This window comes from Streptomyces mayteni (genome assembly GCF_054783955.1).
Genome location: NZ_BAAGPR010000070.1, coordinates 1 through 42,252 on the forward strand (window position 1 = coordinate 1; position 42,252 = coordinate 42,252).

At 73.5% G+C, this 42,252-nt stretch carries 35 protein-coding genes; 11 read left to right on the plus strand and 24 right to left on the minus strand.

Annotated features, from left to right (window positions below):
* Window positions 1-655: 655 nt before the first annotated feature.
* From ACYVPE_RS26275 to ACYVPE_RS26290, 4 genes are all read right to left on the minus strand, one after another.
* Complete coding sequence (locus ACYVPE_RS26275; RefSeq protein WP_461036188.1) at window positions 656-1,810, minus strand: glycosyltransferase family 4 protein; 1,155 nt, start codon at window positions 1,808-1,810, stop codon at window positions 656-658.
* A 94-nt stretch (window positions 1,811-1,904) separates the two neighbouring features.
* Window positions 1,905-2,930, minus strand: coding sequence for a C40 family peptidase (locus ACYVPE_RS26280; protein ID WP_461036219.1), 1,026 nt, complete (start codon window positions 2,928-2,930; stop codon window positions 1,905-1,907).
* A gap of 237 nt (window positions 2,931-3,167) precedes the next feature.
* Complete coding sequence (locus ACYVPE_RS26285; RefSeq protein ID WP_461036189.1) at window positions 3,168-4,223, minus strand: C40 family peptidase; 1,056 nt, start codon at window positions 4,221-4,223, stop codon at window positions 3,168-3,170.
* Between the two features lie 246 nt (window positions 4,224-4,469).
* Window positions 4,470-5,828 (minus strand): NYN domain-containing protein, encoded by a 1,359-nt coding sequence (locus ACYVPE_RS26290; RefSeq protein ID WP_461036190.1) that lies wholly within the window; start codon window positions 5,826-5,828, stop codon window positions 4,470-4,472.
* A gap of 203 nt (window positions 5,829-6,031) precedes the next feature.
* On the opposite strand from ACYVPE_RS26290, the gene ACYVPE_RS26295 reads away from it, so the two are divergent.
* Complete coding sequence (locus ACYVPE_RS26295) at window positions 6,032-6,310, plus strand: Lrp/AsnC family transcriptional regulator (RefSeq protein WP_461036191.1); 279 nt, start codon at window positions 6,032-6,034, stop codon at window positions 6,308-6,310.
* A gap of 911 nt (window positions 6,311-7,221) precedes the next feature.
* Here the strand turns inward: ACYVPE_RS26295 and trpD are convergent.
* From trpD to ctaE, 5 genes are all read right to left on the minus strand, one after another.
* On the minus strand, window positions 7,222-8,286 hold the full coding sequence (trpD, locus tag ACYVPE_RS26300) for an anthranilate phosphoribosyltransferase (RefSeq protein WP_461036192.1): 1,065 nt from the start codon (window positions 8,284-8,286) through the stop codon (window positions 7,222-7,224).
* A 121-nt stretch (window positions 8,287-8,407) separates the two neighbouring features.
* On the minus strand, window positions 8,408-10,066 hold the full coding sequence (qcrB, locus tag ACYVPE_RS26305; protein WP_461036193.1) for a cytochrome bc1 complex cytochrome b subunit: 1,659 nt from the start codon (window positions 10,064-10,066) through the stop codon (window positions 8,408-8,410).
* Window positions 10,063-11,139, minus strand: a complete 1,077-nt coding sequence (gene qcrA / locus ACYVPE_RS26310; RefSeq protein ID WP_461036194.1) for a cytochrome bc1 complex Rieske iron-sulfur subunit — start codon at window positions 11,137-11,139, stop codon at window positions 10,063-10,065. Before qcrA ends, qcrB begins: the two co-directional genes overlap by 4 nt.
* Complete coding sequence (qcrC, locus tag ACYVPE_RS26315) at window positions 11,136-11,945, minus strand: cytochrome bc1 complex diheme cytochrome c subunit (protein WP_461036195.1); 810 nt, start codon at window positions 11,943-11,945, stop codon at window positions 11,136-11,138. Before qcrC ends, qcrA begins: the two co-directional genes overlap by 4 nt.
* Before the next feature lie 71 nt (window positions 11,946-12,016).
* A complete protein-coding gene (ctaE, locus tag ACYVPE_RS26320; protein ID WP_461036196.1) occupies window positions 12,017-12,637 on the minus strand; it encodes an aa3-type cytochrome oxidase subunit III in 621 nt (206 codons plus the stop codon).
* A 167-nt stretch (window positions 12,638-12,804) separates the two neighbouring features.
* Between ctaE and ACYVPE_RS26325 the strand changes: the two genes are divergently transcribed.
* On the plus strand, window positions 12,805-13,209 hold the full coding sequence (locus ACYVPE_RS26325) for a hypothetical protein (RefSeq protein WP_461036197.1): 405 nt from the start codon (window positions 12,805-12,807) through the stop codon (window positions 13,207-13,209).
* 341 nt (window positions 13,210-13,550) lie between these two features.
* On the opposite strand, the gene ACYVPE_RS26330 is transcribed toward ACYVPE_RS26325, so the two are convergent.
* The 4 genes from ACYVPE_RS26330 to ctaC form a co-directional block, all read right to left on the minus strand.
* The gene (locus tag ACYVPE_RS26330; RefSeq protein ID WP_461036198.1) at window positions 13,551-14,798 is read right to left on the minus strand and encodes a L,D-transpeptidase; all 1,248 of its coding nucleotides are present in this window, start codon (window positions 14,796-14,798) and stop codon (window positions 13,551-13,553) included.
* Window positions 14,799-14,956: 158 nt separating this feature from the next.
* The gene (locus tag ACYVPE_RS26335; RefSeq protein WP_461036199.1) at window positions 14,957-15,355 is read right to left on the minus strand and encodes a cytochrome c oxidase subunit 4; all 399 of its coding nucleotides are present in this window, start codon (window positions 15,353-15,355) and stop codon (window positions 14,957-14,959) included.
* The gene (gene ctaD / locus ACYVPE_RS26340) at window positions 15,352-17,061 is read right to left on the minus strand and encodes an aa3-type cytochrome oxidase subunit I (RefSeq protein WP_461036200.1); all 1,710 of its coding nucleotides are present in this window, start codon (window positions 17,059-17,061) and stop codon (window positions 15,352-15,354) included. The genes ACYVPE_RS26335 and ctaD overlap by 4 nt, the downstream gene beginning before the upstream one ends.
* Window positions 17,058-18,026, minus strand: coding sequence for an aa3-type cytochrome oxidase subunit II (gene ctaC / locus ACYVPE_RS26345; protein WP_461036201.1), 969 nt, complete (start codon window positions 18,024-18,026; stop codon window positions 17,058-17,060). The genes ctaD and ctaC overlap by 4 nt, the downstream gene beginning before the upstream one ends.
* Window positions 18,027-18,211: 185 nt before the next feature.
* Here ctaC and ACYVPE_RS26350 point away from each other — a divergent pair, with 185 nt between their 5' ends.
* Window positions 18,212-19,621, plus strand: coding sequence for an aminotransferase class V-fold PLP-dependent enzyme (locus ACYVPE_RS26350; RefSeq protein ID WP_461036202.1), 1,410 nt, complete (start codon window positions 18,212-18,214; stop codon window positions 19,619-19,621).
* Window positions 19,622-19,633: 12 nt separating this feature from the next.
* On the opposite strand, the gene ACYVPE_RS26355 is transcribed toward ACYVPE_RS26350, so the two are convergent.
* Window positions 19,634-20,608, minus strand: a complete 975-nt coding sequence (locus ACYVPE_RS26355) for a carbohydrate kinase family protein (RefSeq protein ID WP_461036203.1) — start codon at window positions 20,606-20,608, stop codon at window positions 19,634-19,636.
* 224 nt (window positions 20,609-20,832) lie between these two features.
* Here ACYVPE_RS26355 and ACYVPE_RS26360 point away from each other — a divergent pair, with 224 nt between their 5' ends.
* A complete protein-coding gene (locus tag ACYVPE_RS26360) occupies window positions 20,833-22,167 on the plus strand; it encodes a hypothetical protein (RefSeq protein WP_461036204.1) in 1,335 nt (444 codons plus the stop codon).
* Window positions 22,168-23,051: 884 nt separating this feature from the next.
* On the opposite strand, the gene ACYVPE_RS26365 is transcribed toward ACYVPE_RS26360, so the two are convergent.
* Window positions 23,052-23,402 (minus strand): HesB/IscA family protein, encoded by a 351-nt coding sequence (locus ACYVPE_RS26365; protein ID WP_461036205.1) that lies wholly within the window; start codon window positions 23,400-23,402, stop codon window positions 23,052-23,054.
* Window positions 23,403-23,622: 220 nt separating this feature from the next.
* Between ACYVPE_RS26365 and nadA the strand changes: the two genes are divergently transcribed.
* Entirely contained in the window at window positions 23,623-24,813 is a 1,191-nt protein-coding gene (gene nadA, locus ACYVPE_RS26370; protein WP_461036206.1) for a quinolinate synthase NadA, read from the plus strand.
* Between the two features lie 21 nt (window positions 24,814-24,834).
* Window positions 24,835-25,692, plus strand: a complete 858-nt coding sequence (locus tag ACYVPE_RS26375; RefSeq protein ID WP_461036207.1) for a GNAT family N-acetyltransferase — start codon at window positions 24,835-24,837, stop codon at window positions 25,690-25,692.
* A gap of 44 nt (window positions 25,693-25,736) precedes the next feature.
* Here the strand turns inward: ACYVPE_RS26375 and ACYVPE_RS26380 are convergent, their stop codons facing one another.
* From ACYVPE_RS26380 to ACYVPE_RS26395, 4 genes are all read right to left on the minus strand, one after another.
* Window positions 25,737-26,405, minus strand: a complete 669-nt coding sequence (locus ACYVPE_RS26380; protein WP_461036208.1) for a response regulator — start codon at window positions 26,403-26,405, stop codon at window positions 25,737-25,739.
* A gap of 62 nt (window positions 26,406-26,467) precedes the next feature.
* Entirely contained in the window at window positions 26,468-27,796 is a 1,329-nt protein-coding gene (locus ACYVPE_RS26385) for a sensor histidine kinase (protein WP_461036209.1), read from the minus strand.
* 19 nt (window positions 27,797-27,815) lie between these two features.
* A complete protein-coding gene (gene pspAA / locus ACYVPE_RS26390; RefSeq protein ID WP_461036210.1) occupies window positions 27,816-28,094 on the minus strand; it encodes a PspA-associated protein PspAA in 279 nt (92 codons plus the stop codon).
* A gap of 66 nt (window positions 28,095-28,160) precedes the next feature.
* A complete protein-coding gene (locus ACYVPE_RS26395) occupies window positions 28,161-28,943 on the minus strand; it encodes a PspA/IM30 family protein (protein WP_461036220.1) in 783 nt (260 codons plus the stop codon).
* 258 nt (window positions 28,944-29,201) lie between these two features.
* Here ACYVPE_RS26395 and ACYVPE_RS26400 point away from each other — a divergent pair, with 258 nt between their 5' ends.
* Both ACYVPE_RS26400 and ACYVPE_RS26405 read left to right on the plus strand, forming a co-directional pair.
* On the plus strand, window positions 29,202-29,798 hold the full coding sequence (locus tag ACYVPE_RS26400; protein ID WP_461036211.1) for a DUF3043 domain-containing protein: 597 nt from the start codon (window positions 29,202-29,204) through the stop codon (window positions 29,796-29,798).
* Window positions 29,799-29,876: 78 nt separating this feature from the next.
* On the plus strand, window positions 29,877-30,920 hold the full coding sequence (locus ACYVPE_RS26405; RefSeq protein ID WP_461036212.1) for a S1C family serine protease: 1,044 nt from the start codon (window positions 29,877-29,879) through the stop codon (window positions 30,918-30,920).
* 185 nt (window positions 30,921-31,105) lie between these two features.
* On the opposite strand, the gene ACYVPE_RS26410 is transcribed toward ACYVPE_RS26405, so the two are convergent.
* On the minus strand, window positions 31,106-31,318 hold the full coding sequence (locus ACYVPE_RS26410) for a hypothetical protein (protein WP_461036213.1): 213 nt from the start codon (window positions 31,316-31,318) through the stop codon (window positions 31,106-31,108).
* 124 nt (window positions 31,319-31,442) lie between these two features.
* Between ACYVPE_RS26410 and ACYVPE_RS26415 the strand changes: the two genes are divergently transcribed.
* A complete protein-coding gene (locus ACYVPE_RS26415) occupies window positions 31,443-32,627 on the plus strand; it encodes a bifunctional adenosylcobinamide kinase/adenosylcobinamide-phosphate guanylyltransferase (RefSeq protein WP_461036214.1) in 1,185 nt (394 codons plus the stop codon).
* A gap of 44 nt (window positions 32,628-32,671) precedes the next feature.
* Entirely contained in the window at window positions 32,672-33,748 is a 1,077-nt protein-coding gene (locus tag ACYVPE_RS26420) for a nicotinate-nucleotide--dimethylbenzimidazole phosphoribosyltransferase (protein WP_461036215.1), read from the plus strand.
* 561 nt (window positions 33,749-34,309) lie between these two features.
* Here the strand turns inward: ACYVPE_RS26420 and ACYVPE_RS26425 are convergent.
* The 4 genes from ACYVPE_RS26425 to ACYVPE_RS26440 form a co-directional block, all read right to left on the minus strand.
* The gene (locus ACYVPE_RS26425; RefSeq protein ID WP_461036216.1) at window positions 34,310-36,370 is read right to left on the minus strand and encodes a putative bifunctional diguanylate cyclase/phosphodiesterase; all 2,061 of its coding nucleotides are present in this window, start codon (window positions 36,368-36,370) and stop codon (window positions 34,310-34,312) included.
* Window positions 36,371-36,517: 147 nt separating this feature from the next.
* Window positions 36,518-38,785, minus strand: coding sequence for an NAD-dependent DNA ligase LigA (ligA, locus tag ACYVPE_RS26430; RefSeq protein ID WP_461036221.1), 2,268 nt, complete (start codon window positions 38,783-38,785; stop codon window positions 36,518-36,520).
* A 60-nt stretch (window positions 38,786-38,845) separates the two neighbouring features.
* On the minus strand, window positions 38,846-39,874 hold the full coding sequence (locus ACYVPE_RS26435) for a methionine synthase (protein ID WP_461036217.1): 1,029 nt from the start codon (window positions 39,872-39,874) through the stop codon (window positions 38,846-38,848).
* Between the two features lie 34 nt (window positions 39,875-39,908).
* Window positions 39,909-40,598 carry an SDR family oxidoreductase gene (locus ACYVPE_RS26440; RefSeq protein ID WP_461036218.1) on the minus strand — a complete coding sequence of 230 codons (690 nt, stop codon included), beginning with the start codon at window positions 40,596-40,598 and terminating at the stop codon, window positions 39,909-39,911.
* 100 nt (window positions 40,599-40,698) lie between these two features.
* Between ACYVPE_RS26440 and ACYVPE_RS26445 the strand changes: the two genes are divergently transcribed.
* The gene (locus ACYVPE_RS26445) at window positions 40,699-41,496 is read left to right on the plus strand and encodes a carbon-nitrogen hydrolase family protein (RefSeq protein WP_461036222.1); all 798 of its coding nucleotides are present in this window, start codon (window positions 40,699-40,701) and stop codon (window positions 41,494-41,496) included.
* Window positions 41,497-42,252: the final 756 nt, after the last annotated feature.

Consider the following 42,252-nt stretch of genomic DNA (forward strand, 5'->3'; position numbering starts at 1 on the left):
GCACGGGCCGGGGTGGGTGCCCCGCGCTTCGCGCGGGGTTTTCCCCACCCGCCCGCCCTTGTTCCGCGCTTCGCGCGGGGTGGGCCCCGGCCGGGGGCCGAGGGCGGCTTCGCCGCCTGGCCCTCCGGGCCGCGGGGCCCGGGCCCCGGCGGGGCGGAGCCCCTCCGGGCCCCGTGCTCCCGGCCCAGGGCGGTTGCGCCCCACCAGGGGGGCGCGGGCCCGGCCTGCGGCGGCTTCGCCGCCGGGCCGGCGGCCCGCTGCCGCGCGAGGCACCCTCCCCCAGCCTGGCGGCTGGGGGTGCCCCCATGGCGGGTGGGTGGGCGCGGCACGCCCGCAGGGCGCAAACAACCGCGGCTGCGCCGCCCGGCCTCGCGGGGCTCCGCCCCGCGGCGGCAACGCCGCAGGCCCGCTGCCGCCCGAGGCCCCCCTCCCCCAGCCATGGGGGTCCCCCCGGACGGAGTCTGGGGGAGGCTGGGAGGTGCCCCCAAGGCGGGTGGGTGGGCGCGACACGGCCGCAGGCCGACACGGCCGCAGGGGCCCCGACCATGGCGGCGAAGCCGCCCGGTCAGGGCCCCGGCGGGCCGCCGCCCGCGCGCAGCGCGCCCGCGACGCGGCAGCGGAACAAAGGGCGGGTGGGTGGGGGAACCCCCACCGGTCACGTCAGCAGGGCTGAGAGCCGTTCGACCAACAGATCCCACCGCCACCGTTCCTCGATCCAGGCGCGGCCCCGTTCGCCCATCCGGCGCCGCAGCTCCGCGTCCCGCAGCAGCGTCACCACCCGGTCCGCCGTCTCCGCGGCAGCGGAGTCCGCTCCGCCGCGGACGACCCAGCCGGTCTCGCCCTCGAGGACCGCGTCCGGCGCGCCGCCGGAGTCGCCGGCGACGACGGGGAGGCCGGTCGCGGAGGCCTCCAGGTAGACGATGCCGAGGCCCTCCACGTCGAGGCCGCCGCGCCGCGTCCGGCACGGCATCGCGAAGACGTCGCCGGCGCCGAAGTGCGCCGGCAGGTCGGCCCACGGCACCTCGCCGGTGAACCGCACGGCGGTCGTGACGTCCAGGTCGGCGGCGAGCCGTTCCAGGTCGGCGCGGTAGGGGCCGCCGCCCACGATCAGCAGCACCGTCTCGGGTTCGGCCGCCAGGATCCGCGGCAGGGCCCGGATCAGCGTGTCCTGGCCCTTGCGCGGCACCAGCCGCGACACGCACACGACCACCGGCCGGTCGGTCAGGCCGAGGGCGGCGCGGACGGCGGGACCGCCGGAGTCCGGGTGGAAGGTCTTCTCGTCGACGCCCGGCGGCAGTTGGACCATCCGGTCGGCCGCCGCCGGGGTGAGGGCGCGGGCGATCCGGGAGCGGGTGTACTCGCCGAGGTAGGTGATGGTGTCGGTGCCCTCGCCGATCCGCCGCAGCAGTCGGCGCGCACCGGGCAGTTGGGCCCAGCCGGCCTCGTGGCCGTGCGTGGTGGCGACCAGCCGTTCGGCGCCGGCCGCGCGCAGCGCGGGGGCCATCAGGCCGAGCGGCGCGGCGGCCCCGAACCACACCGCGGTGCAGTCGTGTTCGCGGAGCAGCGCGGTGGCGCGCCGGGTGGCGGCCGGGGTCGGCAGCAGCATGGTGGTCCGGTCCCGGAAGACCGGGAACGGCTGCTCGGCGTCGAAGGCGGCCGTGGCCCGCCGGCCCTCGGCGTCCCGCTTCCAGGTGGAGGCGTAGACCACCACCCGGTTGGGGTCGAGGCGGCGCGCCATGTTGTGCAGGAAGGACTGGATCCCGCCGGGGCGCGGCGGGAAGTCGTTGGTGACGATCAGCGTCTTACGCATCGCACGAGACGATACCTACCCTCCCCCAGCCATGGGGGTCCCCCCGGACGGAGTCTGGGGGAGGCTGGGAGGTGCCCCCACTCGGCCTCCGGCCTCAGGGGCGGACGACCGAGGAGACCGGGAGCATGCCGACGCCCTCGTAGCGGACCTGGGAGCCCGGGTAGGGGGCGTGGACGATCTGGCCGCCGCCGACGTAGAGACCGACGTGGCTGGCGTCCGCGCGGTAGACCACGATGTCGCCGGGGCGGGCCTCGGCGAGGGTGACCCGGCGGCCGGCCGTCGCCTGGCCCTGGGAGGTGCGTGGCAGCGAGACGCCGGCCTGGGCGTAGGCCCACTGGATGAGCCCGGAGCAGTCGAAGGCCGAGGGCCCGGCCTGGCCCCAGGCGTAGGGGCGGCCCACCGCGCCCCTGGCGGCGGCCACCGCGGCGTTGGCGCGGGCGGTGCCAGGTCCTCGCGGGGTGTCGTCCTTGGCGGCGTCGAGCGTGGCGACGGCGGTCGGCACCCGGTTCCCGTCGCGGGTGGCCCGCTCGCGGTCGGCGCGCTCCCGGGCGGAGAGCCGCTCGTACTGGCGGCGGGCCGAGGCGAGGCGGCGCTGCGCGGTCCTCTTGTGGCGGCCGAGTTCGTCCTTCTCGGCGCTGAGCAGGGTGAGCCGCTCGTCGGCCTCGGTCCTGCGTCGTTCGAGGCCGCGTTGGGCCGCGCGCAGCTCGCGGAGTCCGAGGGCGCCGCGGGCGGCGGCCCGTTCGAGCGCGGAGGCGTTGTCGAGGTAGTTCTCCGGGTCGTCGGAGAGCAGCAGGGCGAGCGTGGGGTCGAGGCCGCCGGCCCGGTAGTGGGCGGCGGCGGTCGCGCCGATGGCGTACCGCCGGTCGTTGACGAGTTGCTGTCCGCGGGCCACCCGCTCCTGGCTGCGGGCGAGTTCGGCCTCCAGCGCCTCGACCCGTTCCGCGGCGCCGTTGTAGGCCTCGATGGCCCGCTCGGCCTCCGTGAAGAGCCGGTCGACCTCGCGGGCCGCCTCGGCGCTGTCGGCCGGGGGCGCGGCCGGCAGGGTGGGCGCGGCCAGTACGGGGGCGGCGCTCATGGCGGCCGCGGTCGCGGCCGTCAGCACGGTGAGGCGGGCGGCCATGGCCGGCCGCGCCTGCGGGTGACGGCGGTGTCGATGCTGGACCACAGCGGGCCGCGCTCCCTTCGTTGGGGACGTGAGCGCAGCAGAATGTAGCCGTGCGGTGCTGTCGGTTGGCGAAACGACGACACCGCGCGGCCCGCGTCGGAACGCGCAAATCGCAGGTCACACGGGGCGCGTACGGGTGGCACCCGCTCCCGGAATCACCTGGACGGACGAGGCCGCCTGGCCCCACCAGGGTCAGCCGACGCGCACCCCGAACATGAACGGCATCACGTCGACGCCGAGGTACTCGACGCCATCCGCGGGGTTCGCGGCGTGGACGATCTGGCCGTTGCCGGCGTAGAGGCCGACGTGGTGCAGGTCGTCGTAGTAGAAGACCAGGTCGCCGGGGGCCAGTTCGCTCATGGAGAGCCGGGTGCCGATGGTGGCCTGGGACTGGGAGGTGCGCGGCAGCGAGACGCCGGCCTGCGCGTAGGCCCACGAGGTGAGGCCCGAGCAGTCGAACGAGTTGGGTCCTGTCGCGCCCCACACGTAGGGCAAACCGACCTTGCTGGCCGCGGCGTTGAGGGCGGCGGAGCCGTAGGAGGACGAGGTGCCGTCGGTGATGGCGACGCGGTCGCCGCTGTCGCGGCTGGCGCGCTCCTGGGCCTCGGCCTGCCGGGCGGCCTCCTCGGCGGCGAGCGCGGCCCGCTCCTCCTCGGTGAGCTGGTTGAGGAGCCCCTGCGCCTCCCTCAGCCGGCCCTGGATGTCGTCCTGCTGGTCGCCGAGCTGGGAGCGGACCTGCTCCAGCTCGGAGAGCCGCTGGCCGGCCTCGTCCTGCTGCTGGTCCAGGTCGCGCTGGGCGTTCTCGATGAGCCGCAGCGTCTCGGCCTGGCGGCCGCTGACCTGGCTGAGCCGCGACGCCTGGTCGAGGTAGGCGTCGGGGTCGGAGGCCAGGAACAGCTGCACGGAGGGGTCGATGCCGCCGGTGCGGTACTGGGCGGTGGCCACGGCGCCGAGGTTGGCGCGGAGTTCGTTGAGCTCCTCCTGGCCGCGGGCGGCGGAGTCCTGGAGTTCCGCGATCTCGGCCTCCAGCTCCTCCTCGCGCTCGGACGCGCCGTTGTACTCCTCGGTGATCGCCTCCGCCTCCTCGTAGAGGCGGTCGACCTCCTCCTGGACCTCTTCCTTGGTCTGGTCGGGGGCGGCGCTGGCGGACTGCGCCGTCATACCGACGGTGGCGGCCGCGGTGGCGGCGGCGCCGAAGAAGGTCACACGGGCACGGCTTGGCTGCTTGGGACGACGGTGGGACGCCACTGGGGCGAGCTCCTTCTTCCTCCAGCCGCCTGCCGGGAGTGTGGGGCGGGGCCCCGGCTCCGCGCACCTGCGCCGCGGAATCGGCGGTTCCTCCACGGCCACCCCGGATGGGTGGACTACCGCGCGAAGGTTCGAGCCAGACCCTAGCGACAGGCCATTCGTAGGTTCAAATCCCCACCCATATTTTTTACTTACATCACACCGCACGCATTCGGGCCCATACCCTCCGTGCGAGAAACGGAGGGTTCAGGTGCGGGCGAGCCGCTTCAGCAGCATCGCCGACGCGACCGGGCGCGCCCCTGAGCGGGCGACGCCGTCCGCCACCTCGCGGTCGGACGAGACCACGACCAGCGGCCGGCCGGCCGGCTCGGCCCGCACCAGCTGCCTGATCAGCTCGTCCGCCGTCTGCCCCGGCCGGCTGAACAACACCCGAACGCCGCGCGGCGGCGTGACCAACACCGGGGCCGCCAGCTCGGCGCCGTCGAAGACGCAGGTCATCTCGGCGCCCGTCTGCGCCGCCAACACCGCGAGACCACGCAGCAGCCGCAGCCGCTGCTTCTCCAACGGCATCGTCGGATAACCCGTCTTGGTGACGTTGTAACCGTCGACCACCAGATGCGCCTGCGGCAGCGCCAACAGCTGGTCGAGCAGCGCCGGATCGTCCGCGGAGAGGGCCCGCTGCGCCACGTCCTGCGGGGTCATCCCGCCGGGCTCCACCGCGTCGACCGTCTGCGCGGGCCGCAACGTGGCCGGCGGCAACGCCAGTTCGCGGCGCAGCCCCTGCGCCGCGTCCAGCACGGTGTCGAGCAGCAGCCGCAGCCGCATGTCCTCGATGCCGCGCCCCTCACGCACCGACTTCCGGCTCGACTCCAACGCCGCCTCGGCCTCCGTGAGCCGCGCCCGCAGCCGCCTGGCCTCGCCGTCCGCCTGCGCCTTGGCCGCCGCGGCCTCGGCGCGCGCCTCCTCCAACTCGCCCCGCAGCTTCCGCTGCGCCGCCTCGCCCCGCCGCACGTCGCTCTGCGCGCTGCGCAACTTCCGGTGCACGGCGTCCGTGTCCTTGCGGGCCGCCTCCAACTCGACGCGCAGCCGCTCGCCGTCCGTCCGCGCGGTGTCGGACAGCTCCGCCAACTCGTCGCGCAGCCTGGCCAGCTCCCGCTCACGCTCCTGCCCGGCCCGCTCCTCCTGGGCCCGCTGCGCCTCCTCGCCGGCGGCCGCCACCAGCTTGGCCCAGCCGACCGGCCGCAGCACGAACGCGGCCGCCGCGACCTCCACCGGATCGGCGGCCGGCGGCGGGGCGCCGTGCTCCACGGCCTCGGCCAGCTCCGGCTCGACCTCGCGCAGCCTGGCGGCCACCCGCTGCCGGAAGACGGCGTCGCTCTCCAGCGCCGCGGCGATCGCACTGCCGCCGAACCGCACCCGGCGCGCCGGCTGGAAACGGGCGTACTGCCGCAGCGACGACGGCAACTCGGCGACGGTCAACCCGGCGAACGCGTCGCCGGCGACGACGATGACGCGGTGACGGACCCGCTCGGGCAGCGGCCGGTCAAGAGCCTCGACGACCTCCGGCCGCCTCGTCGCCCCCGCGTCGTCCTCGGGATCCGCCACCGCTCAGTCCGTCCGTCAGTTCCTGTCAGCCACTGCCGCTTGTTCCATCCAGTGTCACCCTACGGCCTGGTAGCCGCCGCGTCTGCCGCGGCCGGCACGGCGACAACCGATGTCGCGACGCCGGTCAGGCCGTCGCGTGCGGCCGTGAACTGGGGTGCGACTAAGGTGTGGCCCTGCGTACCGCGTCCGGAAGGGGCCAAGCAGTGATCACGTCGATCGTCCTCATCAAGACCAGCGTGGACCGCGTCCCCGAGGTCGCGGAACGGATCGCCGCGCTCGACGGCGTGAGCGAGGTCTACTCCGTCACCGGCCCGCACGACCTGATCGCGATGGTCCGGGTGCGGTCCCACGACGAACTGGCCGAGGTGATCCCCGGCCGCCTCAGCAAGGTCCCGGGCGTCGAGTCGACGGAGACGCACATCGCGTTCCGTACGTATTCGCAGCACGACCTCGAAGCCGCGTTCGCCATCGGCCTCGAGTAGTTTTCCCCCACCCACCCGCCCTTTCCCCGCTCCGCGGACGGCCCCCGGCCCCGGCCGGGCCGACCGCGCTCCGCGCGGGGTTTCCCCCACCCACCCGCCCTTTTCCCGCTCCGCGGGGGCCCCTGACGGGCCGCGCCAGGCCCGGCGCTCCGCGCGGGCCTTCTCCCGCTCCGCGGAGGGGCCAGCTCCGGCCAATGGCGGCAGCGCCGCCGGGCCATCGCGCTCCGCGCGAGCCCCTGACGGGCCGCACCACGACGACTCCGTCGCCAGGTCTGATGCTCCGCACGGACCATCCGGTGGCCCGGGGCCAGCGAGGGGCACTGCGCTCCGCCGGGGGGCCGGCTCCAGCGAGCCCCTTGACGGGCCCCACCGAAGCGGCTCCGCCGCCAGGTCCGGCGCTCCGCGTGGACCACCCGGGGACCCGGCCGCCGAGAGGCAGCAGCACCACCGGGCCGTCGCGCACCGCGCAGGCCCCTGACGGGACGCACCACGACGACTCCGCCACCAGGCCCGCCGCCCCGCGCGGACCACCCGGGGGCCCGGCCGCCGGGGGGCCGGCTCCGGCCGACGGCGGCAACGCCGCCGGGCCGTTGCGCACCGCGCGGACCGTCCCCACCCACCCTTTGCCCCGCTCTGCGGGGGGGCTCGCCGCCGGGACCCGGCGCTGCGCGCGGGCTTTCCCCGCTTCGCGGGGGGCCCTGCGGGTGGGCCCGCAGGGCCCCCGCCGGGCCGCGGCCCTGCCGCGGGGGCGGCCCGGCCGGCCGTGGGCGGTGACCGCCTGCGCCGCAGGCCGAGCAAGGGCTTGTGGGGGCACCTCCCTGGGGGCACCTCCCAGCCTCCCCCAGACTCCGTCCGGGGGGACCCCCATGGCTGGGGGCCGTTGGCTGGGGGAGGGTGGGTGGGAAAAACCCTCAGGCGTGCGTCGCCGCCGCCCAGCGGTGGAGGGTTTCGGCGGCCGCGCCAGAGTCGATCGCGTGGGCGGCGCGGGACATCGCCGCCTCCAGCTGGTCGGGGAGCGACGCGTCCGTCGGGGCGACGGCGACCAGGGCCGCCGCCGCGTTGAGCAGGACCGCGTCGCGGACCGGGCCCGTCTCGCCGTCGAGGACGCGGCGTGCGACGTCCGCGTTGTACGCGGAGTCCGCGCCGCGCAGGGCCTCCACCGGGGCCAGCCGGAGGCCGACGCTGCGCGGGTCGAACCGCTCCTCGCGGACCTCGCCGTCCCGCACCACCCACACCGTGGACGGCGCGGTGACGGTCAGCTCGTCCAGACCGTCGTCGCCCCGGAAGACCAGTGCCGAGGAGCCGCGCTCGGCCAGCACGCCGGCCATGATCGACGCCATCCTGGCGTCCGCCACGCCCGTGGCCTGGGCCCGGACCCGGGCCGGGTTGGTCAGCGGGCCGAGGAAGTTGAAGACCGTCGCGACGCCCAGCTCGCGCCGCGCCGCGCCCACGTGCCGCAGCGCCGGGTGGAACTTCACCGCGAAGCAGAAGGTGATGCCCGACTCCAGGGCGACCTCCGCCACCCGCTCCGGCGTCAGCTCCAGGTTGACGCCGAGCTTCTCCAGCACGTCGGAGGCGCCGCTGGCGCTGGACGCCGCCCGGTTGCCGTGCTTGACGACCCGCACGCCGGTGCCGGCCACCACGATGGCGGCCATGGTCGAGATGTTGACGGTCTTGGCCCGGTCGCCGCCGGTGCCGACGATGTCCACCGTCGTGCCCGGCACCTCTATCCGGTTGGCGTGCTCGTACATCGCCTCGACCAGCCCCGACACCTCGGTGACGGTCTCGCCCTTGGCCCGCAGCGCGACCGCGAAGCCGGCGATCTGGGCGTCGGTGGCCTCGCCCGCCATGACGCGGCCCATGGCCCAGGCGGCCTCGTCCGCGGTGAGGTCGTGGCCCGCGATCAGCGTGCTCAGCACGTCGGGCCAGGTGCGCGCCGCCGCTCGGTCGCCTCCGGCGGGGATCACAGCGCTCATGGGAATCACCTCTGGCATCGGGGGCCGACAGCCTTCGCTGGGCCTGTGGCCAGAGCCTATAGCGCGAGTGGCCCCCGCCCGTTCCGGGCGGGGGCCACTCGGCGGTGAGGTCCAGGGGCCGTCAGTGGTGACCGTGGCCGCTGGTGATCTCGTGGTACTCCTCGCGCGTCGGCTTCGGGATCTGCGCCTGCTCGCCGTAGTAGCTGCGGCTGATCCTGGCCCGCACCCGCTCGACCGGGTTGATCCGGCGCCGGACGCCGTTCTCGTCCGTCTCCGGGCCGACCTCTATGGGCGTGGCCTGGTCGTGCGAGGTGAGCACGTGCAGCTTGTCCTGTGCGAGGGGCTCGTGCACCTCGACGAACTCGCCGTGCGGCAGCCGCTTGATGATGCCGGTCTCCCGGCCGTGCAGGACCTTGTCCCGGTCACGGCGCTGGAGGCCCAGGCAGATCCGGCGGGTGATGAAGAACGCCAGCACCGGCAGGACGAAGAAGCCGATCCGACAGAACCAGGTGATCGCGTTGATCGACAGGTTGAAGTGGACCGCGAACAGGTCGTTGCCGCCACCGATGGTGGTGACGCCGAACGCCGTCAGCCACGCCACGCCGAGGCCGGTCCTGGTCGGCGAGTTCCGCGGCCGCTGCGCGATGTGGTGCTCGCGCTTGTCCTTGGTGACCCACGACTCGAAGAACGGGTAGAGCCCGATCACGGCCAGCATCCCCGGGAAGACCGCCAGCGGGATCAGCAGACCGAAGTTGAGCGTGTAACCGCCGGGAATCACCCACTCCCAGCCGGGCATCATCCGGACCAGGCCCTCGGAGAAGCCCAGGTACCAGTCGGGCTGGGCGTCCGTGGACACCTGGTCGGGCCGGTAGGGGCCGAGCAGCCAGATCGGGTTGATGGTGACGGTGGCCGCGATCATCGTGATCACGCCGAAGACCAGGAAGAAGAAGCCTCCGGCCTTCGCCATGTAGACGGGCAGCAGCGGGTAGCCGACGACGTTCTCGTTGGTCCTGCCGGGCCCGGCGTAGTGCGTGTGCTTGTGGTACACGATCAGGATCAGGTGCGCGACGACGAGGCCGAGCATGATCCCTGGCAGCAGCAGCACGTGGGTCACGAAGAACCGCGGGATGATGTCGTGGCCGGGGAACTCCCCGCCGAAGATGAACATCTGCAGGTAGGAGCCGACCACCGGCACGGCCAGGATGGCCGCTTCCATCAGCCGGATGCCGATGCCGGAGAGCGAGTCGTCGGGCAGCGAGTAGCCGGTGAGGCCGGTGAAGATCGCCAGCACCAGCAGCAGGAAGCCGAACAGCCAGTTGATCTCGCGCGGCTTGCGGAAGGCGCCGGTGAAGAACACCCGGAACATGTGCAGGAAGATGCCGACGACGAAGATCAGCGCCGCCCAGTGGTGGATCTGCCGGACCAGCAGACCGCCGCGGACCTCGAAGTTGATGTCGAGGGCCGAGGCGTACGCCTCGCTCATCAGCAGGCCCTGCATGGGCTCGAACGACCCGTGGTACTCGACCTCGGCCATGCTCGGCACGAAGAAGAGCGTGAGGTAGACGCCCGTCAGGATCAGGATGATGAAGCTGTAGAGGCAGATCTCACCCAGCAGGAACGACCAGTGGTCGGGGAAGATCTTCCGCATGTTGGCCTTGGCGAGGCTGTAGATGCCCAGCCTGCCGTCGGCCCAGTCGGCGACGCGCTCGCCCGCGGGCGCCTTGCCGCGGTTCTGCGGCGCGTCCGCCGTCGTCTTCGGGGATTCCGTTGCCGTACTCATCCGCGCTCCCAGAAGCTCGGGCCTGGGGGCTCCTCGAAGTCGCCGAGCGCAGCGAGGTAGCCGTCTTCGTTCACCGTGATCCGCAGCTGCGGCAGGGGGTGCCCCGCCGGGCCGAAGATGACCCGCGCACCGTCCGCGAGGTCGAACGTCGACTGGTGGCAGGGGCAGAGCGCGTGGTGGGTCTGCTGCTCGTACAGCGTGGCCGGGCAGCCGATGTGGGTGCAGATCTTGGAGTAGCAGAGGATGCCCTCGTGCCCCCAGTCCGCGGACTGCCGGTCCTTGATGTCCTCGGGCTCGAGACGCACCAGCATGACCGCGGCCTTGGCGATCTCCACCTGGAAGTCCTCGTCGTGCGGGTCGAGGCCCTCGGGCATCGCCTGCACCAGCGCGCCGACCGGGATGTCCTCGGGCCGCAGCGGCTGCTGGGTGGACTCGTTGATGACCAGCGAGCCCTCCTTCCAGCGGCTGTGCCGGAGCTTGTCGTGCGGCAGCGGGCCGAGGTCGCGCAGCAGCACCACGCCGGAGAGCGGCACCAGGGCCAGCGCGCCGAACATCGTGTTGCGGACCAGCTTGCGGCGGCCGAACTGGGACTCCGCGACGCCCTGTCGGAAGTCCTCGAAGACCTGCGACCTGACCTCGGGGGAGGCCGCGACCGGGTGCCGCTCGTCGGCCATCTCCTCGTCCGACATCAGCGTCCGCGCCCAGTGCACGGCGCCGGCGCCGATGCAGAAGAGCGCCAGGCCGAGCGTCAGGCCGAGGGCGAAGTTGAGCCCGCTGACGTGACCGAACGGGAAGATGTAGACGATCCGGTCGATCGGGATCGCGACGTAGGAGGCGATGAACCCGATGGTGGCGAGGACCGAGACGGTGAAGAGCAGCGCCACGGTGCGCTCGGAGCGCTTGGCCGCCCGCTCGTCGATGTCCTGCCTGCGGTGCTCGTGCGCCGGCAGCCCCGGGTCCGCGAACGGGTCGTCCGCCGGGGACAGTTCGCCGGCGTCGTGACCACGGCTCTCCGGCAGGTGTTCGCCGGGGGTGTCGTCGTGTGGTGTGTTGTCGTCGTTGTGGCTACTCATGACTTCCTGGCCTTAGTGCTCCTGGCGCCGATCCAGACGGCCACGGCGATCAGGACACCGATGCCGAAGGTCCAGGCGAAGAGACCCTCGCCGACCGGGCCGTAGCCGCCGAGCGAGAGACCACCGGGGCTGGGCGACTCTGAGGTGGCGACCTCGTCGAGCCAGGCGATGATGTCCAGCTTGTCCTGCTCGGTGAGCGTGGTGTTGGGGAAGGACGGCATGTTCTGCGGGCCGGTGAGCATGGCCTCGAAGATGTACCGCGGCTCCACGTTGCGGAGGCTCGGGGCCTCCTTGCCGTTGGTCAGCGCGCCGCCTGAACCGACGAAGTTGTGGCACTGGGAGCAGTTGCTGCGGAACAGCTCGCCGCCGCGCGCCGCGTCACCCCGCGACGGGTCGTAGGCCGACTCCTCGGGCACGCTGGGGCCCGGGCCGAGGGAGGCGATGTACGCGGCCAGCTGGTCGATCTCGGCCTGCGTGTAGACGACGGGCTTCTCCGGGGCCTGCGGCCCCGTCTGGGCCATCGGCATCCGGCCGGTGCCGACCTGGAAGTCGACGGAGGCGGCGCCCACGCCCACCAGGCTGGGGCCGTCGGAGCCGCCCTGGCCGCCCCGGCCGTGGCAGCTGGAACAGCCGACCTCGTAGAGCCGCTTGCCCTCCTCGATGGCCAGCGACTGGGACGAAGTCTCGGCCTGGGCCTCGTCCGCGGGGGCGAGTGTGGCGTACAGCCCCCCTGTGGCCGCCAGCGCGAGGAGGAGGACGACGAACGCCGCCAGCGGATGGCGCCGTCGTACGGAGAGCTTTTTCACGGATTACCCCGGTGTCAGGATCTTCAACGTCGGTGCGGTGGAGGTGCGTCGTACGGCGCGGCGACCGGCGGCTACTGGATCAGGTAGATGGTGGCGAAGAGGCCGATCCACACGACGTCGACGAAGTGCCAGTAGTAGGACACGACGATCGCCGTGGTGGCCTGCTCGTGGGTGAACCGTCGAGCGGCGTACGTCCTGCCCAGCACGAGCAGGAAGGCGACCAGGCCGCCGAGCACGTGCAGTCCGTGGAACCCGGTGGTGAGGTAGAACGCCGAGCCGTAGGGGCCGGAGGAGAGCGAGATGCCCTCGTGCACGACGAGCTCCACGTACTCGGTCACCTGACCGCCGATGAAGACGGATCCCATCATGAAGGTGATCACGAACCAGAACCTGAGCTTCTTCACGTCACCGCGCTCGGCGGCGAACACGCCGAGCTGGCAGGTGAGGGAGGAGAGCACCAGGATCGCGGTGTTCGCCGTGGAGAACGGCACGTTGAGCGAGTCGGCCTGCTCGGACCAGAAGTCCGCACCCATCACCGATCGGAGGGTGAAGTACATCGCGAAGAGGGCCGCGAAGAACATCAGCTCGGAACTGAGCCAGATGACCGTACCGACGCTGGTGACGTTCGGCCGGTTGACCGAGGGAATCGCGTGCCCGGAATCTACTGCTGTTGCTGTCGCCACGCCCGTCATTATGTCGGGCGCTTTTCCGGGGCTCGCCCCGGGGGTGGGGTTCGGTGTGTCCACGACGTCCATGGGCGGCGCGACCGGCGGTTGACGTCCCGCGCGACCCTGCCCCGGGCCGGGTCCGACGGAGTACGATCCGCGCAACGGCAACAGGCTCGACCCGCGGAGGAACGATGCAGCGCACCGTCACGGTGCTGGTCTACAGCGACGACGCCAACACCCGCGAACAGGTGCGGCTGGCCGCCGGCCGCCGCCCGGCGGCGGACCTTCCACCGATCGAGTACCTGGAGTGCGCCACGTTGCCGGCCGTGTTGACGACGCTCGAACAGGGCGGCGTCGACGTCTGCGTGCTGGACGGCGAGGCCGTCCCGGCCGGCGGCATGGGGGTGTGCCGGCAGATCAAGGACGAGATCTTCAACTGCCCGCCCGCGCTGGTCCTGATCGGCCGCCCCCAGGACGCGTGGCTCGCCTCCTGGAGCCGCGCCGAGGCGGCCGTCCCCCACCCGGTCGACCCGACCGAACTGACGGGGGCCCTGACGGGCCTGCTGCGGGACGTCCTGGCCGCCCCGGCGGCCTGACCGTTCTCGGGGGTTTTCCCCCACCCACCCGCCCTTTTCCGCTGCCGCGCGCCGCGCGGCATCAAGGGCGGACGAGGCGCCACGCGCTGCGCGCGGGCGGCGGCGCAGCCGCCGGCCCTTCGGGCCCACCGGGCACGGGCCCCGCGCGAACCGCCGGCCCGGCGGCGCAGCCGCCGCCCGACCGGGCCGGCCGGGGCCCCCGCGCGCAGCGCGGACCAAAGGGGCGGGCGGGCGGGAGGAAACCCCCAGGCGAAGCGCGCGGCAGCGACGGCGTGGCCGCCGGCTCCCCGGGCCCGCCAGGGCCCCGGTGGGGGAAGAACCGGCGGCCGTGGCCCGGCCGGTCAGGCCAGGGGGGCCAGGCGGCCCGGAGTGCCGACGCGATCCTGCGGCTGGTAGAAGCCGCCGAGGGCACTGCCCTTCAGCCACTCATCCCAGGAGAGGTTCCAGTCGCCGAAGCCGTTCCCGAACGGCGCCATGTCGTCGCCGAAACCATTCACATGTTCGACGATATCGCCTGGTTTGACCAGCTCGTAGAACCACCGGGCGTTGTCCGTCGACAGGCCCGTGCAGCCGTGGCTGACGTTGTCGTAGCCCTGGGAGCCGACGGACCACGGGGCTCCGTGGACGTACTCGCCGCTCCACGTCAGCCTCGCGGCCCAGTAGACGGGCAGGTCGTAGGACTCGGACGAGCCGGCCGGGATGCCGATGCTGGTGCCGGTCATCCGGACGAAGGACTCGGTGCCGAGGATGACCTTCTTGCCGTTCCGGGTGGCGAAGCCCGCCTTGCCGGTCGTGATGGGGATGGTCCTGAGTTCCTCGCCGTTGCGGGTCACCGTCATGTGGTGGTTGGCGATGTCGGCGACGGCCTCGACCCGGTCGCCGGTGGTGATCTCCAGCGTCTCGGTCTCGCCGCCGCGCAGGCCGTCCCTGATCGGGAGGCCCTCGAGCGAGGAGGCGACGGAGATCTTCGTGTCGGTGGGCCAGTACTCCTTGGGGCGGTAGTGGAGCTCGCCGCCGTCCACCCAGTGCCAGGCGCCCTCGACGCGTGGTTCCGACCGCACCTCGAGCGCGCCCTCGATCTTGGCGCGCTCCTTCGCGTCGTCGATCTCCTCGCTCAGCTCGGCCGTGATGGGCTGGCCGACGCCGTAGGTGCCGGCCTCGGGGCCGAAGGTGACGTCGAGGCGCTTGGCGTCGGAGTCGCGGGTGCGGAAGTTGTGCTCGCCGCGGCCCGCGGCACCGCCGCCGTTCTCGGTGGCGACGAGCACGGTGTACTCGGCGCCCGAGGCCAGCGGGTCGGTGCTGCGCCAGGCGCGGCCGTCGGCGGTCAGCTCGCCGGAGACCCGGCGGCCGGCAGAGTCGGTGGCGATCACGTCGGTGATCCTGGATCCGGAGCCCTTGGTGCTGATCTTCAGCGGGTCGTCCGGGTTCACTTCGGCGCCGTCCCCCGCGGAGCCGAAGGAGAGCTGCCCTACGGCGTCGTACGGCTCGCCCGCGAGGGGCTCGCCACCGCCGCCGCAGCCGGTGAGGCCCGCGACCAGCGGGGCCAGCAGCAGCGCGCAGCCGAGCTGTATCCGAGGTTTGTGACTCATAGGCACAACGTACGGACGGTGTGCGGGAGCGGCACGCCGGGTGACTGCAAACGGGTTGGCCCCCGGTGGTGAGCTGGCGAGCTCACCACCGGGGGCCGGAAGGCGTTACCGAAAGGGCTGGCGAACGGTTCCCGAAGGGGCGGATCGGACGCCGGGGGTCACTGGGTCTGGTTCTCGCCCCGGTAGTACTCGAAGACCCACAGCCACAGGCCGACGGCGAGGAACGGCGCGGTGAAGTACAGCAGCCACCAGCCGAACACCGGGCCCATGAAGGCGCAGACGGCGCCCGCGCCGAGCGCCAGCGGCGCCCAGCTGTGCGGGCTGAAGAAGCCCAGTTCGCCGGCGTCGTCGGCGACGTCCGCGTCCTTGTTGTCCTGCGGGCCGGTGTCCGTCCGGCGGGCGGTGAAGACCAGGTAGAACCCGATCATCCCCATCAGCGCGAAGGAGAGGAACAGGGCGGTGGTGCCCACCGGTTCCTTGGACCACACGCCGTAAACGATCGCCACCACCAGCATGAAGATGGCGATCCAGGTGAAGAGGTGCCCCTGGATCCTCACTTGCCGGACTCCTTTCCGGAGAGCGCCGCGCGGTCGTCGTTCTCCAGCTGGTCGAGCGCCGCGACCTCGGGGTGGTGCAGGTCGAAGGCGGGCGACTCGGAGCGGATCCTCGGCAGGGACACGAAGTTGTGCCGGGGCGGCGGCGAGGAGGTGGCCCACTCCAGGGAGCGGCCGTAGCCCCACGGGTCGTCGGTGTTGACCGGCTCCCCGTACTTCCAGGTCTTCCAGACGTTGTAGAAGAACGGCAGCATCGACAGGCCGAGCACGAACGAGCTGATGGTCGAGATGGTGTTGAGCGCGGTGAAGCCGTCGGCCGCCAGGTAGTCGGCGTACCGGCGCACCATGCCCTCGGCGCCCAGCCAGTGCTGGACGAGGAAGGTGCCGTGGAAGCCGACGAACAGCGTCCAGAAGGTGATCTTGCCGAGCCGCTCGTCCAGCATCTTGCCGGTCCACTTGGGCCACCAGAAGTGGAAGCCGGCGAACATCGCGAACACCACGGTGCCGAAGACCACGTAGTGGAAGTGGGCGACGACGAAGTAGGTGTCGGAGATCGCGAAGTCCAGCGGCGGGGAGGCCAGGATGACGCCGGTGAGACCGCCGAAGAGGAAGGTGATCAGGAAGCCGACCGACCACAGCATCGGGGTCTCGAAGCTGAGCGAGCCCTTCCACATGGTGCCGATCCAGTTGAAGAACTTCACGCCGGTCGGTACCGCGATCAGGAACGTCATGAAGGAGAAGAACGGCAGCAGCACCGCGCCGGTGACGTACATGTGGTGGGCCCACACGGTGACCGAGAGGCCGGCGATGATGATGGTCGCCGCGACCAGGCCGATGTAGCCGAAGACGGGCTTGCGGCTGAAGACCGGGATGATCTCGGAGACGATGCCGAAGAACGGCAACGCGATGATGTACACCTCTGGATGGCCGAAGAACCAGAAGAGGTGTTGCCAGAGGATGGCGCCGCCGTTGGCCGCGTCGAAGATATGTGCCCCGAAGGTCCGGTCGGCCTCCAGCGCGAAGAGCGCGGCGGCGAGCACCGGGAAGGCGAGGAGCACGAGCACCGCGGTGAGCAGCACGTTCCAGACGAAGATCGGCATCCGGAACATCGTCATGCCGGGGGCGCGCATGCAGATGATGGTGGTGATGAAGTTGACCGCGCCCATGATGGTGCCGAAGCCGGAGAGCGCGAGACCCATGATCCACATGTCGGAGCCGACGCCGGGCGAACGGATCGCGTCGGACAGCGGCGAGTAGGCGAACCAGCCGAAGCCGGCGGCGCCCTGCGGGGTGAGGAAGCCGCCGACGGCGAGCAGGCTGCCGAACAGGTAGAGCCAGTAGGCCAGCATGTTCAGCCGCGGGAACGCCACGTCGGGGGCGCCGATCTGGAGCGGCATGATCCAGTTCGCGAAGCCGGCGAAGAGCGGCGTCGCGAACATCAGCAGCATCACGGTGCCGTGCATGGTGAACAGCTGGTTGAACTGCTCGTTGGTGACGATCTGGCTGCCGGGCCTGGCCAGCTCCGCGCGCATCACCAGGGCCATGATGCCGCCGATGATGAAGAACGCGAAGGAGGTGATCAGGTACATCGTGCCGATCGTCTTGTGATCGGTGGTGGTGAGCCACTTGACCACGATGGCACCCCGGGATTTCCGCCGGGCCGGTGGCTGGGTGCTGGGAGCCGCCTGGCTCTCTTCGACGGTTGTCACGATCGACCCTCGTTGGTCTCGGCGTTCACGGCGGGGCCGGTCTGGGGGATGCCCGCCGGGACGTAACCGGTCTGGCCCCGGTCCGCCAGGTCCTGGAGATACCGGTCGTACTCCTCGGCGGAGACGACCTCGACGTTGAAGAGCATGCGGGAGTGGTCCTGGCCGCAGAGCTCGGCGCACTTGCCCATGAAGACGCCCTCGCGGGTCGGTGTCACCTCGAAGGAGTTGGTGTGCCCGGGGATGGCGTCCATCTTCATCAGGAACGGGACCACCCAGAAGGAGTGGTTGACGTCCCGCGACGTGATGACGAACTGGGTCGTCTCGTTCACCGGGAGCACCAGGGTCGGCCCGGGGTTGCCCGTCTCCGCGTTCCGGTCCTGGAGGGTGCCCACGTCGTAGACGCCGTCGGCGTTCTCCGGGAAGCGGTCCTTGAAGCGGTCGGGGATGCCGGCCAGCGCCGGATCGGTGAGCGGGTCGGTGTCACTCGCGCCGACGGGCTCGATGTAGTTGAACGCCCAGCTCCACTGGAAGCCCACCACGTTGATGATGTGGTCGGGCTCCTCGGAGGTCTTCAGCAGCTCGGTCTGGTCCCGGGCGGTGAAGTAGAAGAGGACGGAGACGACGATCAGCGGAACCAGCGTGTACAACGCCTCGATGGGGAGGTTGTAGCGGTTCTGCGGGGGGACCTCGACCTTGGTCCTCGACCGGCGGTGGAAGAACACGCTCCAGAGGATCAGGCCCCACACCAGCACCCCGGTGGCGAGCGCGGCAGCCCAGGAGCCCTGCCAGAGCGACAGGATTCGCGGCGCCTCCTCCGTCACGGGGGTGGGCATGCCGAGGCGGGGAAAGTCCTCGGATGTGCAACCTGTCGCGGTTGCCAGGACCAGGCCCGCGATCAGCGCCCGCGGCAGAATCCTCCGCCGCATCGGGCGCCGCGACGAGCGGTCGGAGCCGTTGGGACTCACGTAGCGCCTTCCCGAGAGTCTCGCCCATGGTTCCGGGCTGCCGTCGCACGGAGCGGGGGCCGGCCCTGACACGGGCAGGGTTTGGATGTTTATGCGGACCAAACCCTACTCGACGCTCCTGGGGGGCTCGCGGGGAGGGGGCGTTACGCGTCGCCGCAGGTGTCCGGTGGTTGTTAGCGTGCCGTGTGACCTACTTCGACGCCGCCTCCTCGCTGCCCCTGCACCCGGTCGCCCGGGAGGCGTTGCTCGCCGCGTTCGCGGACGGCTGGGCCGATCCGGGGCGGCCGCACCGCGAGGGGCGGCGGGCCAGGCTGCTGTTGGACGCGGCGCGGGAGACGGCGGCCGAGGCGGTGGGCTGCCGTCCCGACGAACTGACGTTCACCACCTCGGGTACCCGGGCGCTGCACACCGGGATCGCCGGGGCGCTGGCCGGCCGGGCCCGGGTGGGCCGGCGGCTGCTGGTGTCGGCGGTGGAGCACTCGGCGGTGCTGCACGCGGCGGAGGTCCACCGGGACGCGGGCGGCACGGTGACGGAGATCGGCGTCGACTCGAACGGCCGGGTGGCCGCCGGGGCGGTGGCCGAGGCGTTGGGGGCCGCGGACGGTGAGCCGGCGGCGCTGGTGTGCGTGCAGTCGGCCAACCACGAGGTGGGCACGGTGCAGCCGGTGGCCGAGATCGCGGCCGAGTGCCGGGCGGCCGGGGTGCCGTTGCTGGTGGACGCGGCGCAGTCGCTCGGCTGGTCGGCGGTGCCGGGCGACTGGTCGCTGCTGGCCGGCAGCGCGCACAAGTGGGGCGGGCCCGGCGGGGTGGGGCTGCTCGTGGTCCGCAAGGGCACCAGGTTCGCGGCGCGCGGCCCGGCGGACGAGCGGGAGTCGGGGCGGGCGCCAGGCTTCGAGAACATCCCGGCGATCGTGGCGGCGGCGGCCTCGCTGCGCGCGGTGCGGGCGGCGGCGGACGCGGAGGGGGCGCGGCTGCGCGGCCTGGTGGAGCTGGTCAGGGCGCGGGTGCCGGAACTGGTGCCCGACGTGGCGGTGGTGGGCGACCCGGTGCACCGGCTGCCGCACGTGGTGACGTTCTCCTGCCTCTACGTGGACGGCGAGGCGCTGCTGCACGGCCTCGACCGGGCCGGGTTCGCGGTCTCGTCCGGCTCCTCGTGCACGTCGAGCACGCTGACGCCCAGCCATGTGCTGCGGGCGATGGGCGTGTTGTCGGAGGGGAACGTGCGGGTGTCGCTGCCGCCGGGGACGGCGGAGGCGGACGTGTCGCGGTTCCTCGCGGTGCTGCCCGGGGTGGTGGCCGAGGTGCGCGGCCGGCTCGACGTGCCGCGCCCGCCGGCCGCCGGGCGGGAGGACGCGGCCAGCGCTCGGGAGGAGGCGGCCGACGAGGTGACCGTCGACTCACTCGGCCGGCTCTGCCCGATTCCGGTGATCGAGCTGGCCAAGGCGATCGGCCGGGTGCCGGTGGGCGGTGTGGTGACGGTGCTGGCGGACGACGAGGCGGCCCGCCTGGACATCCCGGCCTGGTGCGCGATGCGCGGTCAGGAGTATCTGGGCGAGCCGACCCGTCACTCCTACCGGGTGCGGCGGCTGGCCTGACGGCCATCGGCCCTAGCTGAGGTGCGTCTGGACCTCGTCGGCGGCCTGCTGGCCGTAGGCCTTGGCGAACCGCTCGATGAACGGGCCGCGGTTGAGCGTGTACTCCTGGGTGCCGACGGTCTCGATGACCAGGGTGGCCACCATGCAGCCGACCTGGGCGCTGCGCTCCAGGGAGGCGCCCCAGGCCAGGCCGGCGAGGAAGCCGGCGCGGAAGGCGTCGCCGACGCCGGTCGGGTCGGCCTTGACCTCCTCCTCAGGGCAGCCGACCTCGATGTCGGGCTCGCCGCGCCGCTCGATCCGGACGCCGCGGGCGCCGAGGGTGGTGACCCGGGTGCCGACCCGGTCCAGCACCTCGGAGGACGACCAGCCGGTCTTGCTCTCGATCAGCGCCTTCTCGTACTCGTTGTTGAACAGGTAGGTGGCGCCGTCGGTGAGGTTCCTGATGTCCTCGCCCTCCATCCGGGCGAGCTGCTGGGAGTAGTCGGCGGCGAAGGGGATGCCGCGGGTGCGGCACTCCTCGGTGTGCCGCACCATCGCCTCGGGGTCGTCGGCGCCGATGTGCACGAGGTCGAGACCGCCGGCCCGGTCGGCGACGGTCTTCAACTCGATCAGCCGGGCCTCGCTCATGGCGCCGGTGTAGAAGGAGCCGATCTGGTTGTGGTCGGCGTCGGTGGTGCAGACGAAGCGCGCCGTGTGCAGGAGCTCGGAGATGCGGACGGCGGTGGTGTCCACGCCGTGCCGGTCGAGCCAGTCGCGGTACTCGTCGAAGTCGGCGCCGGCGGAGCCCACCAGGATCGGCCTGGCGCCGAGCTGCCCCATGCCGAAGCAGATGTTGGCGGCGACCCCGCCGCGCCGCACCTCCAGCGAATCGACCAGGAACGACAGCGAGACCGTGTGCAGCTGGTCGCCGACCAGTTGGTCGGCGAAGCGGCCTGGGAACGTCATCAGATGGTCGTTGGCGATGGAACCGGACACGGCGATGCGCACGATGGGGTCGCTCCCGGGAGAGTCGTCGAAGGGAGGACAAGGTTATCGGCCCGGGAACCTGGCACCGCCAGGGTCCGTCCAACGGTCATATCAAATGACCTGTCTACGTGACCGATCAGCGGGGAGAGCACGTGGCTGACGACGAGACCTCCGAAACGTCGGAATCGCCGGAATCACCAGAATCGCCGGAGCCGAGGCGCCGCCGATGGCCTGCGGTGACGGCGGTGGCCGCCGCGGTCACCCTGATCGCGGGCGGCGTCTTCGGGGCGCAGGGCCTGTGGGGTGACGGGAGTTCCGCCCCCGAGACGCAACCGGCGGGCTCGGGCGGCCGCGTCGCCCCCGAGGGGGCCCTGCCGTTGGACGACCCGGCCGGCCTGCCAGGGGGGTCGTACGCGGCGCTGGTGCCGGCGGGCGAGCTGCCTGACGCGCCGGAACGCGCCTCGATCCACCGCTACCAGGACGGCGCGGTCACCGAGGAGGCGGCGGCCGGCCTCGCCGAGGCACTCGGGGTGGACGGCGAGGTGCGGGAGTCGTCGGGCGACACCTGGACGGCGGCCGGCCCGGACGCCGAACTGCCGCCACTGACGGTGCTCCGGCAGGCGCCCGGCTTCTGGACCTACGGCGGCGCGATGTCCGCGGCCGACCCGACGGCCACCGAGTCGGCGGAGCCGATCGGCGCCGACGAGGCGCTGCGCGCCGCCGAACCCCTGCTCTCGGCCCTCGGCCTGGACGCCGACACGGCGCGGCTGAACGCGGACCAGGTGGCCGGCTCGACGCGCACCGTGGAGGCGGTGCCGCTGGTGGACGACCTGCCGACGGTCGGCCTCGAGACGGAGCTCCAGTACGCCGCCGACGGCTCACTGCTGATGGCCTCCGGCGCGTTGGCCCTCCCCGAGCCTGCCGAGGATCGGAGCACGATCGGCGCCCAACAGGCGCTCGACGCCTACAACGCCAACCCCGACCGCGCCATGGTCGCGCCGGCCGAGCCACAGTGCGTGGGCCCCGCCGAGCCGATGCCGCCGGCGGACGGCGAACCGCTGGAGTGCGGACCCACCACCGAGGACGACAAGCCCGAGAACGCGGAGGCCTCGGCCGAACTGGGCCTGGTCCTGCACCAGTCGGACGGCGCGCCGGTGCTGGTGCCGTCCTGGCTGTTCACCACCGACGACGGCCTCACGACGAGCTGGCCGGCCGTCGAGTACCACGTCGAACCGACCGCCGAGTCCGGCGAGGGCTCCCCCGGCGAGTCCGGCGACAGCGGCGTACAGCCGGCGGACCCGGGCCCGATCGAGGAGACCGGCATGACGGTCGACTCCTACGCCCCGGACGCCGAGTCCCTGACGATCACCTTCTGGGCGGGCGTCTGCGACGAGTACACCCTGGTCGCCGAGGAGTCGGACGACACGGTCCGCGTCACGGTGGAACCCGTCTCCCCCGACCCCGGCCGCGACTGCATCGCCCTGGCCGAACAGCAGACCGGCGAACTCACCCTGACCACCCCCATCGCCGACCGCACCCTCCTCGACCAATCCGGCCAGGAGATCCCCACGACCGACTGACCCCCGACCTTGGGGTTTCTCCCGCCCACCCACCCCACCCTTTCGGCGCGCTCCGCGCGATCCGGCCCTGACGGGCCAACGGCCCGCCCCCGCCGCGCGGAGCGCGGAAAGGGGCGGGCTCAGGGGGGAACCACGCGGAGCGGGACCGGGCGGCGCAGCCGCCATCCCCCGCCGGCCCGCCAGGGCCCACCACGCGAAGCGCGTCAAAGGGGCTCGTGGGGGCACCTCCCAGCCTCCCCCAGACTCCGTCCGGGGGGACCCCCATGGCTGGAGGGTGGGGCACGACCCGCGAAGCGCCGCCCGGCACAGCCCCGGCCCGCAGGGCCTACCACCACACGGAGCGCGGCCGGCGGCACACCCGCCCCTCCCAACCCACCAGGGCCCACCGCGCACAGCGCGCCAAAGGGGCGGGAGCGGGGAGCAACTCGCGAAGCACCACAAGCCCCGCGCCATCGGCGCACCCACGGCCCGCAGGGCCTACCGCGCGCAGCGCGCCCACGCGGAGCGCGGCCGGCGGCACACCCGCCCCTCCCAACCCACCAGGGCCCACCGCGCGAAGCGCGGAAAGGGGCGGGTGGGGGCACCACCCAGCCTCCCCCAGACTCCGTCCGGGGGACCCCCATGGCTGGGAGAGGGTGGGGCACGACCCGCGAAGCGCCGCCTGGCACAGCCCCGGCCCGCAGGGCCTACCACCACACGGAGCGCGGCCGGCGGCACAGCCGCCACTCCCAGCCCACCAGGGCCCACCGCGCGGAGCGCGGAAAGGGGCGGGTGGGCGGGGGAAACCGCCGCCGGTCGGAGAAAAGCCGGCAGCGCCCCACCAGCCCAAGGCCGGCACGGCGCTGCGGAACCTTCGAGGCGCTCCAGCCGCAAGGCGGAGACCGTCAGCTGAAAGAGTCCCCACACGCGCACGAACCCGTCGCGTTCGGGTTGTCGATCGTGAAGCCCTGCTTCTCGATCGTGTCGACGAAGTCGATCGACGCGCCGCCGAGGTAGGGCGCGCTCATGCGGTCCGTGACGACCTTGACGCCGTCGAATTCCTTCACGACGTCCCCGTCGAGCGAGCGCTCGTCGAAGAAGAGCTGGTAGCGCAGACCGGAACACCCGCCGGGCTGGACCGCCACGCGGAGCGCGAGGTCGTCACGCCCCTCCTGCTCGAGCAGGCTCCTGACCTTCGCCACGGCCGTGTCGGAAACGAGAATGCCGTCGTCGACGGTCTTTTCCGTTACGGACATCTGCGTATCTCCCGGGTAGTACGGAATGCTCTGGCAGCGTGCTGCAACAGACGCCCGCTCCGATCTATTCCGGTGCCGGCGCGTCATTTTCTCCTCTCATGCTCGCACACCCCACACCGATGGCGGAATGCGTCACAGTGACGCTATCGGTCTCGTCAGACTGACGCGAAGGAGTTATGATCCATTGCGTCAATACGACGATAAAGGAAGGGTGCGTGCCATGAACACCGCCCAGACACTGGGCGTCGAGCCCACTCCGCTCGCCCTGCTGCTGCTCGGCCGGGACGCCGATCCGGCGAGCGAGCGTGGTGTCGACTGCCCGGGTGACCTGCCGGCCCCGTCCGACCCGGACCTGGTGGAGCGGGCGCGGGCCGCCAAGGCGCGGCTCGGCGACCGGGTCTTCGTCCTCGGCCACCACTACCAACGGGACGAGGTCATCCAGTTCGCCGACGTCACGGGCGACTCGTTCAAGCTGGCCAGGGACGCCGCCGCCAGGCCCGAGGCGGAGTACATCGTCTTCTGCGGCGTGCACTTCATGGCCGAGTCGGCCGACATCCTCACCTCGGACGCCCAGCAGGTGGTGCTGCCCGATCTGGCCGCCGGCTGTTCGATGGCCGACATGGCCACCGGCGAGCAGGTCGCCGAGGCGTGGGACGTGCTGACCGAGGCCGGCGTCGCCGCCGACACGGTGCCGGTGACGTACATGAACTCCTCGGCCGACATCAAGGCGTTCACCGGCCGGCACGGCGGCACCGTCTGCACCTCGTCGAACGCCCGCCGCGCCCTGGAGTGGGCCTTCGACCAGCGGCCCGAGGGGGCGGGCAGGGTGCTCTTCCTGCCCGACCAGCACCTGGGCAGGAACACCGCCGTCCGCGATCTCGGCATGTCCCTCGACGACTGCGTCGTCTACAACCCGCACCGGCCGAACGGCGGGCTCACCGCGGAGCAGCTGCGGAACGCCCGGATGATCCTGTGGCGCGGGCACTGCTCGGTGCACGGCAGGTTCTCGCTCGACTCGGTGAACGAGGTCAGGGCCCGGATACCCGGCGTCCAGGTGCTGGTGCACCCGGAGTGCAGGAACGAGGTGGTGGCGGCCGCCGACCACGTGGGCTCGACCGAGCACATCATCCGGATGCTGGACGCCGCCCCGGCCGGCAGCAAGTGGGCCATCGGCACCGAGCTCAACCTGGTGCGGCGGCTCGCCGACCGCTACGCGCCGGAGGGCAAGGAGATCGTCTTCCTGGACCGCACGGTCTGCTTCTGCTCCACGATGAACCGGATCGACCTGCCGCACCTGGTGTGGGCGCTCGAGTCGCTGGCGGACGGGCGGGTGGTCAACCGCATCCAGGTGGACGCCGAGACGGAGCACTACGCGAAGCTCGCCCTGGAGCGCATGCTGGCACTGCCCTGACCGGCGGGCCACGATGGGGGCATGCTGCTGCGCCAGGTACGTGACTCCCGCGCCGACGCCGAGGCCGTCCGGCAGGTGGTGCTCGCGGCGCGCGGCGAGGCGGCCGAGGAGTGGTCGCCGCCGCGCACCGCGCGCTTCCACCGCCGGGCCAGGCATCTGGCCGGCACCGACCCCGGCGGCTGCTGGCTGGCCGAGGACGCGGCGGGGCGGCCGGTCGGCGCGGCGCTGGCCAGCCGCCGGGAGGGCCTGTGGGGTCTCTCGCTGCTGGTGGTGGATCCCGGGGCCCGTGGCAAGGGCGTGGGCACCGCGCTGCTGCGGCGGGCCATGGCGCACGCCGGGGGCACGCTGCGCGGCATGATCTGCGGCTCGGGCGACCCCCTGTCGGCGCGGGTGCACCGGGCCGCCGGGTTCACGCTGCACCCGGTGATGCGGCTGACCGGCACGGTCGACCCGTCGCGGCTGACCGCGCCTGACGGCCCGGCGATCGAGGGCGGCCCGGCGCAGATCGACCTGATGGACTCGGTGGACCGCCGGCTGCGCGGCGGCGCCCACGGCCCCGACCACGCGGAGCTGCTGCTGCACTGCCGGGTGGTGGTGGCGGACGACCTGGGCGGCAGCGGCTACTGCTACCTGGACGACGAGGGCACCGTGGAGCTGCTGGCCGCCACCTCGCGGCGGATCGCGGTGCGGCTGCTGGCCTCGGCGCTGCTGAGCCGCCCGCCGGGGGCCGCGGCGAGCGTGCCCCGGCTGACGGCGGAGCAGGAGTGGGCGGTGGACGTGGGCCTGGCCGCCGGCCTCGAGCTGGCACCCGGCGGCTATCTGTGCCTGCGCGGGATGCGCCCGCCGGCCCCGTACATCCCGTCCGCCGCCTTCCTCTGAGCCGCCGCGGCGGCCGCGCCACCGACCGCGCGGCGCGCGGCGGTTCAGCCGGAGCGGGGCTTGACCAGGCCGGTCTCGTAGGCGGTGACCACCAGCTGGGCCCGGTCCCTGGCGGAGAGCTTGGTCAGCAGCCGGTTGATGTGGGTCTTGACGGTCAGCGGGCTGACGGAGAGCCGCTTGGCGATCTCGTCGTTGGAGAGCCCACCTGCCACCTCGACCAGCACCTCGCGCTCCCGGGCCGTCAGCACGTCGAGGGTGGAGTCGTCCAGCGACTCGCCGCCGTCGCTCTGGGCGAGGAAGCGGGCGATCAGGCCCCGGGTGGCGGTCGGCGAGAGCAGCGACTCGCCGTCGGCGGCCAGCCGGATCGCGGCGAGCAGCTCCTCCGGCTCCGCGCCCTTGCCGAGGAACCCGGAGGCGCCGGCCCGCAGCGCCTGCACCACGTAGTCGTCGGACTCGAAGGTGGTCAGGATGACCACCCGCACCGCGGCGAGCGTCGGGTCGGCGCTGATGGCCCGGGTGGCGGCGAGGCCGTCCATGCCGGGCATCCTGATGTCCATCAGCACCACGTCGGCGCCGGCCTCGCGGATCACCCGCAGCGCCTCGGCGCCGTCCGACGCCTCGCCGGTGACGGTCATCTCCGGATCCGAGTCGACCAGCACCCGGAACGCGCTTCGCAGCAGGGCCTGGTCGTCCGCCAGCACCACCCTGATCACAGCACCACCCTGGTCACGCCATCTTCCTGTTCACGATCCCTCGGGACCCCTCGGGCCGGTGCTCAACCGCACCAGCCGACCTTCGAGCTCCCCGGCCCGCCACGCGCCACCTCGTTCTCCGCGTCCGACGCGCCCGGTGGGCGCAGCGGCAGCGTGACCCGCACCCGGAAGCCGCCCTCGTCCCTCGGGCCGGTCTCGCAGGTGCCGTGCAGCGCGGCGGCCCGCTCCCGCATCCCGGTGAGGCCGTGGCCGCTGCCCATGCCGCCGAGCCCGGCGGCCGGGGCCGCGGCGACGCGGTCGCGGCGCGGGCCGTCGTCCTCCACGGTGATGTCGAGGAGCGGGTCGACGGCGACCCCGCGGCGCACGATGCGGACCCGGGCGCTCGACTCGGCGCCGGCGTGCTTGTGGACGTTGGTCAGCGCCTCCTGGACCACCCGGTAGGCGGCCAGGTCGACGGCGGACGGCAGCGGCCCGTCGGCCGCCGGCGCGTGCACCGAGACGGCCATCCCGGCCTTGGTGAAGCCCTCCACCAGCTCGTCGAGCACGGCCAGGCCCCTGGCGGGCTCGGTCGGGGCGATCGGCTCGTCCTGCTGGCGGAGCAGCCCGACGGTGGTCTGCAACTCGCCGAGGGCCCGCCGGCTGGCCTGCCGGATGTGGCCGAGCGCTTCCTTGGCCTGGTCGGGGCGGGTGTCCATGACGTGCGCGGCGACGCCGGCCTGCACGTTGACCAGGGCGATGTGGTGGGCGACGACGTCGTGCAGCTCGCGCGCGATCCGCAGCCGCTCCTCGGCCACCCGCCGCCTGGCCTCCTCCTCGCGGGTGCGCTCGGCACGCTCGGCCCGCTCCCGGATGGCGTCGACGGCGGCCCGCCGGTGCCGCACCGCCTCGCCGAGCGTGGCGGCCAGCCCCAGCCAGGCGACGATGCCCAGGTTCTCCGAGACGTACCAGGGCTGGGCGCCGAGCAGCATGGTGGCCGGGATGAACGCGGCGACGGTGACCAGGGCGACCCGGAAGGTGGTGTGCCGGTCGGTGCGCATGGCGACCGTGAAGACCGCGATCACCACCGTCATGGCGAGCGACGCGTGCCGCTCGCTCGGCGGGTGCGACTGGGTGCCGAGGACCAGTTCGAGCATGCTGAGCGCGCTGACCACGGCCAGCACCCTCATCGGCGACACCCGCCTGGCCGCCAGGGCGGCGGAGGCCAGCAACGTGAGCACCACGGAGTGGGCGGGCAGCTCGCGCTTGCCGAAGCCCGGGGTGCCGCCTGAGGAGGCCATCGTGACGGACGCGACGATCACGACCACGAACACGAGGACCGCGATCATCGCGTCCAGCGCCAGGGGGTGCACCCGCAGCCAGTGGTGGGCGCGGGCGCCTTGTTCGGGAGTCACGTCGGCGGTCTCGGTCGGCTCAGTCGGGGATCAGGCCGTCTTCGGTGAGCATGGCCCGCACCTCGTCGATGGTGGCGTCGGGTGCGGGCAGGATCAGCTCGGAGGGCTCGAGGGCGTCGTCGGGCAGCGGGGTGCCGAGCTTCCTGACGGCCGCGAGCAGCGCGCCGAGGGTGCGCCGGAAGCCGTCCAGATCGCCGGACTCGACCTCGGCGAGCAGCTCGTCGTCGAGCTTGTTCAGCTCGGGGAAGTGGCTGTCGGCCAGCCGGACCTGCCCCTCCCCCATGATCCGCACGATCATGATGCCCTCCGTCTTTCGTGTAGGGGCCCTGCCGTCTCGTCGGGGGTGGTCACGGCCGGGCGGCGGTCACTGCTTGTCGAGCCGAGGGGAGCTCTGCTGCTCCTGTCGCTCCTCGTTCGTGCCGCCGCCCTCGATGGCCTGGCGCCCGGCGGAGCTGCCGCCGGAGAGCTCGGCCTTCATCCGCTCCAGCTCGAACTCGACGTCCGCGTTGCCCGAGATCCGGTCGAGCTCGGCCGTGATGTCGTCCTTGGAGCTGCCGGTCACGTCGTCCAGGGCGCCGGAGGCGACGAGCTCGTCGAGCGCACCGGCGCGGGCCTGGAGCTGGGCGGTCTTGTCCTCGGCGCGCTGGATGGCCAGGCCGACGTCGCCCATCTCCTCGGAGATGCCGGAGAACGCCTCGCCGATCCTCGTCTGCGCCTGGGCCGCCGTGTAGGTGGCCTTGATCGTCTCCTTGCGGGTGCGGAACGCGTCCACCTTGGCCTGGAGCCGCTGGGCCGCAAGGGTGAGCTTGTTCTCCTCGTTCTGCAGCGTCTCGTGCTGCTGCTGGAGGTCGGTGATCTGCTGCTGCAGCCCGGACCGCCTGGTCAGCGCCTCGCGGGCCAGATCCTCGCGGCCCAGCGCCAGCGCCTTCCTGCCCTGCTCCTCGAGCTTCCCCGACTGGCCGTTGAGCTGGTTCAGCTGGAGCTCGAGCCGCTTGCGCGAGGTCGCCACGTCCGCGACGCCACGCCGCACCTTCTGGAGCAGCTCCAGCTGCTTCTGGTACGAGTAGTCGAGCGTCTCGCGCGGATCCTCGGCCCGGTCAAGGGCCTTGTTGGCTTTCGCGCGGAAGATCATCCCCATCCGCTTCATCACACCGCTCATGGGCCTCGCGCGCCCCCTTCATACCGGGCTCGAACCTGTGACCATTCCTACTGATCCCCTACTACCCTACGGGTCGCCTCTCCATTAGCGCATCGCTCGGCGACGAATCGCTCCTACCTCAGAACGATTGCTGAGCGGCCGTTCTACACCCTGCGGCCTGGTCTGCCCCCTCCTGGCGGGGTCCGTTGCGTGATCGTGCCGGTCGCCCCGGGTCGTCACGCGGAGCGAGACCGTAGTCTTGGGGTTGTGTTCCGAAGCCGTTCGAAAGAAGATCAGGCCCGCTCCGCCGATGCCGAGCGGGAGGAGTCCCGCGGCCGCGACCCGCAGGCACCCAAGGGCCGGCCCACGCCCAAACGCAGCGAGGCCGAGGCGTTGCGGCGTGCCGTGGTGAAGCCGTCCACCAACCGCAAGGAGGCGTCCAAGCGGGCCAGGGAGCAGCGGCGCACCGCGATGAACAAGCAGCGGGAGGCGTTGCTCTCGGGCGACGAGCGCCACCTGCCGGCCCGTGACCGGGGCAGGGTGCGGCGCTTCGTCCGGGACTTCGTGGACACCAAGTGGCACGTGGCCGAGTACTTCCTGCCGATCGCCGTGCTGATCCTGGTGCTGAGCATGCTGCCGTCGCTGGCCGCGCGGAACATCGCGCTGCTGATGTGGCTCGCGGTGATCGTGATGATCGTCTTCGACTCGTTCCTGATGAACCGCCGCCTGAAGAAGCAGCTGCGCGCCAGGTTCCCCGACGAGAACCTGCGCGGCACCACGGCCTACGCCCTGATGCGCACCATGCAGATGCGGCGCATGCGGCTGCCCCGCCCGCAGATCAAGCGCGGCGAGGAGCCCCGCTAGTCCCTTTCCGGGCGAGCGGGTCGCCCGAACGGCTGGCCGTCGCTCGCGGGTCGCGTGGGCGGCGGCCAGACTGCCGTTGTGAGACGGCGCACCGGTTCCCGAGCGAGCGCGTGGCAGGCCGTGGGCTGCGCGGCGGCCCTGCTGCTGGCCGGCGGCTGTACTGACGGCTCGTCCGAGGCGCGGGGCGGCACCACCGTGCCGCACGCCATCCCCGGCGACCTCCAGGCCACCTACCAGGACGTGGTACACGACGTGCTGCCCTCCGTCGTGCAGATCACCGCCGGGGACGGCCTGGGCTCCGGCATCGTCTACGACGGCTCAGGCCACATCGTCACCAACGCGCACGTGGTGGGGGACGGCCGGGACTTCGAGGTGCTGCTGGCCACCAGCCAGACGGCGCAGCCGGCCCGGCTGGTGGCCTCCTACCCGCCGCAGGACCTGGCGGTCATCAAGCTCACCGACCCGCCTGACGGGATGCGGGCCGCGGACTTCGCCGACTCCTCGCGGGTGGAGGTCGGCCAGATCGTGCTGGCGATGGGCAACCCGCTGGGCCTCGCGTCCAGCGTCACCCAGGGCATCGTCTCCGCCGTCGGCCGCTCGGTCAGCGAGGGCGAGGGCCAGGCCACGCTCGGCAACATGGTGCAGACGTCGGCCGCGATCAACCCGGGCAACAGCGGCGGCGCGCTCGTCGACCTGTCGGGCACGGTGATCGGCATCCCCACCCTGGCCGCCAGGGACCCGGGTCTCGGCGGCGGCCAGGCGCCAGGCATCGGCTTCGCGATCCCCTCCTCCACCGTGACCTTCCTGGCCGACCAGATGATCGACCACGGCCGCGTCGAGGACTCGGGGCGCGCGGCGCTCGGCGTCTCCGCGCGCACCGTGCTCGGCGACGGCTTCGAACCGGCCGGCGCCGCGCTCGTCGACGTCACCGAGGAAGGCCCGGCCGCCAAGGCCGGGCTGCGCCCCGGGGACGTGCTGGTGAAGCTGGGCACGGAGCCGATCACCGACGTGGTGACGCTCTCCGAGGCGCTGGCCACCCACCGGCCGGACGACACGGTGGAGGTCAGGTACCTGCGGGACGGCGAGCGCAGATCAGCCGACGTCACCCTCGGCGAGGCGTGAACGCTCAGCTGGAGGGACGGGAACCGCGGGCAGGCCGTGGCCGGTGTGGCTGGTGGCGCCTCGCGGGAGGACCGTCTCCCGTCGCGTTCCCGCGCTCTCGCGGGGTACGACGGCGTGCGCGACGGCCACGAGGTCGCGAGGTCGCCGAACCGTCGATCTCCGCCGCCCCCGGTGGGCTCCGCGGCTCACTCGTCCAGGGCGGAGTGCAGGCTCATCGGGCCGTAGATCTTCGTGCCGTCCTCGAGCAGCGTCACCTGGTCGACGCCCTCGTCGAGCAGTTCGCCCCAGATCTCGCCGATCCAGGACTCCGCGTCGCCCTGGGTCCCGAAGTCGCCCGGGTCCTGGGAGGGCTCCGTCGACGTGCCGTCCGCCTTCTCGAACCGCCACTCCCAAGCCATGCACGCCTCCTGATGAACCATCCGGCCGCGACTTCCTGATCGCAGACTAAATCACGGGTCGGGCCCGCGGGGCACTACCGCGCGCATCAGCACGCCGAGCCCGACGATCCGCGAGGATCGGCACATGGACGTCACCCTGCTCGGCACCGGCGCCCCGGCCGGCCTCCCCCGCCCCGGCTGCCCCTGCGCCCGCTGCGCCAGGGCGCTCGGCGCCGACGTCCGCACGGCCACCTCGCTGCTGGTGGACGGGGTGCTGCTGCTCGACCTGACGCCGGGCGCGGCGCTGGCCGCCGCGCGGGCCGGGCGGTCGCTCACCGGGGTGCGGCAGGCGCTGCTGACCCACCCGCACGACGGGCCGGCGCTGGAGCTGCCGCCCGGCCTGCCGGGGCCGTTGCGGCTGCCGGACGGCCGGGACCTGGCGCTGCTCAGCGGGCACCGGATCACCGCCGTCGCGGTGGACATCCCGGGCACCGGCTACGCCGTCACCGGGCCGGGCGGCGGCCGGCTGCTCTACCTGCCGCCCGGCGCGGCGCCCGCCGGCCTCGCGGACGGCCGGCCCTACGACCTGTGCCTGCTGGACGTCGTCGGCCGCCCCGACGCGCTGGCCAGGCTGCGGGCGGCCGGCGCGGTGGCGCTGACCACCGACGTGGTCGCGGTGCACCTGGACCACGACGTGCCGCCGGGGGCCGAGCTGCGCCGCCGCCTGGCCGCGGCCGGCGCCCGCGCCGTGCCCGACGGCCGCACGCTGACGGTCGGCGACTTCCGCGAGGTGCCGGAACTCCCGCGCCGCACCCTGGTGTTGGGCGGGGCGAGGTCGGGGAAGTCGGCGGAGGCCGAACGGCGGCTCGTCACCTTCCCCGGCGTCGTGTACGCGGCCACCGGCGGGGAGCGAGCCGGCGACCCCGAGTGGCGGGACCGGGTGGCGGGACACCGGGAGCGGCGGCCGGCGAGCTGGTCCACGGTCGAGACCCGCGACCTGGTGCCGCTCCTCGAACAGGACGACGCGGGGCCGCTGCTGATCGACTGTCTGGCGCTCTGGCTGACCGACGCGCTGGACTCGGTGGGCGCCTGGGAGGGCCGCGGCGCCACGGAACTGGCGGCCAGGACGGCCGCCCTGGTCGCGGCGGTCAGGGCCACCCGGCGCCAGGTGGTGCTCGTCAGCAACGAGGTCGGCTCAGGCGTGGTGCCGGCCACCTCCTCCGGACGCCGCTTCCGCGACGAACTCGGCCGCCTCAACGCGGCCGTGGCGGCCGAGTGCGAACAGGTACTCCTGCTCACGGCCGGTTGCGCGACGACGCTGCGCGGCTGAGCCACGCTCCGGGGGCGCGAGCCGGAGCGATACCCTCGTTTGCCATGAGCGACGGCGGTGTGAACCTCGATGACTTCGGCGATCTCATCGAGCGGCCGAGTGCCAGGCTCCGGCGGCAGGCCGAGGAGCGGCGGGCCCGGCTGGGCGTGCCTCCCAAGGCGCTCGGCCGGCTCGACGAGATCGGTGCCTGGCTGGCCGCGGCCCAGGGCCGGGTGCCGGTGGCCCCGATCGAGCGCCCCAGGGCGGTGCTGTTCGCGGGCGACCACGGGATCGCCTCACTCGGCGTCTCGGCCCGTCGGGCCGGCGGCGCCACGGCCCTCGTCCGGGACGCGCTGGACGGCGTCAGCCCGGCCGCCGTGCTGGCCCGCCAGGCCGGCGTCCCGCTGCGGATCGTCGACCTGTCGCTCGACTGCCCGGCCGACGAACTCCCCGCCGACGTCAGCCGGCACCGGGTCAGGCGCGGCTCTGGCCGCCTCGACATCGAGGACACGCTGACGGCCGAGGAGGCCGAGCAGGCGTTCCGCACCGGCATGGCCATCGCCGACGAGGAGGCCGACTCGGGCACCGACCTGCTGGTGCTCGGCGACATCTCGGTCGGCGGCACGACCGCCGCAGGCGTCCTCGTCGCGGCCATGTGCGGCACGGACGCCTCCATGGTGACCGGCCGCGGCGGGCTCCACATCGACGACCTGACCTGGATGCGGAAGTGCGCCGCCATCCGCGACGGCCTCCGCCGGGCCCGCCCGGTGCTCGGCGACCAACTGCGCCTGCTGGGCGCCGTGGCCGGCGCCGACCTGACCGCGATGACGGGCTTCCTGCTCCAGTGCGCGGTCCGGCGCACGCCGGTGGTCCTCGACGGCGTCGTCTCGGTGGCCTGCGCCCTGGTCGGCCAGCGCATCGCGTTCCGCGCCCCCGACTGGTGGCTGGCCGGCCACGCCAGCGGCGAGCCCGGCCAGTCCAAGGCGCTCGACCGGATGGCGATGGAGCCCATCCTCGACCAGAACGTCACCGTCGGGGAGGGCACCGGAGCGCTCCTCGCCCTCCCCCTGATCCGCGCGGCGGCCGCGTTGGCGGCCGAACTCCCGGAGGCGGACCGGGAACTGGACGCGACCGCGACGTAGGCACGGCGCGGGGTTTCCCCCCACCCACCCCTTGTTCCGCGCTTCGCGCGGGTGGGCCCTGGCGGGCCGGCCGGCGCCTGTGGCGTGGGGTGGGTGCCCCGCGCTCCGCGCGGGGTTTTCCCCACCCACCCGCCCCTTTCCGCGCTTCGCGCGGTGGGGCCCGGCGGGCCAAGGCGGCTGCGCCGCCCGGCCCTGCGGGGCTCTGCCCCGTCAGGGGGCACGTGCTCCCGCCCCAGGGCGGATGCGCCCCGGCAGGGGGCACGCGGGCCCGGCCTTCGGCGGCTTCGCCGCCGGGCCGGCGGCCCGTTACCGCGCGAGGCCACCTGCCAAGGGCTCGTGGGGGCACCTCCCAGCCTCCCCCAGACTCCGTCCGGGGGGACCCCCATGGCTGGGGGAGGGTGGGCGCGGCCGCACCGCTGCGCACGGCCGCAGGCCGACACGGCCGCAGGGCCCCAACAAGGCGGCTACGCCGCCGTTGGGCCCCCGCGGGCCACCGCCCGCGCGCAGCGCGCGCCACCCCGCGGCAGCGGAAAGGGCGGGTGGGTGGGGAGAAACCGGCCGTCAGGCCGTCGGGGCTGGCAGGGCCGGCACGCCCGACCCGCGGGCGCGGAGCCAGGCCGTGGTCTCCGCGGGCGGCATCGCCGCCGCGACGAGCCAGCCCTGGACCGCGTCGCAGCCGAGATCCCGGAGCCGCTCCCACGTCTCGTCGTCCTCGACGCCCTCCGCGACGACCACCAGCCCCAGCGAGTGCGCCAGTTCCACCGTGCAGCGGACGATCTCCGCGTCCTCGCTGTCCACCGTGAGGCGGGCCACGAAGGAGCGGTCGATCTTGAGTTCGCTGACGGGGAGGCGCCGCAGGTGGACCAGGGAGGAGTAGCCGGTGCCGAAGTCGTCCAGCGACATCCGGACGCCGTGGCCGGTGAGCCCGGCCAGCGTGTCGGCTGCCTGCTGCGGGTCCTCCAGCATCACGTGCTCGGTGATCTCCAGTTGGAGGGAGCCGGCCGGGACGCCGTGGCGGGCGAGGCGGGCGGCGACCGCGCCGGCGAAGCCTGGGGTGTAGACGTCGCGCGGCGAGACGTTGACCGCGACCGGCACCGTCAGGCCGGCTGAGCGCCACCGCGCGACCTGCCGGAGCGCCGTCTCCAGGACGTACTCCGTCAGCCGCGGCATCAGCCCTGACGTCTCGGCGATGGCGATGAACTCGTCGGGCGGGATCCGGCCCCGGTCCGGGTGTTGCCAGCGGACCAGCGCCTCGAGCCCCTCGACCTCGCCGTCGAAGCGGACCTTGGGCTGGTAGTGCAGCTCGACCTCGCCGGCTTCCAGGGCCCGCCGCAGGTCGCCGAGGAGCGCGAGGCGGTCGGGGGTGTTGCTGTCGCGGCTGGCGTCGTAGACCTCGACGCCGCTGCGGTCGTTCTTGGCGCCGTACATGGCGACGTCGGCCCGGCGCAGCAGGCCCTCGGCCTCGGGGGCGTGGTCGGGGAAGACCGCGACGCCGGCGCTGGCCTCGATCACCATGGTGAGGCCGTCGAGTTCGAGGGGGGCGCTGAGCGAGCCGAGGACGGCGCGGGCGGTGCGTTGCGCGCTGGTCGCGGAGTCCACCGCGGGCAGCAGCACGGCGAACTCGTCGCCGCCGAGCCTGGCCGCCTCCGCGTTGGCGGGCAGTTGGCGCCGGATGCGGTCGGCGATCTGCAACAGGAGCTGGTCGCCGGTGAGATGGCCGAGGGTGTCGTTGACCGAGCGGAAGCTGTCGAGGTCGATCAGGATCAGCGCGGCGCGCTCGCCGGCCCGGTCGGCCTCGTCGAGGGCGACCCGGGTGCGCTCCAGCAGCCACTGCCGGTTGGGGAGGCCGGTCAGCGGGTCGAGGAGCTGGTCCTCGGCGCGGTCCCTGGCCATCCAGAAGGTCGAGTCGAGGGCTATCAGCGGCACCACGAACAGCGGGAGCAGCAGCGGCTTGTGGGCGGCGACCACCACGATCAGGGGAACGATGCACAGCAGTGCGACCGCCACCAGGGCCTGCCGGGCCAGCACGCCGCTGGCGAGCGAGGCCAGGCCGCCCGGCGGGTCGCTGCTCAGCCACAGCAGGGTGCGGGTGATCAGCAGGTAGGCGGCGGCGCCCAGGAGTAACTGCGGGACGGTGGTGGGCTCCCAGGCGGACGGCTCCCAGCGGTTCTCGATGCTGGGGCGGTTTCCCCAGGCGGCCAGGGCGAGGGCGGCCGCGCCTATGCCGAGGACGTCGATGGCGCCGTGCAGCAGGGCCTCCCGGCGGCGCCCGCGGCGGGCGGCCCCGACGACGCTGACCACGGCCAGGCTGACGAGCACGGCGGGCACCCAGCCGTAGAGCAGCAGCATCGCCAGGGCCAGCGCCGCGCCCGAGCCGCTGCCGCCGCTCCACCAGCGGTCCCGCCCCCAGGCCACCAGGTGGGCCACGATCAGCGCGGTGAGGACGGCGAAGCCCCACCCCGGGCGGTCGCCGGGGAACACCGCGTGGCCGCCGGCCACCAGCCGGACGATGCCGATGGCCAGGGCGATGCCGGCGGCGGCCGGCAACGCCGGCCTGATGTATCGGGACAGCCACGCGTGATCGCGTGGTGGGGGCCGTCTCCCCCCGGGAGCTGACTGCATTCGGGTCCCTCTCACGGCCGTTCTCGCCCGCCCGCGACCGGGCGCACCACCCCACATTAGGCCGCCGGGCGCCGGCACGGGCAGGGAACACCGACGGTTACCGAAAGCACGTCGCGCGGTCGTATGTTCCTGGTATATGCCCCGGGTTCAGGAGTTCGACTCTCCGTCAGACGCTCCTTTCCCGCCCTCCTCCCGGGTCTCCTCCGCCTCCTCGGACCCGGCGGTCTCCTCCGCCTCGCCCGTCACCAGGGCGAGCTCCCGCGCCGCGTCCGGGCCCTGGTCGAGCAGCGCGCGGAAGCCGACCTCGTCGAGGACCGGCACCTTCAGCTGCACCGCCTTGTCGTACTTGGATCCCGGGCTCTCCCCCACGACCACGAAGTGCGTCTTCTTGGACACCGATCCGGTGACCTTCGCGCCCCGGCTCTGAAGGGCCTCCTTGGCGCCGTCCCTGGTGAAGCCCTGGAGGGTGCCGGTGACCACGGCGGTGATCCCGGCCAGCGGGCGCGGGCCGGCCTCCGCCGTGGACTCCGCTTCGAGCCGCACCCCGGCGGCCCGCCAGCGCTCCACGATCTCGCGGTGCCAGTCGACCGCGAACCAGTCCTTGAGGGAGGCCGCGATGGTGGGGCCGACGCCCTCGGTCGCGGCCAGCTCCTCCTCGCCGGCCTCGGCGATGCGGTCGAGCGAGCCGAACTCGCGGGCCAGTGCCTCGGCCGCCACCGGGCCCACGTGCCGGATGGAGAGGCCGGTGATGATCCTGGCCAGCGGCCGCTGCCTGGCCTCCCTGATCGCGTCGAGCATGGCCAGCGCGTTCTTCTTGGGCTCGCCCTGCTGGTTGGCGAAGAAGGTGACGACCTTCGGCTCCCCCGTCTCCGGGTCGCGCTTGGGCAGCCCCGTGTCCTGGTCGAGGACGTAGGACTTGATGGGCAGCAGCTCCTCGACCGTGAGCTCGAACAGCCGGCCCTCGTCGCGCAGCGGCGGCTCGGCCGGTTCGATCGGCTGGGTGAGGGCGGTGGCCGCGACATAGCCGAAGTGGTCGATGTCGAGGCATCTGCGGCTGGCCAGATAGAAGATCCGCTCCCGCAGCTGGGCCGGGCACGAGCGGGAGTTGGGGCAGCGCAGGTCGATGTCCCCCTCCTTCATGGGCCGCAGCGCGGTGCCGCACTCCGGGCAGTCGGCCGGCATCTCGAACTCGCGCTCGCTGCCGTCCCGCAGGTCGGCCACGGGGCCGAGGATCTCCGGGATCACGTCGCCCGCCTTGCGCAGCACCACCGTGTCGCCGATGAGCACGCCCTTGGCCCTGACCACCTCCTGGTTGTGCAGGGTGGCGAACTCGACCTCGGAGCCGGCCACGGTGACCGGCTCCACCACCGCGTACGGCGTGACCCGGCCGGTGCGGCCGACGCCCACCCGGATGTCGACCAGTGTGGTGTTGACCTCCTCGGGCGGGTACTTCCAGGCGATGGCCCAGCGGGGCGCCCGCGAGGTGCTGCCGAGCCGCCCCTGGAGCCGGATCTCGTCGAGCTTCACCACCACGCCGTCGATCTCGTGCTCCACGGCGTGCCGGTGCTCGCCGTAGTAGGCGATGAACTCCCGCACGCCATCGAGCGAGTCGACGACCTTCGCCGCCCTGGCGGTGGGCAGACCCCACTCCTTGAGCAGGTCGTACGCGTGGGAGAGCCGCTCGATCTCGAAGCCGTCGCGCGCGCCGATGCCGTGCACCACCATCTGGAGCGGGCGGCTCGCGGTGATCTTGGGATCCTTCTGGCGCAGCGAACCGGCCGCCGCGTTGCGCGGGTTGGCGAACGGCTTCTCGCCGGCGGCGACCAGCCGCGCGTTCAGCTCCTCGAAGCGCTCCATCGGGAAGAACACCTCGCCGCGGATCTCCACCAGCGCCGGCACCCGGTCGCCGTGCAGCCGCTGCGGCACCTCGGCGATGGTGCGCACGTTGGGCGTGATGTCCTCGCCGGTGCGGCCGTTCCCCCGGGTGGCGGCCCTGGTCAGCCGGCCGTGCTCGTACGTGAGGTTGACCGCGAGGCCGTCCACCTTGAGCTCGCAGAGGAAGTGGTAGGGGATGCCGGCCAGCTCCTCGGCGATCCGCTCGGCCCACGCGTCGAGCTCGGCGTCGTCGAACGCGTTGTCCAGCGAGAGCATGCGCTCCCGGTGGTCGACCGAGGTGAACTCCGTCTCGTAGGTGCCGGCGACCTGCTGCGTCGGCGAGTCGGGCGTGCGCAGCTCGGGGTGCTCGTCCTCCAGGGCCTGCAACTCGCGCAGAATCCGGTCGAACTCGGCGTCGCTGATGACCGGCGTGGTCACGTAGTAGCGGAAGCGGTGCTCCTCGACCTGCTCGGCGAGCCGGGCGTGCCGCTCCCTCGCCGCGGGCGGCACCGAGGACCGGGGCACGGAGGACTGCGGCACCGAGGCGCCTCCCACGGAGGGCTCGGCCTTGGCGGATTCGGCCACTGAACTCGTCTCCCGTCACTCAGGGTTGTCCGCGAGGGATCTCGCCGCCCGGACGCAGTGCTCCAACGCGGCCGCCGCGTACGCCGGGGTGGCGCCCGCGAGGCCGCAGGTGGGGGTGATGGCCACGGACTTCGCGAGAAGCTCCGGAGACAGCCCCAGCCTGCGCCAAAGCGATCTGACTCCACTGACAGTACCGGCCGGGTCTGACAATTCACCTGGCGTGGCGCCGGTGCCCGGGATGACGCCGGCGAAGAGCGCGGTGCCGCCCTCGACGGCCTCGCCGATCATGTCGTCGTCACGCTCGGTGAGTAGCCCGGCGTCGAAGGAGACGCCGGTGACGCCGGCCCTGCGGAGCAGCGCGAACGGCACGCCGGGCGCGCAGCTGTGCACCACCACCGGGTCGTCGCCGGCCACCGCGACCAGGCCGCGCAGCGTCTCCTCGGCCACCGCGCGGTCCACGGCCCGGTGGGTGCGGTAGCCGCTGGCGGTGGGCACCCGGCCGGTGAGCACGGCGGTCAGCGACGGCTCGTCGAGCTGGAGCACCACGGTGGCGCCCGGCACCCGGCGGCGCACCTCGGCGAGGTGGCCGCGCAGCCCCTCGGCCAGCGAGGCCGCCAGGTCCCGGCAGGCGCCGGCGTCGCCCAGCATGGCCTCGCCGTTGCGTCGTTCCAGGGCGGCGGCCAGCGTCCAGGGGCCAACCGCCGACACCTTGACCGCCCCCGTGTAGCCCTGGGTGAACTCCTCGAGCGCGTCCAGGTCCTCGCGGAGCCAGGCGCGGGCCCGCCGGGTGTCCCGGCCAGGACGGTCCCCGATCCGCCAGCCGCTCGGCTCGACCCGGGCGTACAGCTCGACCAGCAGGCCGGCCGTCCGCCCGATCATGTCCGCGCCCGGGCCGCGCGCGGGTAGCTCGGACAGGTGGAGCAGCGTCTCCAGGGAGCCGGCCACGATCCTGGCGGCCTCCCTGGCGTCCTCGCCCGGCATCGAGCCGACGCCGGTGGCCGCCGCCGGTCCCCAGGGGAAAGCGTTCGTTGAGGGTTCAGTCACGGGGACAACGTAGACAACGACGGCCGGCCGGTGGTCAGCCGGTGGGTCGCACCGTCAGGTCGGTGACCTCGGCGCCGCGCGGCAGGTCGAGCGCGGTGAGCACGGTGGTCGCGACGTCCGCCGTGGTCAGCCACCGCTCCGGCTCGTAGTCCCGGCCCTCCTGCCGGTGCACCTTCTCCTGCATGGGCGTCGCGGTACGGCCCGGGTAGACGGTCGTGACGCGCACCCCGTTGGCGGCCTCCTCGCCGCGCAGCGCGTCGGCGAGGGCGCGCAGCCCGTGCTTGCTGGCGGCGTACGCGCCCCACCCGGGGTAGGCGTGCAGCCCGGCGCCGGAGTTGATGAACACGACGTGGCCGGCGGCGGCGCGCAGTTGGGGCAGCAGCAGCCTGGTGAGCTCGGCCGGGGCGATCAGGTTGGTGGTGAGGGTGGAGTGCCAGACCTTGGTGCTGAGCTCGCCGACAGAGCCGAGGTCGACGACGCCCGCGCTGTGGATGAGCGAGTCGACGCGGTCCGGCGGGGACTGGTGGCCGAGCGCCCAGGAGAGCCGGTCGGGCTCACCGAGATCGCCGACGAGGGTACGCGCGCCCGGGTAGAGCGCCTCGAGCTCCCGCGCGCGGCCCGCGTCGCGCGCCCACAGCCACACCTCGTCGCCCCGCTTGGTCAGCCGCTCCGCGACCGCCGCGCCGATTCCCGAACCTGCCCCTGTGATCACATGGGTTGCCATACGACCATGGTCTCCTACGGCCTGGGGCACGAGGAGGAGGACTGTCATGACTGCCATGCCTGCCATGGGATCGGGACGGGCTGCGGCGGCCGCCAGGACGGTGCGGATCGCGGTGGGTCAACTGGCCTCCGGGGTCTCGCCGAAGGAGAACCTGACGGCGATCGCACGGGACACCGAGCGGGCGGCGGACCAGGGCGCCGACGTGGTGGTGTTCCCCGAGGCCGCGATGGCGCGGTTCGGGATCCCGCTCGGCCCGGTCGCCGAACCACTCGACGGCCCCTGGGCGACGGCGGTCCGGGAGCTCGCGGCACGGACCGGAGTGCTGGTGGTGGCCGGCATGTTCACCCCCGCCGACGACGGCCGGGTCGCCAACACCCTGCTGATCACCGGCCGAGGCGTCGACACCCACTACGACAAGGTGCACCTCTTCGACGCGTTCGGCTTCGCCGAGTCGGCGACGGTCGCCCCCGGCGGGCGGGCCGTGACGGCCGATCTCGGCGACGTCCGGGTCGGGTTCGCCACGTGCTACGACGTCCGGTTCCCCGGCCTCTTCACCCGGCTCGCCGACGACGGGGCGCGGTTGATCCTGCTCCCCGCCTCCTGGGGCGCCGGACCTGGCAAGCTCGCGCAGTGGGACCTGCTGGTGCGGGCCCGCGCGCTCGACAGCACGTGCTGGATCGTGGCCGCCGGCCAGGCCGACCCGACGACGGTCGGGTCGGCGCCGAAGACGAAGGCGCCGACGGGGATCGGGCACAGCGCGGTCGTCTCGCCGCTCGGCGAGGTTCGCGCGCGGTTGGGGGCGGGGCCGGGGCTTCTGGTCCACGACGTGGACCTCACGGAGGTGGCGGCGGCCAGGGCGGCGGTCCCGGTCCTGGCGAACCGGCGCGATGTGGTGTGACGGGTTCCCCCCACCCACCCGCCCCTTGTTCCGCGCCCCGCGCGGGGCGGGGGTGCCCCGCGCTCCGCGCGGTGCTGTCCCCACCCTCCCCCAGCTAACGGCCCCCAGCCATGGGGGTCCCCCCGGACGGAGTCTGGGGGAGGCTGGGAGGTGCCCCCAGGGAGGTGCCCCCACAAGCCCGTTCATCCGCGCTGCGCGCGGTGGGGGCGGCTGCGCCGCCCGGCACGCGGGAGGCGCTGCCTGCCCGTGAGGTGGGTGCCCCGCGCTTCGCGCGGGGTTTTCCCCACCCTCCCCCAGCTAACGCTGGGAGGTGCCCCCACGAGCCCTTTGTTCCGCGCTTCGCGCGGTGGGGGCCCCGGGCCGGGGGCCGAGGGCGGCTTCGCCGCCTGGCCCTCCGGGCCCCGCGGCCCGGCCTCGCGGGGCTCCGCCCCGCGAGGGGCCCGCCCCAGGGCGGGCGCGGCCCGCCAGGGGGGCGGGCCTGGCCTTCGGCGGCTTCGCCGCCGGGCCGCAGGCCGCTGCCGCGCGAGGCCACCGCCAAGGGCTCGTGGGGGCACCTCTCAGCCTCCCCCAGACTCCGTCCGGGGGGACCCCCATGGCTGGGGGTGGGTGGGCGCGGCACGCCCGCAGGGCACAAACAACCGCGGCTGCGCCGCCCGGCCTCGCGGGGCTCCGCCCCGCGAGGGGGGGCGCGGGCCCGGCCCACGGCGGCTACGCCGCCGGGCCGCCAGCCCGCTGCCGCGCAAGCCACCCGCCGGG

Bases quoted from the DNA above. Each gene is read 5' to 3' on its own strand.
- pspAA (WP_461036210.1), bottom strand. From the start codon at position 28,094: ATGATCGTGCGGATCATGGGGGAGGGGCAGGTCCGGCTGGCCGACAGC.
- trpD (WP_461036192.1), bottom strand. From the start codon at position 8,286: ATGAGCGCTGTGATCCCCGCCGGAGGCGACCGAGCGGCGGCGCGCACC.
- qcrB (WP_461036193.1), bottom strand. From the start codon at position 10,066: ATGAGTACGGCAACGGAATCCCCGAAGACGACGGCGGACGCGCCGCAG.
- ACYVPE_RS26420 (WP_461036215.1), top strand. From the start codon at position 32,672: ATGAGCGACGGCGGTGTGAACCTCGATGACTTCGGCGATCTCATCGAG.
- ACYVPE_RS26375 (WP_461036207.1), top strand. From the start codon at position 24,835: ATGCTGCTGCGCCAGGTACGTGACTCCCGCGCCGACGCCGAGGCCGTC.
- ACYVPE_RS26330 (WP_461036198.1), bottom strand. From the start codon at position 14,798: ATGAGTCACAAACCTCGGATACAGCTCGGCTGCGCGCTGCTGCTGGCC.
- ACYVPE_RS26440 (WP_461036218.1), bottom strand. From the start codon at position 40,598: ATGGCAACCCATGTGATCACAGGGGCAGGTTCGGGAATCGGCGCGGCG.
- nadA (WP_461036206.1), top strand. From the start codon at position 23,623: ATGAACACCGCCCAGACACTGGGCGTCGAGCCCACTCCGCTCGCCCTG.
- ACYVPE_RS26395 (WP_461036220.1), bottom strand. From the start codon at position 28,943: ATGAAGCGGATGGGGATGATCTTCCGCGCGAAAGCCAACAAGGCCCTT.
- ACYVPE_RS26325 (WP_461036197.1), top strand. From the start codon at position 12,805: ATGCAGCGCACCGTCACGGTGCTGGTCTACAGCGACGACGCCAACACC.
- ACYVPE_RS26415 (WP_461036214.1), top strand. From the start codon at position 31,443: ATGGACGTCACCCTGCTCGGCACCGGCGCCCCGGCCGGCCTCCCCCGC.
- ACYVPE_RS26365 (WP_461036205.1), bottom strand. From the start codon at position 23,402: ATGTCCGTAACGGAAAAGACCGTCGACGACGGCATTCTCGTTTCCGAC.
- ACYVPE_RS26425 (WP_461036216.1), bottom strand. From the start codon at position 36,370: ATGCAGTCAGCTCCCGGGGGGAGACGGCCCCCACCACGCGATCACGCG.
- ctaE (WP_461036196.1), bottom strand. From the start codon at position 12,637: ATGACGGGCGTGGCGACAGCAACAGCAGTAGATTCCGGGCACGCGATT.
- ACYVPE_RS26410 (WP_461036213.1), bottom strand. From the start codon at position 31,318: ATGGCTTGGGAGTGGCGGTTCGAGAAGGCGGACGGCACGTCGACGGAG.
- ACYVPE_RS26280 (WP_461036219.1), bottom strand. From the start codon at position 2,930: ATGGCCGCCCGCCTCACCGTGCTGACGGCCGCGACCGCGGCCGCCATG.
- qcrA (WP_461036194.1), bottom strand. From the start codon at position 11,139: ATGAGTAGCCACAACGACGACAACACACCACACGACGACACCCCCGGC.
- ACYVPE_RS26275 (WP_461036188.1), bottom strand. From the start codon at position 1,810: ATGCGTAAGACGCTGATCGTCACCAACGACTTCCCGCCGCGCCCCGGC.